Origin of the sequence: Caulobacter sp. Root487D2Y, assembly GCF_001427165.1 — a bacterium.
Lineage (GTDB): Bacteria > Pseudomonadota > Alphaproteobacteria > Caulobacterales > Caulobacteraceae > Caulobacter.
Window position 1 is genome coordinate 51,161 of the sequence record NZ_LMFD01000005.1, and the last position, 55,250, is coordinate 106,410.

A 55,250-nucleotide genomic window follows, 5' to 3' on the forward strand; every position below is an offset into this window, starting at 1 on the left:
CCCGTCGGAGGCTTCAAGGCGGCGAGGCCCTAACAGGGCTCAGCGTCGCGGGCTTCCGGATAACGATGGCGCGGAGCGTCTGGCTTCGTCGAAACGGTAACAACTGCAAACACTCCGGACGTCGTCCGGCGCTCCGCGACCCTTTCCGTCCGCTCAGCGAGAGATCGCGTGAGCTTGCAACGCCGTGCCCGCGAACACTTGCCCCCACCTGACCGCTTCGCGGTCTGTCCGCCCCCATAGGGGGCGGAGGACGCGCGCNGAGATCGCGTGAGCTTGCAACGCCGTGCCCGCGAACACTTGCCCCCACCTGACCGCTTCGCGGTCTGTCCGCCCCCATAGGGGGCGGAGGACGCGCGCCGCGCCGGGGGCGGAACCTCTTCCCCCTCTGGGGGAAGACGACCGCGAAGCGGTCCGTAGGGGGCAAGTGGTCGCCGCACGAAGGTCCTCCCCCCGTGGGGGAGGTGTCGGCGAAGCCGACGGAGGGGGGAGTGATCGGCCGATGGCCAGACCTGCGATCGGCGATCCCAATCCTCCCCCCACCGATCGCTGCGCGATCGCCTCCCCCACGGGGGAGGACCTGGGAAAAGGACGTCCCTAATAACTCTTCGGCAGACCCAGCACCCGCTCGGCGATGAAGTTCAGGATCATCTCGCGGCTGATCGGGGCGATGCGGGCGATCATCGCCTCGCGGAAATAGCGCTCGACGTCGTATTCCTTGGCGTAGCCCATGCCGCCGTGGGCCAGGACCGAGCTCTCGCAGGCGGTGAAGCCGGCCTCCGCGCCCAGGTACTTGGCGGCGTTGGCCTCGGCCCCGCAGTCCTGGCCGCGGTCGTAGAGGGCGGCGGCCTTGAAGGCCAGCAGGTTGGCGGCCTCCAGCTCGGCCCAGGACCTGGCCAGCGGATGGGCCACGCCCTGGTTCTGGCCGATGGGCCGGCCGAACACCACGCGCTCCTTGGCGTAGGTCGTCGCCTTGGCCAGGGCCGCTCGCCCCAGGCCGATGGCCTCGACCGCGAACAGCACCCGCTCCGGATTGAGGCCGTGCAGCAGGTAGGAGAAGCCCTTGCCCTCCTCGCCGACCAGGTCCTCGGCCGGCACGAACAGGTCCTCGATGAACAGCATGTTACACTCGACCGCCTTGCGCCCCATCTTGGGGATCGGCTTGGCCTCGATCTTCTCGCGGTCGGTGTAGAACAGGGACAGGCCCTGGGTCGGCTTGGCGCACTGGTCCTTGGGGGTGGTGCGGGCGATGATCAGGATCTTGTTGGCGCGCTGGGCGCCGGTCGTCCAGATCTTGCGGCCGTTCAGCACATAGCCGTCGTTGGTGCGCTCGGCCCGGGTCTCCAGGCTGGAGGTGTCCAGGCCCGAATTGGGCTCGGTCACCGCGAAGCACATCTTGTCCTCGCCCGAGATCAGCCGCGGCAGGTGCTTCTGGCGCTGGTCCTCGGTGCCGAACTTCACGATCGGCATGGGGCCGAAGATGTTCAGGTGGATGGCGCTGGCGCCCGAGAAGCCCGCGCCCGACTGGGCCACGGTCTGCATCATGATCGCCGCCTCGGTCAGGCCCAGGCCCGCACCGCCGACGCTCTCGGGCATGGCCACGCCCAGCCAGCCGCCCTCGGCGATGGCGGCCACGAAGGCCTCGGGGAAGATCCCGGTCTCGTCGGTGCGGCGCCAGTACTCGTCGTCGAAGTCGGCGCACAGCTTGGCGACGCCCTCGCGGATGGCTTCCTGCTCGTCGGTCAACCAGAATCCGCTCATTCGCCCCTGCCCTGCTCTCGTTGTGGTTCTTGTCGTCGCGCCTCAGGTCCTCGAGAAGCGCCGCGCGTCGAGCGACGCGGCGTCCGGGCCTGGGTTATCATCCTTCAGATACGACGCGGCCAGATCGGCCACAAGCGGGGCCAGCAGCCAGCCGTTGCGGCGGGCCCCCACGGCCAGCATCACGCCCGGCGTCGCGCTCCAGCCCACCAGCGGCAGGCCGTCGGGCGTGGCGGCCCGCACGCCCACCTCGGTGGTCAGCACGGCCCGCGCCAGTTCCGGGCGCAGGCGGATCGCCGCCGCGCGCAGGGCGTCGGTCGCCGAGGAGTCCACGATCAGGTCGTCGCGGCCCGCCTCCATGGTCGCGCCGATCGCCGGGCTTTCGCCGGGACAGATATAGACCCCCTCGCCCCGGATCACCGGTCCGGTCGCCGGGCCGCGATCGGCGCGCAGGATCTGACCCTTGATCGGGCTGAGCGCCTTCAGTTCCGGGGCCAGGCCGCAAGCGTCGCTCGCGCCCGTGGCCAGCACGACGGCGGAGAAGGCCGGCAGGTCGTCGGGGGTGAAGGCGCGCGGCTCGAAACGCCCGCCCAGGGTTTGGAACGCGGCGCGCAGGGCGGCCAGGGCCGGACGGGCCTCGATCCGCCAATCCTCGGCGTCGACCAGGGCCCCGTCCAGGCGCTGGAAGGGGGCGCCGAGGGCTTCGAACCGCGCCGCGATGGTCGCCAGCCAGCCGGCCTCGCCCTCGATCCTCAGGCCGTCCCGCAGGATTTCCAGGCCCAGTCCCTGGGCGAAGGCCGGCCAGAGGTCGCGGGCCCGCCGCAACAGGGCCAGGTGCGGCGTCGAGACGGGGTCGAACACGGCCTCGGCCACCGGCGCCAGCATGCCGGCCGCGACGCTCGAGGCGTTGTCGCCGGCGGGACTGGGATCGAAAAGCGTGACGTCGAACCGGGCGCGCGCCAGGGTCAGCGCCACGGCCGATCCGATCGCGCCGGCGCCGGCCACCGCCACCCGCGCGCGCAGCTTGGTCTCCATGGGCGGCAAACACCCTTGCTCGCGCCAAACGTCAACCCCGGCGGGCCATTTTGCGGGCTCTACGGATGTGTCAGAGGCGTGACTAAGGCAACCGCATGGGTCTATCCTGTGTTAACCAAGCTGGACCACACGCTCTCGCAGGGAGGGAGCGCGGGCGGTCGCTGGGAGGAACACGACGCGGATGACCGACAAATCCCCTTCCGACATGGCTCACCCCGTCGATCTCTATGTCGGGGCGCGCCTTCGGATCCGCCGCAAGGTCCTGGGCCTGAGCCAGACCCAGTTGGCCGAAGCCCTGGGCATCACCTTCCAGCAGATCCAGAAATACGAACGCGGCGCCAACCGGATCAGCGCCTCGAAGCTGTACGAGGCCGCGCGCCTGCTGCAGTCGCCGGTGTCCTATTTCTTCGACGGCCTGGACGAGACCGCCCACGGCGAGGTCGACGACGGGTTCGCCCAGCGCATGACCCAGTTCGTGGCCACGCCGGAGGGGCTGGAGCTGGCCGGGCTGTTCCCGCGGCTGAACGACCGCCGGCTGCGTCGCCGGGTCGTCGATCTGGTCAAGGCGATGGTCGACGACGAGCCGGGGGCGGCCGCGCCCTAGGCCCGGCCTCGACGGATCGCCGGCCTCTCCCAGGCGTTTCCTCCAAGGCGCCGCAGGGGGCCGCCCGGCATTCGTCGCCGCCGATAGGCCTTCATGCTTCTGATCGTATCGCTGTTCCTGATCTTCGCCGTCATTGGCCCGCCGGCCGGCGAGGTCGTTCGCCGCCACCAGCGCGCCATCCAGCACCGCAAGCGGATCGACGCCTTTCTCCGCGCCGGCCCGGTGGCCGAATATCGCCTCGACGAGCGGCCCTGGAGCGATCGAGACGTCGGGGCGTGACCGACGCCCAAACCGCTCGCGCTTTTGGCTGCCACGCTCCAGCGGCGCTGTGCCGCACTTCCGCGAAACACCATTCGGGCGCAGCCTTTGGTCAGGTAGCCGACGCATCGTGTCGCGTCACAGCGGGGAGCCTGGGTGTGAAAGCGTCTTCGGGGGCGGCTAACGGCCGCATTCGATATTGGTGGCAGGCCCGGCCGATGGTCGGCCTGCTGGCGGGCTGGGTCGCCATCGCCCTGGTCGGCTGGCGCGTCTGGAGCGCGCTGAACGGACACCACGCCTAGACGCCCTGCCTAAAACGAAATCGCCCCGGGCAAACCCAGGGCTTTTCGACGTCTTGCGATGGTACCGCCTCTCAGGCTTGAACTGAGGACCTCTGGTTCCACAAACCAGCGCTCTAACCAACTGAGCTAAGGCGGCCTATCGCGAGGGAGTGTCTTTAGTCGGACGCGCGGGCCGGATCAAGCGCCGAAACAGCCCTTTCCACACGAAAACGCCCCGGAGCGATGAAGCTCCGGGGCGCCCGTTTCTTGGCCTGTCGCCTCGGTCCCTAGCGGGGGACCGTGAAGACGATCGGGATCGTGATCTCGCCACCGTCCACCGGAGCGCCGTCAAGCGTCTTCGGCTTCATGCGGAACAGTCGCGACAGCTTCAAGGCCGCTTCGCCGAAGCCGTAGTCCGCCGGGTTTTCCGACTGGACCGAGCAACCTTCGAGCGAACCCTTGGCGGTCACGGTGCACTTCAGGGTCGCGCGACCGCCCACTTCCATCCGCTGAGCGCGGTCGGGGTAGTAACGAGCCATGTCCTCGCCGCTGGGCTTGCGGGCCCAGTCCGGACGCGTGATCACCGAAGCCCGAGCCGGCGGGTTCGCAGCCGGCGGCACGGCGGAGATCACCGGCGGAGCCGTTTGCTCGACCCGCTCCTTGACGGGCGGGATCGGCAGCGGCGGCGGCGGAGTCACGTCCGGCGGCGGCGCGATCGGCGGCCTCGGCTGCACCACCGCGGGAGGCGGGGGCGGAGCGTTGGTCGGCGGCGGCGGCGGCGGCGGAGGCGGCGGCGGCGGGGGGGGCGGCGGAGGCAGCTCCACGTCCACGGCGTCGTCGTGATACTCCTTCATCACGGCTTCGAACTTCTGCTTCGCCAGATACGCGAACAAAGCAGCGTGGAAGCCGACGACGACGACGGTCGCGATACCGAAGGCGCCGAGGCCCTTCTTGCGTCGCGGACCTTCCGAAGTGAGCGGGTCGTAGTGGCGATGCTCAGGCGCTTGTTGTTCAGCCATGCATCACCCCTAGCTGTTCTGATCCTTGCCGATGAGCGCCACGCTATAGAAGCCGTTATCCTGGAGGGTGTTCATAACCTCCATGAAAGCTCCGTAGCGCGTCTTTTCGTCGGCGCGGATATAGATGCGCTCCTTGGTGGGATCGCGACGGCCAATGTTCTTAACGAGGTCCGCACCCATCTCGTCAACCGTAGTGCGGTCATCGCCAATGAAGACCTGTCCCGAAGCCTTGATCGAGATGTAGACGGGCTTTGGCGGGGTCGTCGACGGTTTGGCGACCGCCGGCGGCAGGTTCACTTCGACCGACACGGAGGCGAGCGGAGCCGCCACCATGAAGATGATCAGGAGGACCAGCATGACGTCCACGAAGGGCGTAACGTTGATCTCGCTGTTTTGGTCGATATTAAACCTGTCGCCCCCACCGCCTGAGAGTTTGGCGGCCATCGGTCTTACGCCCCTTTGTCGAGCTGGCGCGAAATGGCGTTCATCAGTTCAGCAACGAAACCTTCAGAGCGCGTGCCGTAGCCGGAAATGCGGGTCTGGAAGTAGTTGTAGAAGATAACGGCCGGGATAGCGGCGAACAGACCGATACCAGTGGCGAGCAGCGCTTCGGCGATGCCGGGGGCGACGACGGCCAGGTTGGTCGTGTTGGTGTTCGCGATGCCGATGAACGAGGTCATGATCCCGTAGACGGTGCCGAACAGACCGATGAACGGACCGGCCGAACCGACCGAGGCCAGGAACACCATGCCGCCCGACAGGCGCTTGGCCAGCGAGGCCTGCACCGCGCTGATGGCGTAGGTGGCGCGCGACAGGGTCGAGTCACGGTGCTCGCCGCCGACGGCCAGGCCAGCTTGGCGCGACAGTTCGACTTCTTGAGCGGCCGCGGCGGCCATGTCGGCCATCGGGTTGCCTTCGAATTCTTCCGACGAACCGATGCGGGCGATGTCGGCGATCGAGCGAGCGCCGCGGAAGGCTTCCAGGAACTTGTCCGATTGCTTGTTCAGGGCGCCGAACTCGAACAGCTTGGTGATCAGCAGGACCCACGAGAAGATCGAGGCGAGGATCAGACCGATCATCACGACCTTAACCACGGCCTGGGCCGACAGGAACATGCCGATCGGGGTCAGGGAGTGGGATTTCATCTTTTCGGTCGCGGCGACGCCAGCGTCCAGAGGCTCTTCGGCAGGCGCGGCGGCGGGGGCCGGAGCGGCGGCGGCCGGAGCGGCGGCCTCGGTGGTGGCCGGCGCAGGCGCCGCAGCGTCCTGAGCGAAGGCCGGGGCGCTCACCATCAGCGCCATGGCGCCGACGAGAGCGATGAGGGGGGTTTTCCGTTTAATGTCGAGCATCTGTCGCCAGTTCCTGATTGGTCTAGCACGTTTGGACCGAGGGTCGTCGCGCGAGAGCGTCTCCACCCTAACTTGAATAGCCTGCACGATGGCCGATCGCTCGGACGCCTTGCAGACCCGCTTCGCTGCGCTCGACCCGTTACGCCCCCCAAGCCGGGCTCATGCCCATCAAGAAGGATCGTTTCGAAGCGCGTGTGACCGCCGCCCCCGAGGAGGCTTCGATCTTACCGCAATGTTAGAATTGCGGCAGGGGTCCTTTGGCAACCCCTTTTCGTACCGTCAAGGGGTGCGAAGAGGCATAAATTCACCGTCCCTTTGACGCACCCACCACCTTTGCCGCACCGCACAAATGGGAAATCAGGATTTGAGGGCGGTTTTTCCCTGCCAAAGGGAATATCGATGTTGCGGCGCAGCATGGCCACAAAACATCGGTTTCGCAGGCGAGATCTGAACGCGTATCGCGCCGTAGTTCAATCTGGCCGGGAAACACGGCCGCCGGAGGTCTGACCTCCACCGTCCTCAACTCAAGCTCCACAACGGAGCCGGCGTCCGGTTTTCGCCGCCGATCGGCTTTCAGGCGCCCAAAAACGGACGCTGGCCCCGCCTCGCCGGCGAAAGCAGGGTCCATCGCCGCTCAGATGGAGGGCGCGGCGCTCGCAAGGGCGGTTCGGTCATCCCAGCGCGCTCAAGTCTCTCCCGGCGCCCTCGCTCGGCGGGAACCGGCGCCGGGAACCGGGCCCGTCCGCGACAGAGCGAAGACCGGCGGTCGATTCCGCCTTCGCCTGGTCGACCGCCTCTAAAATTTTACGTCTGCCCTGAGGCGGACGGCGGTGATCAAGTTCGCGGCGCCGTCAGGACGACGGCCTCGCACCGCGCGAAGGCCTCGACCACACGGTCCCACCGCAAGACGATAGAAACAAGGGCGGGTCTGAAAGGAAGTGGTGCCTGGGGGCGGATTCGAACCACCGACACGCGGATTTTCAATCCGCTGCTCTACCAACTGAGCTACCCAGGCCCTGGGCCTAAGAAGCGGTCGAAACCGCTCTGGCGCCCGCCCGACGGCGGGGAGCCGCGTCTATAGGGGAGGCTAAAAACGAAGTCCAGCCCCTCTTGAGGCGATCTCGAACTAATCCCGGTCGAAGTCTGTGGACGGTGGGTTTTCCTCGTCCTCGTCGGCCCCGGGCACCACGTACCGGTCCGACAGCCAGCGGTTCAGGTCGACGTCGGCGCAGCGCTTGGAGCAGAACGGCTTGAAGGCCGGATCCGTCGGTTTCTTGCAGATGGGGCAGCCGCTCATGACGACGAGACCTCCAGACGATCATTGGGCCAGTCGGCGACGACGGCCAGGGTGAAGCGACGGCCGATTCTGTCCGCCAGGGCGTTTTCCAGAGCGGCGAAGGCCTCGGCCACGGCGGCACCGCAGCGCCCCGCCAGTTTGCCGCCGGGATCCGCCCTGCCCTCGCGCTCGAAAGCCCGGACCAGCCGCAAGGCGCCGGCGCGGGCCGACAGTCCGCCCGTCTCGTCGAGCAACCGGTCGAGAATCGGCCTGGTCCGGCGCGGCACGATCATCTCGAGTGCCCCGAACTTGCTGATCGGGCCCAGACCCACCCCCGGGTTGTCGACGGCGAAGGCGTTGCGGGCCGCCGTGGTCAGGGCCGGACCGTCGTGGCCGCGGCCGACCAGGTCGAAGACCACCAGCCCCGCCAGGCCCTTGAGACGCAGGATGCGGGCGGCCGTCGTGAAGGCGGCCAGGTTGGCGGCGCGGGCCGCCTTCTTGGAATCCCCCTCGCGGCCTCCAAGATCGACGTCGACGGCCACCAGGGCCCGGGTCGCCTCGATGCTGACGTCGCCGCCGCCCGGCAGGGCGAAGACGGTGGCCAGGGCTTCCGCCTCGGCGGCCTCGACGGCCTCCAGCGCGGCCAGGCCTTGGGTCGGCGAGCCGGACTTCACCCAGAGGCGCAGCAGTTCGTCGATGGTCGGGGCGTGGGCCAGCACGCGAGGCTCGCCCTCGGCTGGTCCGACGTAGCGGGCCACGGCCGACTTGTCGCGGCGCGAGGGGCTGCGGATCTCGACCTCGACGACCTGGCCCTCGACCAGCTTGGGCATGTCGGGCTTCAGGGCCAGCAGCAGGTCGGCGCCGCCCGGTAGGGCGACGAAGGCCGAGTTGAAGGCCCGCTCGATCTTCCTGACCCGCGCCACGCCGCGCACGCCCTCGGCGTCCAGCGGATCGTCCCCGTCCCATTGGGCGACCAGGCGCTCGGGGCGACCGTCCAGGGTGACGACCCCGACGGTCTCGCCGATGCCCTTGTAGAGGTAGGCGCGCCGCTCGCTCATTTTCGATAGCCCAGGCCGGTCAGCAGGTTCAGCGTCTCGTACAGCGGCAGGCCGACGACCGAGGTGTAGGAGCCGTGCAGGTCGATGATGAAGCCGCCGGCCACGCCTTGCACGCCGTAGCCGCCCGCCTTGCCGTTCCATTCGCCGCCGGCCAGGTAGTCGGCCTGCTCTTGGTCGGACAGGTGCTTGAACTGCACGCGGGTCTCGACCAGCCGCGAGGCCTCGCGCCCGTCGGGAGCGATGGCGGCCACGCCGGTCAGGACCTTGTGATTGCGGCCCGACAGCAGCTTGAGGCAGTCGGCCGCCTGCTCGGGCGTCTCGGCCTTGGGCAGGATGCGGCGGCCGACCGCCACGACGGTGTCGGCCGCCAGGACGATGGCGCCGGGCGAACGCGACGCGACCGCCCTCGCCTTCTCGACCGCCAGGCGCAAGGCATGGCGCCGCGGGGTTTCGTCCCGCAGCGGCGTTTCATCGATGTCGGCGGGATCGACCCGATCCGGGGCGACGCCGACCTGCGCCAGCAGGTCCAGGCGCCGGGGGCTCGCACTGGCCAGGACCAGCGGCGTCCGCTGGACGACCATCGCCAGCCCTACTTGAAGCGGTAGGTGATGCGGCCCTTGGTCAGGTCGTAGGGCGTCATTTCCACGAGCACCTTGTCGCCGGCCAGCACGCGAATGCGGTTCTTGCGCATCTTGCCGGCGGTGTGGGCGATGATCTCGTGATCGTTCTCCAGCTTCACGCGGAAGGTCGCGTTGGGCAGCAATTCGCTGACCGTACCGGGAAACTCGAGCAGTTCTTCCTTAGCCATCAGGCCTCTCAAAACGGGTGACGCCATGCCGGTGAAGCCCCGCGACGATTGAGTCGGGGAGCGGATCGCGGCTGCGAGGCGGGGTGTATAGCGCATTCACCCCCCGAACGTCGATGGCGCGCCGAAACGTTGTCGAATCGCCGTGGCCAGAGCGTCACGCACCTCGCGATAGGCCGTAAGCATGGCCTCGCGAGAACCGTCCGCGAGGGTGGGGTCGTGGGTTGGCCAGTATTCGATGTCGGTGGCCCGGTCCCGCGCCAGCTCGACGGCTCTGTGCTGGGCCTCCGGGGTCAGGGAGATGACGACGTCGAAACTGTCGTCCTCGAGCTGGGCGAAGCTCTTGGGTTTGTGGCCGCTGACGTCCAGGCCCATCTCGTCCATGACCACGGCCACGAACGGATCGACCCCTTCCTCGACCGGGTCGGGCTTCAGGCCGCACGAATCGACGAACGCCCGCGTGCCGTAGAAGTGCTTGAACAGCGCCTCGGCCATCGGCGAGCGCACGCGGTTGTAGTTGCAGGCGAACAGCACCGCGTCCGGAAGATCCGCCGCCACGTTCCCTAGCCCCGCCAGTGCAGCGCGCAGATCAGGGTGAACAGCCGGCGGGCCGTGTCGAGGTCGGTCTTGACCTTGCCCTCCAGCCGCTCGCGCAGCAGGGACGAGCCCTCGTTGTGCAGGCCGCGCCGCCCCATGTCCAAGGCCTCGATCTGCTGGGGCGAGGAATTGCGGATCGCCGAATAGTAGCTGTCGCAGATCATGAAGTAGTCCTTGATCACCCCCTTGAAGGGCGACAGGGACAGCAGGTGCCGGCGCTCATAGCCCGGCCCGGCGATGTCGAAGGCCAGGCGGTTCTCGACCAGCGACAGCTTCAGGTCATAGGGCCCGCCCGCCGCCTCGGCCGGCTCGAAATAGTTGCCGTCCAGCAGGTCGAAGATCGCCACCTGCCGCTCCTGCTCCTGATCCCGCGAGGCCGCCGCGAGGCTGTCCTCGTCGATGACGATGGATTTCAGGAACTGGCTGGCCTTGGCGTCGGACATCGTCGGCAGACTTGCCCCTTACGGCTTGGTTGGCAACCTGCCCAAGGGAAGGCGGATGGACGCCGACAGGGCGTGGGCCGGCAGGCCCTCGGCTTGGGCCAGGGCCACGGTGTGCGGCCCCAGGATCCCGAACGCGGCCGCGTCGCACTTCACGATCGAGGTGCGCTTGAGGAAGTCGTAGATCGACAGGCCCGACTGGAAGCGCGCCGCGCGGCTGGTGGGCAACACGTGGTTGGAGCCGGCCACGTAGTCGCCGATCGCTTCGGGCGTCAGGCGACCCAGGAAGATCGCCCCGGCGTGGCGCACGCGGTCGGCCAGGCGCTCGGGCTCGTCGATCGCGAACTCGACGTGCTCGGGGGCCAGCAGGTCGACCAGGCGCGGGCTGTCGTCCAGCGGGCACAGGATGATCGCGCCGTGGTCGCGCCACGAGGCGGCGGCGTCGACGCCGGTGGCCAGGGTCTTCAGCAACGCGTCGACGGCGTCGGACACCGCCTGGGCGAACGCCTCGTCGTCGGTGATCAGGATCGACTGGGCGGCCGGGTCATGCTCGGCCTGGCTCAGCAGATCGGCGGCGATCCAGTCGGGATTGTTGTTCTTGTCGGCGACCACGACGATCTCGGACGGGCCGGCCAGGGCGTCGATGCCGACCACGCCATAGAGGCGGCGCTTGGCGGCGGTGACATAGGCGTTGCCCGGGCCGACGATCTTGTCGACCGGCTGGATCGGACCGGCGCCATAGGCCAGGGCGGCGACGGCCTGGGCCCCGCCGATCCGCCAGATCTCGGTGACCCCGGCCTCCTTGGCCGCGGCCAGCACCGCCGGCTCCAGCTTGCCGGGCGGGGTGACCATGGCGATGCGGTCGACGCCGGCCACCTGGGCGGGCACGGCGTTCATCAGCACGGTCGAGGGATAGGCCGCGCGGCCGCCGGGCACATAGACGCCCACGGCCTCCAGCGGCGTCCAGCGCCAGCCCAGCTGCACGCCGGCCTCGTCGATCCACGACTGGTCGACCGGACGCTGGCGGGTGTGGAAGGCGCGGATGCGGGCGGCGGCGAAGGCGATGGCCTCGCGGACCTCGGCCGAGCACTCGGCCGCGCCGGCGGCGATCTGGTCGGCGGTGACGCGGATGGTGTCCTCGGTCAGCTCCACGCCGTCGAAGCGGCTGGTGAAGCTGAGCACGGCCTTCAGCCCGTCGGCCTGGACGGCGTCCAGCACGTTGCGCGCGGCCGCGTCGACGTTCTCGGGCGCGCCCCGGCGCTCGTCGAGGAAGGCCTTGAAGGCGGTGGGAAAAGCGGGATCGGCGGAATTGAAGCGACGCATGGGGCCTAGATGCGGGTTTTTTGACAAGACACAAGAGGTTTGGTGCGGCGAACGCTAGCCCCCTACGGGTCGCTTCGCGACCGTCTTCCCCCGGAGGGGGAAGAGGAAGGCGCGCGTCCTCCGCCCCCTGTGGGGGCGGACAGGCGGCCAAGCCGCCAGGTGGGGGCAAGTGTTCGCGGGCACGACTTCACAGGCACGGCTCTTCGACCTCGGGCTTTCGCGACGAGTGGCTGGGGAGGCGCGGAGCGGTCCGGGCCCAGCCCGGATGACCGTGGGTGTTGTGTGTGCGTTTCGGCTAGACCTGACCGCTCCGCCGAACCGTTTTTACCGAGGGACGGCGATTGAGGGCTTGTTTCATCCCGATCGACGTTCCCCCTCGGACGGGCAGGATCAAAGTCGCCCGGAAGGGGCCGTCAGCGACTCCGACAGATCCTGGAACAGGCCGGTTTGACTCCCGGCCCCGTCGACCCCGGCTGTCCCGCGTTCGCCCGCCCCGGGCCTTGGATCCTTCTGAGACCCGCCGCCCAAGCCGACCCGCCCGCCAGGCCAGCCAGGCCCCGCTCGGTTCGATCCCCATCGCCTGCTTGGGCCGGTACCAAGAGCCCTCCCCCGCGATGGGGACGGGTTTATTGTGCAGGAGGTTTGAGCGCTGGCGCGTTCGTGACGCTGATTATTTTGCAGGGCGTTGGAAGGGTTCAGGTTTCTCGCGGGGCCGGCGGGGATGGACGCCGCTCGATCCCCGCCGGGGACATGCTCTCACGGCAAGACCTCGACCAATCGATCCGCCGAACGCGGGGTGAGTGCGTGTCCCCAACGCCATCCACGACGCGTCCAGGCCGTTCCCGTTCCAAGAGCGGCAAGCTCAGCGGACGAAGTTGGGGACACGCACTCACGGCGCCCCCTCTGCAACCCGGCCACCGCAGGGGTGTGAGAGCATGTCCCCGGCGGCCTCTCCCTCTCCCCTCCGGAAGAGTTTACGAAACGCCATGACCAACGACCCCATCTCCGTCACCCCGGCCGACCTGGCCGCCTCGCCCGACCTGGCCCAGGCCCTGCTGGCGCTGAACAACGCCCACGCCGTGGAGCTGTCGTGGCTGGAGCCGTCCCGGCTGGCGCATCTGGCGGCGCAGGCGTTCCTGGCCGAGCGGATCGGCCAGGCCGACGCCCTGCTCCTGGCCTTCGACCAGGACGCCGACTACGACAGTCCCAACTTCCTGTGGTTTCGCGAACGCTTCCCGCGCTTCGTCTATGTCGACCGCATCGTGGTCGCCGCCCAGGCGCGCGGTCGCGGCCATGCTCGCCGCCTTTATCGGACGCTGTTCGAGCGGGCCCGCGCGGCGAGGCACGAGCGGATCGTCTGCGAAGTCAATTCCAACCCGCCCAATCCGGCCTCGGACGCCTTCCACGCCGACCTCGGCTTCACCGTGGTCGGAACCGGCGAAATCCACGGCGGGGATAAGACGGTGACCTATCTGGCGCGGGCCCTGGACTAGTCGCCTCAGCCCTTCGCCGCGGCTTCCAGCGGCGCGATGTCCAGCTTGACCATCTTCAGCATCTGCTCGGTCACGCGCTTGACCTTGGCCGGGTCGGGATCGTCCATCAGTTCGCGCAGGCGGGTCGGCGCGATCTGCCAGGACAGGCCCCAGCGGTCCTTGAGCCAGCCGCACTCCTCGGTCCTGCCGCCGTCCTTCAGCGCGTCCCACAGGCGGTCGAGCTCGGCCTGGGTGTCGCATTCGACCATGATCGAGAAGCTGTGGTTGAACGGGTCCAGCGGACCGGCCTCGATGGCCATGTAGTTCTGGCCGCCCAGCACGAAGGCGGCGATCTTGACGCTGCCGGCCGGGCCGGACGGGTTGTCGGCCATCACCGCCGAGACGCTTTCGATCCGGGAGTCGGGAACCAGGCCGGTATAGAAGCCGATCGCCGCCTCCATGTCCTTTTCGAACCAGAGATGTTGGGTGACCTTCATCGCTTCGTCCTTTCGTGTGACCCAGCCCACCCCAAGGACGGACGAGGCGCGCGCCATCCGACGTCCCGGCGCTCTTTTCCTCACCCGCATCGCGGGGGAGGTGGCGCGATGCGAATACGCATCGTGACGGAGGGGGCGTCGGCCCCCGCCCGGAACGCCCCCTCCGTCACGTCGCCGCCAGCGACGCGCCACCTCCCCCGTTTCACGGGTGAGGAGAAGAGAGCCCGCAGCGGCGAGGCCGCGCCTTGAAACCTTGATGGCGAGCCTGCTCTGGCGTCTGACCGAGTCAAGGACGACGCGCCGCGTCGCCGCGACGCGGCCGCCGGAGGCGGTCCTTGACTCGGTCAGACGCCAGAGCTCCGATCCACCAAGGCTTTAAGGCGTGGCCCCATCCGGAGCGGATGGGGGCTTGCGCCAAGCGGACGTTTCAGATGTCCAAGATGGGTGGAACGCGGACATGCTTGTCTTAGGTGATGCCCACGGATTAGGTGATCTCCAAGCTCTACCTTAACTTGAAGGTCGTCATGTTCGCTACGTTCCGCTCGGCTCTTCGTATCTTCGCTGCGATGGGAACGATCTTCGTCACATACGTTATCGACATTGGACGCGCCACGGCCAGACCGGCCGAAGAAGCTTATTGTAGCGCTCCAAAGTTTCAATCACTCGCCGCTGCTCCGGGCACTGGCCGTTTCGGCTGGATCGTCGATTGCCTGCCTACGCAAGGCCCGGTCGAAACGCGGTTGGTGCTGTCCGCGCCTGATAGTGGCGAGCGAATGGTGACGATCGGTCTCCATTTGGACGCGCGAATGCTCGGCTTTGATCCCTCCGGCCAAGTCTATTGGGCCCGCACGCAGGCTAAGGACACGCTTCAAGCGGCAAGCCGTCGGCTAACGATCTGGAGCTATAGGGACGGCGGTCAAATCCGCGAAGCGGCAGCATTGGATCTGCCTTTTGAGGCGGAGATCGGCGAAAGGATCGACGTCCCCGATGGTTGGCTGATCCGTCTTCATTCGGCGTCTGGGAGGATGCCAGAACGGGGTCTTTTCCTGTTCTACCGTCGAGGCGAAATCAAAGTCGCTGATACAGCGTTTATTGGGAAGCTGCTGTGGCGAGCGGGCCCAAACGCATTCCTCTATCGTGATCGAGAGGACACCTTGAGAGCGATCGATCTCGACGGTCACGACGCCCCTGAGGCGGCTACGACCTATGCGCCGGCCCTACAAATGTTGGAGCCTTGGGACCACTATGCTGGCGACTTTAACGGACAAGTTGCGCTCCGCATCCAAGACAACTCCGACACCCACGTCTACACCGCCTCACTGATCACCGCTCCCGCCACACCAGGAGCGACGGCCAATGCTCAATCGTTGGCGACGTGGCGTGATGACTGGCTTAGGACCGTCACCATGTCGGCTGATGGCAGAAAGGCGGCCTTCGCCTTTTCGGACCGAATAGAGGTGCTCACATCCGCAGACGGGTGGAGAAACGCCCGTGTCTTGCCATACGACGACGCGTTCCAATCGGATATCGCCTTCGACGCCAGCGGTACGACGCTGATTGCTATCACTCAGGCCGTTCGCCGCTGGTCGATCGCTCCATAGCCAACAGGTCAGGCCCGGCAAGCGGACGTTGGTTGCGTCCGCTCTGGGGCGAAAGCAGACCTCAGCCTCTCACCCGACAGCCGACGCTTTCGCCCCGCCGCCGGCCCGCATCGCCGCCACATAGACCCCCGCCGCGATCCCCGCGCCGACGAACCAGGCGTAGTCGTACAGCCCCGTCCACGGCGCCCCGATCCTCGCCGCCGCCGGCAGGCCGGCCGCCTTCAGGAAGCCGGGCAGGTTCGGCGCGACGCCAATCGCGAAGGCCGCCACGGCGGCCAGGTTCCAGCCCTTGAAGTAGGTGTAGCGCCCCGCGCGATCGTACAGCGCCTCGACGTCCAGCCGGGCGCGGCGCAGCAGCCAGTAGTCGGCGATCAGGATCCCGGCCACCGGCCCCAGCAGGGCGCCGTAGCCGGTCAGCCAGACGAAGATGTAGCCCTGGGTGCTCTCCAGCAGCTTCCAAGGCATGATCATCACGCCGATGGCGGCGGTGATGTAGCCGCCCGTCCGATAGCTGATCCGCTTGGGCCACAGGGCCGAGAAGTCGTAGGCCGGCCCGACCAGGTTGGCGGCGATGTTGCAGGACACGGTGTCGAGGCTGATGATCAGCAGGCCCACTAGCACGCCGATCCCGCCGATGTTTCCCGCCAGCGCCACCGGGTCCCAGACCGGCTTGCCGTAGATCAGCACCGTGGCCGAGGTGACGATCACGCTCATCGTCGCCAGCAGGGCCATCGGCCCGGGCAGGCCCACGACCTGGCCAACGATCTGGTCCTTCTGGCTGCGGGCGAAGCGGGTGAAGTCGGGGATGTTCAGGGCCAGGGTCGCCCAGTAGCCGGTCATGGCGGTGACGGCCGGGCCGAAGTCCTTCCAGAACCGGCCGGCCTTGGCGCCGCCGGCGTCGTAGGCGCTGGGCTCGTGCAGGATGGGGCCCAGGCCGCCGGCCTTGCTCAGCGCCCACCAGACCAGCAGGCCGCAGACCACGATCTTGACCGGCGCGGTCCAGGTCTCGAGCTTGCGCACGGTCTCCAGGCCCTTGGTGACGAACAGCAGCTGGATGGCCCAGAAGGCCGCGAACGACAGCAGCTGGCCGACGCCTATGCCCAGTCCGGGGACCATCGGCCCGACCAGGCTCTTGCCGACCATCACCCCCAGCAGGGTCAGCAGCGCCCCGCCGCCGATCCAGGTCTGGATGCCGTACCAGCCGCAGGCGACGATCGCCCGGGCCAGGGCCGGGGCCCGCGCGCCGCGCCAGCCGAACGAGGCCCGGGCCAGCACCGCGTACGGCACGCCCCATTTCGCGCCGGCGTGGCCGATCAGCAGCATCGGGATCAGCACGATCACATTGCCCAGCAGCACGGCCCAAACCGCCTGCCCCGCCGACATCCCCTGCTCGATCAGGCCGGCGGCCAGCATGTAGGCCGGCACGGCGATGACCATGCCCAGCCACAGCGCCGCGTAGTGCCGCGCCCGCCAGGTGCGCTGGGCGGCCGTGGTCGGGGCCAGGTCGGGATTCCAGAGGGTGTTGCCGGCTTGCCCCGTCTTTTTATCCAGCTGCTGATCCATGTCGCCCCCGCGATCGTGTCGTGGGCGGAGCATGGGTCAGCGAACAGTGTGCGTCACGGGGAAAGTTCCCACCCGTCATCCCGGACAAGCGCGCAGCGCGCCGATCCGGGACCGGCGCGTGAGCTCGGCGCTCCAGGTCGGTCCCGGGTCTTCGCTTCGCTACGCCCGGGATGACAGTTTTGGAGAGGAGAAGCGATCAGCCCATCCCGGCATAGGCCAGGGTCGCGAGGCCCGCCCCGAACACCAGGACCATGGCCACGATGCCGACCCGGTCCCACTGGATGCAGGGGCCCGCGTGCCGAAGCTCGACGGCCTCGGGCTTGTTGATGTCGCACTTGTTGAAGAGCACGGAACGCGCACGCACACGGGTCGCGAACACGGCGTCAGCCATGGCGATCTCTCCCTAACGAGGCCCGCTCCTCTGACGGGAGCGCAAGGTCACGGTTAACACGAAAACTCGCGCAACGAGCGATTTTCCTCGTTCTCGAACGAAAATCGAGCTATTTCGCGCGTTTTCGTCGGCAAAGACGACGTTCAAGCACGAAAACGCGCGATTTTTCCAGAAATCGCTATTTCACCAAGCGGCTATTTCACGATCCCGTCGACCGTCTGCCGAGTGACGGCGTGATAGAGCGGCCGGGTCTTGGCGTAAATCCGCTTGGCGATCGGCTGGCCCCAGTCGCCCTGGGCCATCAGGTCCTTGAACAGCGGCGCGACGAACTTGCGGCGGCCCTGGTCGGTCAGGAAGGCCTCCAGCGACGGCACGGCGGGCTCGTAGCGGTTGGCCACGGCCAGCTCCAGCCAGACGAAGCGGATCTCGCTGTTGCCCTGGGCCGACAGGCCGAAGGCTTTATCGAGTGTCGCGAGACGCTCCGCTGACAGCGCTCGCGGCAGGCTGGAGACGAAGCGCGTGCGCTCGGGGGTGCTCCAGGCGGTCCACTTGGCGGCCGGGGCCGGGCCGCCCTTGGCGTAGGCGGCGGCCAGGGCGTCCACCGCCGGGAAGGCGGCCGAATGGACGTGCACGGCGTTGTCCGGCAGGCCGACCTCATAGACCCACTTGTCGATGCCGATCTCGGCCTCCAGCTTCGGGTCGCCCTTGATCAGGTTGGCGCGCAGGTCGGCGACGAAGCCGGCCGTGGTCTGCGACTGGAAGGCGTGACGGGCGAAGTAGTCCTTCAGATAGGCGTCCCAGCGTTCGCGGCCGACGGCCTTTTCGATGGTGCGCAGGAAGGTCGCGCCCTTCTGGTAGGCGATGTCGGTCATGCCGTCGTCGGGATCGCGGCCGGTCAGGTCCAGGTGCAGGCGGGTGTCGGCGCCGGTCAGGCCGCCGGCGTCCTTGATCGCGGCCTGCAGGTCGCTCCAGCCCAGGTCGGCCAGCATGTCGGCGCGCGGCTTGCCGTACAGCTTCTCCATGATCCGGTTTTCGAAATAGTCGGTGAAGCCCTCGTTCAGCCAGAAGTCCGACCAGGTGGCGTTGTTGACCAGATTGCCCGACCACGAGTGGGCCAACTCGTGGGCCACCAGGCTGACCAGCGAGCGGTCGCCGGCGATGATGGTGGGCGTGGCGAAGGTCAGGCGCGGGTTCTCCATGCCGCCGAACGGGAACGACGGCGGCAGCACCAGCAGGTCGTAGCGGCCCCAGGCATAGGGGCCGTAGAGGCTCTCGGCCGCCTCGACCATCTTCTCGACGTCGACCAGCTCGTAGGCGGTCTTCTTCATCACCGAGGGCTCGGTGTAGACGCCGGTCCGCTGACCCAGCGGGGTGAAGGCGATGTCGCCGATGGCGATGGCGATCAGGTACGAGGCGACCGGCTTGTCCATCTTGAAGCGGTAGGCGCGACCGCCACCGGCGACGGGCTCGCCGTCCGGGGTCAGCATCTCGGCGCTCATCACCGCCTTCAGGCCCTCGGGCGCGACGATGCGGGCGGTCCAGGTCTGGCGGACGCCGGGGCTGTCCTGGGTGGGGATCCAGGTGCGGTTGAGGATCGCCTCGCCCTGGCTGAACAGGTAAGGCTTGGCCTTGCCCGCCGTCTGGGCCGGGGTCAGCCACTGCAGGGCCGCGCCGCCGGGGGCGCTGTCGTAGCTGACGACGATGCGCTTGGCGCCGTTCAACTGCACCGTCAGCGGCGCGCCGAGGTTCGGATCGGCCTTGCCCAGGGTCCACGGCAGGGCCGCCCCCTTGTCGTCGGCGACCCCGTGGATCACCAGGCCCTTGCTGTCGAGCACCACTTCCTTGGCGTCCGGCGCGGCGGCGATGTCGAGGGCGGCCGTGCCGGTCATCTTCTGGCCGGCGAAGTCGGCGGTCAGGTCCAGGTCCACGTGGGTGACCCGCGCCACCAGCGGCTGGGCGTAGGAGTGGACGTCGCGGGCTTCCGGCGTTGTCAGGATCGCGGGGATCGGCGGCTGGGTCTGGGCCAGGACAGGCGCGGCGACGCCGCAGAGCAGGAGCGCCAGCAGGGCGGCGCGGGTGGTGGTCTTGATCGAGGTCATGGGGAGCCGAGTCCATCTACGGCGAAGTGGTCCTCACCGTCTTAGCTCAGCTCCGTGCCCGGTCTAGGGCCAATCATCGGGTTGGGGAACCGCTCAGATGTAGTCCATCAAGCTGGTCCCGCCCGTGTTGACGCCGCCGTCGGGATTGAACAGCGAGGCCAGCTTGTCCGAGAGGTTCTGCATCTCGACCATCTTGTCGTAGAGGGCCGGGGTCCAGCCGGCGGCCTGGCGTTCCTCGTCGCTCATGGCCGCGTACTGGGTGATCAGGCTCTTGCCAAAGGCCGAGCTGTCCGAGCCCTTGGCGCCGGCGTAGGTGCTGGAGACGCTGTCGCGGTTGCGGGTGCGCACCTCTTCGGCGGCCTGGGCGATCTCATGCTCGGAGAACTGGTCGCCCTTGTTCAGGGCGACGGCGGCCAGCGAACGGCCGTCGAACTTGGAGAAGTCGATCGTCCCGCTGTTCTCGTCGGTGGCCATCCCCTCCCCGGTCGCCGAGGCGTACTGCTTGTCCAGCACGGTGCGGACGTCCGAGGCGACCTTGCCGATGTCGCGGGTGCGGGGATTGGCGACCACCCCGCCGACGTCCTTCAGATAGGCCGCGACCGGATCGCCGTCGATGCCGGTGGGCTGCACGCCGGGCTTGGCGGTGGCCTGCTTGAGGCCCTCGGTCAGGGCCGCCTTGTCCTTGGCCCACTGCCCGGCCGCCTTCTCCTCGGGCCCGGCGGCGTCGAGATTGGTCAGGGCGGCCTTGTAGAGCCCAGCATAGTCGCCGGTCACCCGCATGGCCGAGGCCGCGGCCGACATGGACGTGTCGCGGTTGGCCTTGATCCGCAGGCTGGCGACCACCTGCTCCTCGATCGAGAACTTGCCGCCCTTGTTGCTGGCGATGGCGAAAAGGGTGCGGCGGTCCAGGCCCGAAACGTCGATCGTCGCCTTGCCGTCTTTCAGGGCGCTGGGCGCCTTGGCGTCGGCCAAGAGCTTGTTCAGCGCCGAGCGGGCGTCGGCGACCATCGCGTCGGTGGTGCGGTTGTCGGTCTGAGCGGCCAGGGCGGCCTTGGCCTCCGGCGACAGGGTGACCGTGTCGCCGGGATTGCTGGTCTTGGCCGCCGCTCCGGCCGAGCCGGCGCTGTCGGTCGCGTTCCCCGCGGCGGCGGCCGTCGAGGCCGCGCTGGCGGCGAGATAGGGATTTGTCGCGTAGCCGTTGGTAACGCTGCTGACCATGACGCCCTCGACAAGTCGTCGCGAGATTACGAATCGCGACGAGCCTGAAACACGGGGTCAATTGGCGGGATCATGGTTAAGGCGCAATTAACCATGTTCGCCGAAAGCGCGCCCTAGCCCGGCGCGCTGACCTGGGTCACGGGCTGGATGTCGGTGAACTTGGCGACGTCGCCCAGCACCTCGGGGGCGCGAGGACCGCCCAGGCTGGCGGCCAGCGCCTCGGGGCCCTCGAAGGTCAGGTTGACCATGACCACGAACGGCGCCGCGCCGCCTTCGGTTCCCGGCAGGCCCTTGAGCACCTGCACGTCCGTCAGGCCGGTCGACGTGAAGGCGTCCTTCACCAGCGGAATATGGACGGCGTCGTAATAGGCCTGGTCGAACCTGGCGCCGGGCGTCGCGGGATAGAGCACGCTGAAAATGACCATGGTCGCCTCCCTCAAGTGGCGGCCTCGCCGGTCGCGCGCCGTCCAGGGGTCAGTTAAGCACGCAGGCGCCGCGCCGCCACGATTGCCGCGACGGCGCCCGTCAGGCCTTCGCGGGCCGACGACGGCGCGGAACGCGGACGACGGCCTCGCCGTCCATGATCAGGTCGTCGCCGACGAAGCCTTCGCAGCGCAGGGTGACCCGCGCGCTCACCTCGTCGATGGCCGAAACGGTGACCCGGGCGACCACGACGTCGCCGATGCGCACCGGCTTGTGGAATCCCAGGGTCTGGCTCAGATAGATCGCGCCCGCGCCCGGCAGGATGGTGCCGACCACCGCCGATCCGAACGACGCCGACAGCAGGCCGTGCGCGATCCGCCCGCGATAGGCGGTCTTGGACGCGAAGGCCTCGTCCATGTGCACCGGATTGAAGTCGTCCGAGGCCTCGGCGAAACGCTGGATGCGTTCCTCGGTGATGGGGACGCGCTTTTCGGCGGTCATCCCGACCGAGAGTTCTTCCAGGATGTAGCCGCCGGAGGCGTGAGGTTCGATCATACCGGGCCGATACCATGATGCGGCGTCGTGGCCAGCAAAATACGCGTGAACCCGTCCGATCCGGGCTTCGCGGCGGCGCGTCGCCCTGGTCTGGAGCGCGGAAATCTCGGCTTCGCTCGGAGGGGCGGCCGGTCAAGGCCTCGGCTGTTTGGACACCCAGGTTTCGCCGTCGTAGGACACCCACCATCCGACGCCGGCCGCGGCCCCGGGCCTGGGCACGAAGTACTGCACATGGACATGGTTGCCCACGTGGGGTCCGTAGACCGGCGAGATGTCGACCGCGTGTCCCACCATGGTGCCCCGGGTGACGTACGTGCCGGCCTTGATGCTCGCCGGCCCCGCTCCGGCGCGCCCCAGAGGCGCGACATAGGATATCTCCACCGCTCGCCCCTGCGGGTTCGTGATCTGGATGAAGCATCGATAGATGTTGGCTGGATCGTAGCGGGCGACCGTGACGATCCCGTCCATGGGCGCGAGGATGGGGTCGCCCGGCGCCGCCAGGTAATCCCGTCCCAGGTGAACCCGGCGCGAGCCGTCGTCATTGCGCCGCGGCGAGAGAAAATGTCCCTGGCCGTGCGAGTCGCTACGCTCCTCGCCGCTCACCGTCGGGGTTCCCATGTAGATCAGAGGCGACCAGACCGTGCCGGTCAGGTCCGCCGGCGTCCGCCCCACGCGCAACTCCCGCACGTCCGCGAAGAAGGGCGACAGGGAATCGTCTCCGTGTTCGACGTCTTGCAGCTCCGTCGCGTGAGCCCAGTCCAGGCGGGCCGCCCAGTCGGGATCCTCGCGCAAGGGCAGCGCCGAGGGCGCGCCCGAGCCGTCGGTCAGCACCGGGCCATCCGTCCCGACCTGCACGCCGGCCGACACCGAACAGTTGCGGCCCTCCTCGGTCCCCGTCAGGCGGCACATGAAATGCTCGAAGCCGTGTCCCCCACGATCGACCTGGTCCACGACGGTGTCGACCCAGCGCTTCAGTTCGGGGGCGACGTTTTCGTACCAGGGTCTGCGCACCCGCTTCACGACCGTCCAGGTGAAGCGCCCGTTGGCGTCGACGGTGGTGTTGTACCAGCGGCCACGCCGCGGGTCGTAGTATCGGGCCCGGCCTCGAATGCCTTCCTCGCCTTTGGGGTCGAAATCGCCGACCAGCCGCGCGCCGCTGGGCCAGTCGTATTCCCCTTGGCCCGTGAAGCGGTAGCGCAGGCGGTCGTAGTCGGGAAAGACCGGCCCCGAGATCGTCTCTCCGTCGGAGAGCTCTACGGTTTGACGCCCCTTGTAGAGCCCCACCCTTTGGCCTTCCGCGCCAAGGGTGATGACCAGATCGCTCCAGGCGCCGCTCAGCTCCTCGCCGCTGACCTTGCCGCGGAAGAACTGGCGCGCCGGGGGCGGGGCCAGGACGCTGGCGAGGTAGTCGAGGTCATAGAAGGTGAAGTCGCCGTCGGCGAGGCGGCCGGATCGGTACTGGACCGTCGAGATCTCCGTGCCAAAGTCGCCATAGCGGTGAACCTCGCCGTCCAGCAGGCCGTCCTTCATCGCGCCGGCCAGCACGAGCTTTCCGATCGCGTTGTAGAGCGTGAACTGTCCATTCGGCACGCCGCGGACGAAGGAGGTTTCCAGCCGCGCCTCGCCTTCGGGCGCCTGCCGCAGAACCTCGCAGTCGGCGGGCAGCAGGAACAAGGTCCCTTGGCCTTCCGGGTAGCCGTCCGTCAGCCGGCCTCGAAACGCCGAATAGCGCATCTGGGAGCCCGCGGGGCCCCAGGAGAACGGACGCCAGCTGGCCGGGCAGACCAGATCGTCGCCCGGCGCGCCCGTCTGGTTCGCCGCGGGCCCAATAATGCGCAGCGCCCTCGGCGTGTCATCGGCCTCGAACCGCACCAGGCTGGGACCGCCCAGATCCACCGCGCGGCGGTGCTCTCGCAAAAAGGCGCCCAGATGAGCCTGCGGCCAAAGCGCGGCTCCCGGCGCGACGCCCCGGCAATCGAGCGGGTAGAGGTTCATGCACACCAGGTTGGCGGCCGTCCGCCAGTGCGTCTGGAACTCGCCCCGCACATATCCAGGATCCACGACCTTGGGAGCCTCGGGCATGCGCTTTCGCATGCCCGCCAGCTTGATCGCATAGTCGTCGGCGTCGACGCTTAGAAAGGTCGTGTCGCCGGGATCGGTCAAAAGACGGCCGGCGAGCGCATGCGGGACCGGACCGAAATAGCCCGTGAGATGGTCGCGCAGGGCCGCCTGGGCCGCGGCCGAAGGCGCGCGATAGCAGCCGCGGGTCCATCTGGGCTCGGATAGACCGTTGGCTTCGGAAAACACCCGCGCGGGCGTCGGACTGTCGTCGTCGCTCTCGTCGTCCCGGTCCCGCGTCCGCTCGGCGTAGCATTCGTCGGCGAACGGTTCGCCGCGATAGAGCAGGAATGACGGCGTGAAATCGTCCTGGCCGGCGACGCTGTACAACCCGAAGGCGCCGTCGATGACGACCTTGTCTCCGGCCAACCGGAAGAAGGTCAGGACCGCGTGGCCCTCCAGCGCCTGGCCTTCGGTCGACACCTGAATGAAGTAGCGCTGCGGACTGGCCAGATAGGAATGGTCATTCACCAGCGTGGTCGCCGGCCATCCCAAATAGACCCCGGCAAGGGTCTTGGGATCGTAGCCGAGACGTTCCACGCGCCCGCCCGCGTCCTGGAAGGCGCTGTCGAGATAGAAGGCGCCGGGCGTCGAACCCTGCGAAGCGGCCAGTTGCGGTTCACCGTAGTTGAAGGTGATGTCCGGTCGCCATTCCGACGCCGCGACGGCTGAGGTCGCCACCGCCGCCCAAGCGGCGACGGCCATCGCAATATTCCTGAGCATCAGCCCCCCCGACACACGCCGCTCAAATCGTTCAGGCTGGCGACGCGTCCGCCCACCCAGTCAAGCTTGGGGCCGATGCTCTCGCGAAATTCCGCGAATGTCTACTCGCGGCCAAACTGGACTTGACCCACGTCGCGGATCCAATCGTGATCCGGGGGACCATCGCGCGTCGCCGTAGACGAATGTTGGCGAAGATTTCGCGCCTCAGCATCAGGCCAGGGCGAGAAGGGACGTCGACGCAGAGCGAAGGAAGCACGGGGGCGGGCGAGCTTCACATCCGCCAACCTTTGCCTGACTTGAGGCCTTGGATCGCCGCTCGGCGTCCTCCGTCTAGTCCGCGTGCCCGGGCCGGCGCGAGGTCGACCAGGCTTGCGACAGGTCGGCCAGGATCACGTCCAGGCAGTCGACGCTGACCTTCAGGTCGCCGCCGCCCGCGAAGGTCAGCAGCACGGCGCCGCCCGGGGCCTCGCCCGGCTCGAAGGCCACCGACAGCAGCTCCACCACCGCGCCCTTGGCGTCGCGGCGCAGCTTGCGGGCCTGGACGCCGGTGACGTCGCCCAACTGCAGGGCCGAGCGGATGCGCTCACCCTTCTTCTTGCCCGCGGCTTCCCAGCGGAAGCGGTTGCAGGCCAGGGTCAGGGTGCGCGCCGAGGCGTCCCAGCGAATGTCGCCGATCTTGGCCACGGCGTCCTGCAGGGCGGCCGAGATCACCGCCAGGTCCTCGGCGTCCTGGGCCAGCAGCTTCAGCGGCGCGAGCTCAGCCATGGTCGAGGTCGCTTTCGGCTTCGCCCTTGATCCGGCGCACCTGGGCTCCGCAAGCGCCCAGCTTTTCCTCCAGCCGCTCGAAGCCGCGGTCCAGGTGGTAGATGCGGCTGACCGTGGTCTCGCCGCGCGCCACCAGACCGGCGATCACCAGGCTGACCGAGGCGCGCAGGTCGGTGGCCATGACCTCGGCGCCTTCCAGCTGGGCGACGCCGCGCACCACGGCCTCGCCGCCCGACACCGAGATGTCGGCGCCCAGGCGCATCAGCTCGGGGGCGTGCATGAAGCGGTTCTCGAAGATGGTCTCGCGGATGTGGCTCTCGCCCTTGGCCGTGGTCATCAGGGCCATGAACTGGGCCTGCAGGTCGGTGGCGAAGCCCGGATAGGGCTGCGTCTCGACATTGACGGCCTCCAGGCGGTGGCCGTTGCGCTTGATGATCACCCCGTCCTCGGTGCGGATCACGCCGGCGCCGGCTTCCTCCAGCTTGACCAGCAGGCTGTCGATCAGTTCGGGTCGGGCGCGGGTCAGCTGGACCTCGCCGCCGGCCATGGCGGCGGCCACGGCGTAGGTGCCCATCTCGATCCGATCGGGGATCACCGAGTGGGTCGCGCCGTGCAGCTTGGCCACGCCGGTGATGGTGATGGTCGGGGTCCCCGCCCCTTCCACCTTGGCGCCCATGACGTTCAGGCAGATTTGCAGGTCCAGCAGCTCGGGCTCGCAGGCGGCGTTCTTGATCACCGTGACGCCGTCGGCCAGCACGGCCGCCAGCATGGCGTGCTCGGTGGCGCCCACCGAGACGAACGGGAACGCGATCTCGGCGCCCTTCAGGCCGCGCGGAGCCTGGGCGTAGACGTAGCCCTCGTGCAGATCGATCTTGGCGCCCAGGGCCTCCAGGGCTTGCAGGTGCAGGTCCACGGGGCGCGCGCCGATGGTGCAGCCGCCCGGCAGGCTGACCTTGGCCTGGCCGGTGCGGGCGATCAGCGGGCCCAGCACGTTGAACGAGGCGCGCATCTGGCGCACCAGGTCATAGGGCGCGAAGCCGCTGGTGATCTCGGCCGCGTGCAGGATGGTTTCCGAACCGTCCGGCCCTTCGCACTCGTCGACGTTCGCGCCGAGGCGGGTCAGCAGCTTGCCCAGGAACTTGGTGTCGGCCAGGCGCGGCATGTTGGTCAGACGCAGCGGCTGGTCGGTCAGCAGGCTGGCCGCCATCAGCTTGATGGCCGAGTTCTTGGCGCCGCTCACCGGGATGATCCCGTTCAGCTGCGCGCCGCCGGTGATGGCGATACGATCCAATGAAAGTCCCTCGTCGCGCGGCCTTCGGGGGGATGTCGCCGCGCGGTCACATGTGAAAGGGCGGTTCTACTGGTTGCAAGAGCCCGCGCAAGGGCCTGCACCGATTCCTCAAGGTTCCTCCCTAGTCGGAGGGCGTCTCGTCGTCCGAACGGGACGGTTCCGGTTTGGCCGCCCCCTTGTCCGATCCAGCGGGCGCGGCCTTCCGGCGGCGAAGATTGGTGCGCAGCGCCTGGGCCAGCCGCGCTTCGCGCTCGGCTTTTTCGTTATGGAGCTTGGGGTTCTGGCTCATCCTTCCACAGGTGAAAGCGCTGCGACGATCGGTCAAGACGATTTTGTCTTTGCCAACCGCGTTTGGTTCGCTATACGCCCCCTCCTCTTCGCCGCGGTAGCTCAGTGGTAGAGCGCATCCTTGGTAAGGCTGAGGTCCAGGGTTCGAGTCCCTGTCGTGGCACCATCGGGGCCCAAACCTTTCGGTTTGGGCCCCGACCATTTCCCGGACATCGATATCGGTTTTGCTCCGGCGCGCGCGGAGCCGGCGAACCCGCGTTTCAGGCCCGCGGCTTCGACAGATAGCCGAAACTGATCCCGACCGAGTCCAGCCGTGAATGGGCGAAGGTCGGCTCCTGCTCGACGAGGAAATCGCGCACCCCGGCCACGTGGGGGGCGGACAACGGCCGCGGCCAGTCGATCTTGCCGGCCCCCACCTTGCCGACGCTGTCGCCACGCCCCGGGCCTGAAGCCCGCCACGCTCACCCTGCCCATCGTCAGGTCTTGAGTTTCATTTTGCGGGACTTAATCTCGAAATGTGAAATTCGTTGCCCTGGCGCGGCGCGGCCGATATTTCTGGGATCAACGCAGCGCGACGCGGATCGCAGAGGGAGGCGCCTTGATGTTGCCTAGACGCGCCGTTCTGGCCGCGCTCGCCGTCGCGCCGGCTTCGGGTTGGGCGACCAGCTGGGCGGCGGAGCCGGTGAAACCGATGCAGACCTGGGCCTTCGACTTCGGCGACGACAAGGCGGCTCCGGGACATGTCCGCGTGGCGCGCGACGCTGTCTACGACCCGGCCGTCGGCCACGGTTTCGAGCCCTCCCCAGCCTCCTCTGTTGCCGGCGGCCCGTTCCTGTTCTCGATCGCCGTGCCCGAGGGCGACTATCGGGTGACGCTGGAGCTGGGCGGCAAGGCGGCGTCCGACACCACGGTCAAGGCCGAGTCCCGCCGGCTGATGGCCGAGCGGATCGTCGCCAAGGCCGGCAAGACCGCGACCGTCGAATGCGTCGTCAATGTCCGCACCGCCGCCCTGGTCGCCCCGCCGCCCAACGCCCCCGGCGGCGTGCGGGTGCTGCTCAATCCGCGCGAGGAAGGCTCGTACGACTGGGACGACAAGCTGACCCTGGAGTTCTGCGGACCGGCCCCCGCCGTCCGCCGCCTGCGGGTCGAGCCCGTGACCGTGCCAGTGGTGTATCTGGCCGGCGATTCCACCGTGACCGACCAGCGCTTCGAACCCGGCGCCAGCTGGGGCCAGATGCTGCCCCGGTTCTTCAAGCCCGACGTGTCGGTGGCCAACCACGCGGAGTCCGGCGAGACCCTGAAGTCGTTCCTGTTCGAGCACCGGCTGGACAAGCTGCTCAGCCGCATCAAGCCGGGCGACTGGCTGCTGATCCAGTTCGGCCACAACGACCAGAAGGCCAACTGGCCCCAGACCTACGCCGAGGCCGCCACCACCTATCGCGACTATCTGAAGGCCTATATCGGCGAGGCGCGGCGACGCGGGGCCAAACCGGTGCTGGTGACCTCGATGCACCGGCGCAGGTTCGACGCGGCCGGCAGGATCGTGAACACCCACGGCGACTATCCCGAGGCCGTGCGCGCCGTGGGCCGCGAAACCGGCGCGCCGGTGATCGACCTGCTGACGATGAGCGCGGCCTTCTACGAGGCCCTGGGTCCCGCCGACGCCTGGAAGGCGTTCGGCGATGGCGGCAAGGACGCCACGCATCACAACAACTACGGCGCCTATGTGCTGGCCGAGTGCGTGGTGACCGGCATCCGCGCGGAGGTCCCGGACCTGGCGGCGCATCTGCTGGACGGCCTGCCGCCGTTTGATCCGGCCAGGCCTCCCTCGCCCGATACGTTCGTCCTGGCCCCCAGCGTCGCCCACAGCACCGAGGCTCCCCGTGGCAACTGATCCCGCTCTCGACCGCCGCGCCCTACTGGGCCTGGGCGCCCTGGCCCTGGCCGCGCCGGGCCTGGCCCGCGCCCAGACGTCCGCGCCCTCGACCATCGAGGTCATGGATCTCTGGCCCGGCAAGCCGCCCGGCGGCGAGAAGGTCACGGTCGCCGAGCAGGTGATCCTGCGCAAGCCCGGCGGCGATCCCAACGACACCGCCTTCCTGAACGTCACCAAGCCCTGGCTGATGATGCGCCGGCCGGCCAAGCCGAACGGCGCGGCGATCCTGATGATCCCCGGCGGCGGCTATATCCGCGTGGCGGTCAGCAAGGCCGGCGGCTCGATCGACGCCTGGATCGCCGATCAGGGCGCGACCGCCTTCGTCATGGACTACCGCCTGCCGGCCGACGGCTGGGCGGCGGGTCCGGACGTGTCGCTGCAGGACGCCCAGCGCGCCATCCGCCTGATCCGCGCCAATGCGGGCAAGTGGGGCCTGGATCCCGAGCGGATCGCCGTGACCGGCTTCTCGGCCGGCGGCCACGTCGCCGCGCGGCTGGCGACGCGGTTCGCGACACAGACCTACGCCCCGATCGACGCGGCCGACCAGTTGTCGGCCCGGCCGATGGCGGCGGGCCTGTTCTATCCCGTGGTCACCATGACCGCGCCCCACGCCCACGGCAGCTCGCTGAAGTCCCTGCTGGGGACCAGTCCCACCGAGGCCCAGCGCCAGGCGGTGTCGGCCGAGCACGACATCCCCGCCGACGCCCCGCCGACCTTCATCGCCGCCGCGGCCGACGACAAGGTCGTGCCGATGGAGAACAGCCTGATGATGTTCCAGGCCCTGAGAGCCCAGAAGATCGCCAGCGAACTGCACGTCTTCGAGTCCGGCGGTCACGGCTTCGGGCTGAACGGCCCCGGCGGCGGCGCCATGCCTTGGCCGGCCCTGCTGAGCGCCTTCTTCAAGCGGCACGGCCTCTACGCATGACCCGCGCGTCGTTCGACGTCCGAGAGTTCGGGGCGCGGGGCGACGGCGCGACGCTCAATACCGATGCGATCAACGGGGCGATCGCGTTCGCCCACGCGGCCGGCGGCGGCCAGGTCGTGCTGTCGGCGGGACGCTGGCTGTCGTTCTCGATCCGGCTGCTGAGCGGCGTCACCCTGCGATTGGAAGACGACTGCGTGCTGGAGGCCGCCGACCCCGCGCGTCCCAGAAGCGCCCCTTGGGGCGCCTACGACCCGGCCGAGCCCAACCCGTTCGACCTGTACCAGGACTTCGGCCACAGCCATTGGCGCAACAGCCTGATCTGGGGCGAGGACGTCGAGGACGTGGCGATCGTCGGCCCCGGCATGATCGACGGCGTCGGCATGACCCGCGAAGGCCCCGGCTCGCGCTGGACCCGCCAGGCCGGCGAGTTCCCGGTCAGCATGGCCAATCTGTCGGCCGAGGAAATGGCGATCCTGGTTCCTGACCTGGAGGCCATGGCCGGCCAGGGCAACAAGGCCGTCGCCCTGAAGAACGCTCGCCGCGTGCGCCTGGACGGCTTCACGATCTGGCGCGGCGGCCACTTCGCGGTGCTGGCCACCGGCTGCGACGACCTGACGATCAGCAACCTGCGGATCGACACCAACCGCGACGGCCTGGACATCGATTGCTGCCGCGACGTGACCATCGCCGACTGCCGGGTCAACACGCCCAACGACGACGCCATCGTCTTGAAAAGCTCGCTGGCCCTGGGCGAGGCCCGCGCCACCGAACGCGTCGAGATCACGCGCTGCCATGTCAGCGGCTTCGACCTGGGCACGATGCTGGACGGGACCCGGGGCCGCACCCAGCGGCTGGCTCCGGACCAGGACCGCGTCACCGGCCGGATCAAGCTGGGCACCGAGTCCAACGGCGGTTTTCGCCACATCACCATCAGCGACTGCGTCTTCACCCGATCGCGGGGCCTGGCCCTGGAGACCGTCGACGGCGGCGTGATCGAGGACGTCTCGATCACCAATGTCGTCATGCGCGAGGTCACCACCGCGCCGCTGTTCCTGCGCCTGGGCGACCGGGGGCGCGGCCCCGAGGGCGCGACGCGCGGGGCCATCCGGCGGGTCAGCGTCCGCGGCCTGACCGCCTGGGACATCCTACCGGACTACGCCGCCACGATCGCCGGCCTGGAGGGCGACCCGATCGAGGACGTCGAGCTGACCGACGTCTGCCTGGTCTATGCGGGCGGCGGCGACGCGGCCTGGGCCGACCGGCGTCCCGACGACATGGCCCAGGCCTATCCGGAGCCCAGCATGTTCGGCCCCACCCCGGCCTACGGCCTGTGGGCCCGGCACGTCGAAGGCCTGAAGCTGGACAATGTGCGCATCGAGACCCTGAAGCCCGATCCTCGTCCGCCCATCCTGCTGCAGGCCGTGCGCGGCGGTTGCTTCAAGCGCCTGGACCTGGCCTGGGCGCAGGGGGCGGGGCCGATCGTCGGCGAGACCGTGTCCGGCCTGGCCGCCGATCCGCCCCGACGCGTCGGCCCGGCGACAACGGATGGAGACGAACGATGAAGCGCCGCGCGGTCCTCGGCGGACTGGCCTGGCTGGCCGCCGCCCCCGCCCTCGCCGCCCCGGACGCTCCCCCCCGGCGCGGCCGCCGCCTCCACGCCGACGACTTCCGCCGCGGTCTGGACCAGTGGACGCTCGAAGCCGAAAAGCCGGCCAAGGTCGGCGTCCGGGGCGGCGTGCTCGACATCGACACGCCCGCCGGCCTGACCCTGTGGTTCCGCCCCGAACTGATCGGTCCGGTATTGATCCAGTACCAGGCCCAGGCGGTCTCGGCGGGCGGCCCCCATGATCGGGTCAGCGACCTGAACGCCTTCTGGATGGCCCGCGACGCCGGCGGAGGCAGCCCACTGGCCACGCCGCGCACGGGGGCCTTCGCCGACTACGACACCCTGAAGACCTACTATGTGGGCCAGGGCGGCAACGCCAACACCTCGACCCGTTTCCGTCGCTATGTAGGCCGTCCCGGCGAGCGGCCGCTGCTGCCCCGGCACGACCACGCGGCCGCCGACGAGAGGCTGGTCCCCAATCGCTGGCAGACGGTGCGGCTGGTGGCCGACGGCGGGCTGATCCAGTACTGGAACGACGAGCGCAAGCTGTTCGAACTGAACGACGCCGAGCCCTACACCCGCGGCTGGTTCGGCCTGCGGACAACGCTGAGCCACCTGCGGGTGCGACGGTTCCGCATCTACGCCCTGGCGCGGTAGGTCAGCGCCTTCTCACCTCAGGAAAAAGGGCCGCGCCATGCCGGCGTGGCCCTGAAAGTCATCCCTAGATCGTGCAGTCGAAGAGCGTGGCGACGGACGCCCCGGGCTCGACACCGGGACGTCCGCCGCCTGGCGCCGGTCCTAGAACTTCGCCGTCACGCCGACGAAGAAGCGGCGTCCGAAGTAGCCCAGTTCCGTCAGGCGGATGTCGCCGGCGGTCGAGCGTTCCTCTTCCTTGGTCAGGTTCTTGCCTTCGACGAAGAAGGACAGGCCCTGGATGTTCCAGAGGTCCGGCTTCCACGTGATCTTTCCGTCCAGATAGCCGGTCGCGTCGCGATAGACGGGTTGGCCCGAGTTGTCGGCGGCCGAGATCAGGTACTTGGAGCGGTAGTTGTAGGCCACGCGCGCGTTGAATGGCCCCTTGTCGTACCACAGGGTCACGTTGGCGCTGTCGGGCGACAGGCCCGGGAACGGCAGAGGCGAGCCGTCGAGGATCGAGTACAGACCCACCTCGGTGGCCTTCTGGTAGGTGTAGTTGCCATCGACGCCGAAGCCCGACAGCCAGCCCGGCAAGAAGGTGAAGGCGGTCTTGGCGGTGACTTCCACGCCCTTGATCTTGGCGCCGTCGCCGTTGATGTAGGTGTTGAAGTTGTACATCACGCCGTCGCCGTAGACGTCGCGCTTGCCCAGCAGGGTGCGGGACGAGACGTAGAACGACTTGATGTCCTTGTAGAACAGACCGACCGAAACCTGGGTGTCCTGGTTCGGGTAGTATTCGAAGCTCAGGTCATACTGGTTGGCGCGATAGGGCTTCAGCTCGGGATTGCCGGCCGTGCAGCTGGGTTCGTCGAACTCGCCGTTGGCGTCGGGCGCGGCGTCGGTGGTGCAGGTCACGGTCGGGAGCAGGAAGTCGAGGCGCGGACGGGCCATCAGCTGGGCGAAGCCGAAGCGCGTGGACAGCTTGTTCGGAACAAACCACAGGCCGGCGTTGAAGCTGGGCAGCCAGACCGTGTAGTCCTTCTTGTAGCTGCGCAGGCTGTTGGACAGCGTGTAGGTCGTCGCCGTGCCGCCGTTGGTGGCCGCATAAGCTTGCTGGCGGGTCGAGACGCCTTCCGCGCTCACCTTCGTCTGGACGCGCCGCCAGCCGAAGTTGCCGTCCAGGTCGAACGACCCGATCGGGATGGCGTAATCGAACTTGATATACTGGGCGTTCGTCTCTTCCTGGATCCGGTAGGGGATCTGATCGTGCGCCTTGCCGTCGTTGCCGACGGTGTGGATCATGTTGTCCAGGTTGAAGTGCGACGTGTTCAGATTCTGCGAGATCACATCGTAGTTCGGGTACATCCAGCTGGTCGGCATCGAGCCGCCGCCGAAGTAGAAGTTGGCCGGCAGGGGCGACATGCCCGAGGCGAAGACCTGGTTAGAGAAGGCTCGCGACCAGACTTCCGACGAACCCCAGTAGCCGGTGGTGTAGGTCGTGCCCAGCACCGGGCTTGTCTGATCGGGAGCGCCCGCGGCGTTGTTGATCGTCGCCGTCGAGTTCACCGCGTTGCTGTAGATCACGGTGTCGTCCGTGGTCGAGTACGGGTTGGCGCCGCCATCCAGGATGAAGCCGCCATAGCCGTAGCCTTCGGTCTTGTAGTCGGTGGCGCGACCGCCGAACTCCAGCCTGTGGATCACCGGCAGGTGCGTGTCGTAGTCGAAGTCGAGCTTGTACTGCTGCTCCTTCTGGTTCACGAGCGACGGGCGGTACTGGATCTGCCACTGGCGGATCGCCGAGGCGTCCGACGGGCTGTAGCCGCTGGCGAACTTGAACGACGGCTCGCCGTTGCCGTCGAGGCTCACGACCATGCCGGGCGTGTCGAAGCTGACGCTGACGTTGTTGGTCTGCGAGGTCGTGTCAGTGTTGGCGTTGGAGCCCATGAACTCGACCTGCAGGCGGTCGCCCCGGTACTTGCCGCCAAAGCTGACGTATTCGCTGCTGCTGTCGTAGGCGAAGTCGCGGGCGCTGATGCCGAAGCCCAGGTTGCCGCCGGCGCTGGCGGTCGCCAGGCAGTTGCCCAGGGTGTAGCCGGTGACGTTGTGGTTGGCGTCGACCTTGACCGAGCTGGCGGTGGTGTTGGTCGCCGAGCATGACGTGCCGACCAGGTTGCGCAGACGGCTGACCGAGGTGAAGTCAGTGCCGTAGTTGATGTCGTTGAGCGTCTGCTTGCGCTCGTCGTAGTTATAGCTGACCCAGGCGTCGAGGCGGTCGTTGAACCGGTACTGGGCGGTGAACTCCGACGAGATCCGCTTGTCGTTGCGATACCAGACGCCATAGCGAGCCGTGCGCGGCGCATAGTCGTACCATTGCGACTGGCAGGCGGTGCGCAGGTTGGACGACGAGATCTGGGTCGAGTCGGGGGTCACCAGTGCGCTACAGGCCGACTGGCTGGTGACATTGCGAGCCAGGTCGTTGATCTGGCTGTTGTAGGCGGTGTTGTAGTACGGGACGGTCTTGTCGGCCGAGCTGTCGAAGTCGGCGAAGCGACCCCACGAGGTGTTGCGGACGAAGTCGCCGCGCGTGTCCACTTCGTCGTAGGTGACGTTGGCCATCAGGCCCAGGCGGTCGTCCAGGAATTTGCCCGCGGCGATGACGTTCAGGCGCGGCGCCCAGTCCTTCATCGTGTCCAGCTTCTGGGCCGAGGCGGTCATCGAGATGGTGGGCTTGGCGAAGTCCAGCGGCTTGCGGGTGGTCACCGAGACCGTGCCGCCGACGCCGCCTTCGGTCATGTCGGCGGTGAAGCCCTTGAACACGTCGATCGACTGGACCAGTTCGGCGGCCAGTTCGCGGAAGTCGTTGGATCGGCCGCCGCCGCCGTAGACTTGCAGGTTGCCCGCGGTCGACAGCACGCTCATGCCGTTGATCTCGACGCGGTTCAGGTCGGGTTCGACGCCGCGGATCGAGACAGCGTTGCCTTCGCCGAAATCGCGGGCCAGCTGGACGCCGGTCACCCGACCCAGCGCTTCGCCGATGTTCTTGTCGGGGAACTGGCCGATGTCTTCGGCGACGATCGAATCGGAGATCGTGCCGTTCCGCTTCTTGCGGTTCATGGCCGACTGCAGACTGGCGCGGGTGCCGACGACGACCACTTCCTCGATGGTGGTCTTGTCCTCGACCGCCGAGCCGGAAGCGGTGCTCTGGGCGTGGGCGCCGCCGGCGCAGGCTAGGCCGGCGGCCAGGGCCAACAAGGACACTGTAGCAACGGCCGCGCGACGACCGCGAGTGGATGCAAGCATGGGTTCCCTCCCTCTACATGACCTGGAGCCTCCCGAAGGCCCCGGGCGCCTTGCCGGCCCTGCGGCGGCCCTTGAACGGGCGGCTCGCAGCGCACGACGGCGCATTTCTCATACAATAGGAATAGTTCCACATACTGAGATGTCAACGCAATTTGTGGGAAGACAGAACTTTGTTTCCGTGGTGTAAGGTTGTTGCAACGCTCGCGAGGCGGCCCTGACGCCGACCCCGAGGCCGCGAAGAACGGCCATCGCGAGCTCAAAACGGGGAAACACAAGGGATTCGACGCATGAGTAAGCGTGGTGAGAACCGGGTCGCGACGGCCGCCCTGTTGTGCGCGACGGCGCTGTCGTCCGTGGGCGGATCAGCCCTCTGCGCGCCAAAACCCCGTCAAATGGAAGCCCTCGACCGCGGCCTGGTCGCCGTGCCCGCCGTCGACGGCGGGGTGCTGGTCAGCTGGCGGCTGCTGGGCGACGATCCGGCCAAGACCGCCTTCAATCTCTATCGTGACGGGACAAAGCTGAACGCCGCGCCCCTGGCCGGCCCCACGGACTTCGTCGACAAGACCGGCGATCCGACCGCGGCCTACACGGTCCGCGCCGTGATCGGCGGCAAGGAGGCCCCCGCCGGCAAGCCCGCCAAGGTCTGGGCCGACGGCTATCTGAGCCTGCCGCTCCAGCCGCCCGCCGACGGCGTCACGCCCAGCGGCGAGGCCTATTCCTACACCGCCAACGACGCCAGCGTCGGCGACCTGGACGGCGACGGCCGCTACGAGATCGTCCTCAAGTGGGACCCGACCAATTCCAAGGACAACGCCTTCGGCGGCTATACAGGCGACGTCTACATCGACGCCTATACGCTGGACGGCCGACGCCTGTGGCGCATCGACCTGGGCCGCAACATCCGGGCCGGCGCGCACTACACCCAGTTCCAGGTCTATGACCTGGACGGCGACGGCAGGGCCGAGCTGGCCATGCGCACGGGCGACGGCACGGTCGACGGGACCGGCAAGGTGCTGGGCGACGCCAACGCCGACTGGCGCGAGACGGGCGGCGAGCGGCCCCAGGCCGACCGGACCGGCGCCACGGTCCTGCCCGACGGAACGAAGGTGGCCAGGGTGCAGGGCCGCATCCTCAAGGGTCCCGAATACTTGACCGTGTTCGAGGGCCTGACCGGCAAGGCCCTGGCCAGCGCGCCCTACAGCCCGCCGCGGGACCCGCGCACCGACGCGCCGACGATCGAGCAGATGACCCAGATCTGGGGCGACGGCTACGCCAATAGGTCCGACCGCTTCCTGGCCGGCACGGCCTATCTGGACGGCGAGCTGCCCAGCCTGATCTTCGCCCGCGGCTACTATGGCCGCACCACTTTGGCGGCCTGGGATTTCCGAGGCGGCAAGCTGACCCAGCGCTGGCTGTTCGACAGCAGCGTCCCCGGCAACGAGACATTCGGCGGCCAGGGCAACCACCAGCTCAGTGTCGCCGACGTCGACGGCGATGGTCGCGACGAGATCGTCTACGGCTCGATGGTCGTGGACGACACCGGCAAGGGTCTGTGGAGCGCCCAGCTGTTCCACGGCGACGCCATGCACGTGTCCGATCTGGATCCCACGCATCCGGGCCTCGAGAAGTTCGGCGTTCACGAGAGCCCCGGCAAGAACGGCGGGATCGGCGCGGCCATGCTCGACGCCCGCACCGGCAAGGTGCTGTGGAGCACGCCGACCGACAGGGACACCGGCCGGGGTCTGGCCGCCGACATCGACCCCCGCTTCCCCGGCGCCGAGGCCTGGGGGACCAACAGCGACCTGCTCTACACCGCCCAAGGCAAGCCGATCGAAGGGGTCAAGCATCCGCGCCAGACCAACTTCGCGATCTGGTGGGACGGCGACGACCTGCGCGAGCTGCTGGACAAGAACCAGATCAGCAAGTGGGACTGGAAGACCGGCGAGACCAAGCCCCTGCTGACGGCCGAGGGCATGACCTCCAACAACGGCACCAAGTCGACCCCGGTCCTGTCGGCCGACATCCTGGGCGACTGGCGCGAGGAGGTGATCTGGCGGGCCGAGGACAACCGCTCGCTGCGGATCTACGCCACGCCCTACGTCACGCAGAGACGATTAGTGAGCCTGATGCACGATCCGCAGTATCGGGTGTCGATCGCCTGGCAGAACACCGCCTACAACCAGCCGCCGCACACCAGCTTCTACCTGGGCGAAGGCATGAAGGCTCCGCCCCGCCCCGACATCCGGACCAAGTGAGGCCGTCGATGAAAGCTCCCCTCCTCTCCGCCCTGGCCCCCTCCTTGATGGCGCTGGCCCTGATGGTGCTAGCGCCGTCCGTCCGCGCCCAGGACGCGGTGACCCAGCCGAAGCCCGGCGCGGTCGAGCCGCCGCGCGAATGGATCGACAAGGACACCGGCCACCGCGTGATCCGCCTGTCGGACAAGCCGGGCAGCGGCAGCCTCTATTTCAACTTCAACGGCTACACGCCCGACGGAACGACCCTGGTCATCAGCACGCCGGACGGCGTCTCGGGCGTGGACCTGAAGACCCACGCCCTGCGGCCGCTGGTCGACGGCAAGGTCCGGCTGCTGTTCGTCGGCCGCAAGACCGGCCAGGTCTACTACCAGCGCATGGCCGAGGACGGCTCGGGCGTGGTCGAGGCGGTCGATCCGAAAACCAGGACGGTCCGCCCGATCGCCAAGCTGCCCCGCGGCGTGGGCATACAGACGATCAACGCCGACGAGACCCTGCTGGCCGGCGTGGCCAACCGCACCGACGTGGCGATCCCGCCCAACCTGGCCGACGCCCTGCCCCGCAATCCCGACGACGTGAAGGGCGCGGACGGTCGCGAGCTCTCCTATGCCGAGGGCCGCGAGGTGCAGTTGAACGCCCGCCTGGACAGCCGCATCCCGATGGAGATCTTCACGATCAACACGGCCACCGGCGAGCGAAAGGTGGTGCACCAGGCGACCGACTGGCTGAACCACCTGCAGTTCTCGCCCACCGACCCGCACCTGCTGATGTTCTGCCACGAGGGTCCCTGGCACAAGGTCGACCGCCTGTGGCTGACGCGCACCGACAAGCCCGCCAATGGGCCCGGCGCCGCGCCGGTCAAGATCCACGCCCGGACCCTGAACATGGAGATCGCCGGGCATGAGTGGTTCAGCGCCGACGGCAAGACCGTCTGGTACGACCTGCAGACCCCGCGCGGCGAGGACTTCTGGGTGGCCGGCTACGAGATCGCCACCGGCAAGCGCACCTGGCTGCACCTGGAGCGCAACGCCTGGTCGGTGCACTTCAACACCTCGCCGGACGGCAAGCTGTTCGCCGGCGACGGCGGCGACAGCGAGATGGTCGCCCACGCGCCGGACGGCAAGTGGCTGTACCTGATGCGCCCGCGCACCATCCCGGACGTCGCCGGCATCCATGCCCCCGGCTCCGAGGCGCTGATCCAGCCGGGCGTGCTGGACACCGAGCGGCTGGTGAACATGCAGGGCCACGATTACCGGCTGGAGCCGAACGTCAATTTCACGCCGGACGGCAAGTGGATCGTGTTCCGCTCCAACATGCACGGGGCCAACCACGTGTATGCGGTGGAGGTGGCGAAGGCGAAGCAATAGGCCCTCCCCCTGTGGGGGGAGGAACTGGCGACTACCGCCCCTTCAGCCGCCCCGCGATGAAGGCGTCCACGGCGTCGGTATAGGCGCCCGGCAGGCCCAGGGCGCGGTTGATGTCGGCGTGGGTCAGGGCCTGGGGCAGGACGGGCATGTCGCGTCCGGCCGCCCGGGCCTTGGCCTGGAACCGCCGCGCGTCGTCGCATGGATCATCCGGCCGCTCGGTCGAGCAGACCAGCATCATCGGCACGGCCCTGGGAGTCCACTGGTCCATCGGCGAGGCCTTGGCCCAGTACCCGGGATCGGCGCCGAACGCCCGGTCGTAGAAGCCGAGGTGACGGCCGGCCATGGTCGACGAGACCTGCATGGCCGCCGAGTCCAGCACCACCGTCCCCGCCCACGGCCGACCGACCATGTCGGGACGGGACGACACCAGCGCCACCAGGTGCGCGCCGGCCGAGTGCCCCATCAGGATGACCTTCCGCGGATCGCCGCCCCAGTTCCTGGCCTGGCCTTGCGCCCACCGCACCGCCTTGGCGACGTCTTCGGCCTGCTCGTAGGCCATGGCGTCGGGCAACATCCGATAGTTCACGCTGATCACGATCCAGCCCTGGGTCAGCCAGTGCTTGAGCTTGTTTTCGACCGAGCCGGTATTGGCCTTGTCGCCGATCATCCAGGCCCCGCCGTGCACCATGATCAGGATCGGCGCGTCGCGGGCGCCCGGCGGGATGTAGACGTCCAGCCGCTGGGGCCCGTCGGTTCCGTAGGCCTCGGTCTGCCTGCGCGCGCCGGGCAGGACGGCCTGCAGGTCGATCGGACGCTCTTCCTCGGCCTTCTTCTCCCGCAGGCGCTGGCGCAGCGGCCCTCGCGCGCCCGGTCCCAGCTGGGCGGCCTCGACCGCGCTGGCCCCGCTCAGAGCCGCGACCGCCAGGACGATCAGCAGAGCGCTTCGGCGTGACGTCATTTCAGGCTCTCGAGCTGGTCGCGGACGGCGGCGACCTCGTCGCGCGACAGGCGGCCGTCCTGATCGCGGTCGGCGCGATCGAACAATGGGGCCGGTCCATCGACGAACTCGGCGCGAGTCACCCGCCCGTCGCCGTCGCGGTCGGCGTGGGTGATCACGGTCTTCAGGGCCTGGGCCTTGGGACGGTTGGATCTGGCCAGGCGGGGGAACTCCGACAGCGTCACCACGCCGTCGTCGTTGCGGTCGAGGCGTTGGAACTGGGCCGCGCGCGAGGCCCTGAACTCGTCGCGGGTGACGTAGCCGTCGTGATTGGCGTCGGCCTTGTCGAGCGCCGCGCCGGGCGTGCGCGAGGCGGCGTCGGCGCTGGAAGCGGCCATGGCGGCCAGGCAGACGATGGAAAGGGTCAGGATCTTCATTTTCGGACTCCGGAAAGCAGCCCGCCGCGCCGTTTGGGGGAGCTTGGCGCGGCGGGCCTGGACGCGTTTCGATCAGGGGCGGGTCACCGTCCCGCTGACGGAACGCGTCGAGCCGTCGTAGCCGGTGCGCGTATGGTCGTAGCTGACCGTGCCGTCGCCGTTGTTGACGACATTGGTGTTGCGGCTGGCCGAGGCGGCGTTGTTGAAGGTGCGGCTGGCCCCGCCGTGATAGGCGCCGTCGCCCCAGCTAGCCTCGCGGTTGCTGGCGACGCCGCGTCCGGCGTTGGTCTGGGTCCCGCGCGACACCGAGATCGCGCCGGGCTGGCGGCTGACATCGCGGTTGTGCACATAGCCGTGGCCGCGCGCGCCTTGGACGCTGACGAAACGGCCGTGCTGGCCGGCCTGGGCGGGCGCGGCGATCATCGCGGCCAGCACCGCCAGGGACGAGAGGCCGGCGGCCAGGATGGAAGTCTTACGCATGATGGCTCCATGGGAATGGGGTCGGTGTCCCTCGACGTCGCCATCCGACCATCGCCGGGCAATCCCCGGTTTGCGCGCGTCCGACAAACTGTGTCGAAGTGTAAACGAGCCCGGTCACGTCTTTCGCGGAGCCTGGGCTTGAGGCATTTCCTTGCCATGGCCGACAACACGCTGATCGCGGTCGTGGAAGACGACGCCGAAATCCGGGACCTGACCCTGGGGCTGCTGCGCCGCGAGGGCTATGAGGTCGTGGGCTGCGCCGACGCCGAGGCCTTCGACCGTCTGGCCGCCCGCCGCCGGGTGGACCTGGTGCTGCTGGACATCATGATGCCGGGCGAGGACGGGTTGTCTGTCTGCCGCCGCCTGCGGGCGGCCGGCGACGTCGCCATCCTGATGGTCACCGCCAAGGGCGACGACATCGACCGGGTGATCGGCCTGGAGATCGGCGCCGACGACTACCTGCCCAAGCCCTACAATCCGCGCGAGCTGCTGGCCCGGGTGCGGGCGATCCTGCGCCGCACGCGCGAGGTCCACCGGGTGGCCAGCGCGCCGCCGGGCGAAGTGCTGGGCTTCGCCGGCTGGCGGCTGGACACGGCCAGCCGCGACCTGACCGATCCGGACGGAAAGCCCGTCGTCCTGACCGGCGGCGAGCACGACCTGCTGATGGCCTTCCTGCGCCATCCCCAGCGGGTGCTCAGCCGCGACCAGCTGCTGGACTGGACGCGACGCCGAAGCGCCGAGCCGTTCGACCGCGCCGTCGACGTGCTGCTCAGCCGCCTGCGCCGCAAGCTGGGCGAGGCGTCCGACGGGGCAGCCCTGATCAAGACCGTGCGCGGCGGCGGCTATCTGTTCAGCGCCCCGGCGGAACGGCTCTAGCGATGATGCTGTCCGACAACCTCTCCACGCGCATGACGGCCATCCTGCTGGCCGGGCTGGCGGTGATGCTGGTGATCGGCGCGGCCCTGCTGGTCTGGCCGCAGGGCCAGGGCGAAGGCGGCGTGCGCTTCTATCAGCTGCCCCGTCCGTCCGAAGCCCTGGCCATCGTCGAGGCGGTCGAAGCCGTTCCGCCGGCGACCCGGCCCAAGGTGGTGAAGGCGCTGGACACCGGCGTCATCCGCACCACGCTGGAGACCGACTTCCCGCCCCCGCAGCTGCGCGCTCGGGCCGCCGACGACGGCGACGCCGGCTACGAGGCCTATCGCCAGGCGCTGGGCGGTCGCGACATGCGGATCGACATCCGGCGCGGCGGCCGATTGCGCGAGGGCGCCCTGCCCGGCCGCCACGCCCTGCGGCTGTCGGTGCGCCTGGCCGACGGCGAGGTGCTGGTCCTGCGCCGTCGCGCCCCGGAGACCGCCCGCCGGTTCTTCGGCCGCGTGTCCCTGGCGGGCGCGGCCCTGCTGGTCGTCACCCTGCTGATGCTGGTCCTGGCGGTGCGCCAGACCACCCGGCCGGTCAGCCAACTGGCTCACGAGGTCGCGCGGTTCGGCGCTGACCTCGACGCCAAGACCCTGCCCCTGCGGGGTCCGCGCGAGCTGCGCGAACTGTCCGTGGCCTTCAACACCATGCAGGGACGGATCCGGGGACTCATGGATGAGCGCACGCGGATGCTGGCGGCCATCGCCCATGACCTGCGCACCTATCTGACCCGCCTGACCCTGCGGGCCGAGTTCATCGCCGACGAGGTCCAGCGCGCCAAGGCCGGGAGCGACCTGGCCGAGATGTCCCAGTTGCTGGACGACACCCTGCTGTTCGCCCGCCAGGACGCGGGACGCGGCGACGGGGCGCGGTCGGTCGATGTTCGCCGCGAACTGGAGACGCTGGTCGCCTTGCGCCGGGAGATGGGCCAGCCGGTCGCCTTGGCGCCGGAGGCGGCCGGCGCGGCCTGGGCCTCGCCGCTGGCCCTGCGGCGCATGGTCGACAACCTGCTCGACAACGCCGCGCGCTATGGCGGCGCGGCGAAGGTCGACGCCCGCCCCCTGGGCCGCCGCGTCGAGATCATGGTGCTGGACGACGGACCGGGCCTGCCGGCCGAGGTGCTTGAGACCATCACCGCCCCGTTCGAACGCGGCGAGGCCTCGCGCAACCGCCGCACCGGCGGGGCGGGCCTGGGCCTGTCGATCGTCCAGGCCCTGGCCAAGGGCCAGGGCGGCCGCCTGACCCTGGCCAACCGCCCCGAAGGCGGGCTGGCGGCGACGATCGAGCTGCCTTCGGGGCCGCTGTCCTAGGGCTTATCGACATTCAGCGTTGGTCCGGATGCGAAAACCTCGTCCTTCGACAAGCTCAGGACGAGGTTTTCTACCGCTCAGGCCTACACAATGGTCCTCATCCTGAGCTTGTCGAAGGACGAGGACCACGCACGGCGTTGAGTGTCGATCAGCCTAGGGCTTGCGATACAGCTCCGCCTCGATGATCCCCAGGCCGCCGCCCGCCGCCACCTTCTCGGCGCCGGTGTCCAGCCCCGCCCGCGCGCCGGTGATCTCGACGATCTTGCCGAAGGCGTCGCGGTCGACGGTGGGACCGGTCAGGGCGATGCGCAGCCTGGTCCCCTTCACCGGCTTTAGCGGCAGGGTGACGTAGCCCAGGCTCTTGGCCGGCACGCCCTCGTAGACCGTGACGCCGTCCAGAGTGACGCGCAGCGGATACGACCGCAGGCGCCAGCCGATCAGTTTCAGCACCACCGCGTCGACCACCTGGGGCTTGTCGAGCCGGTACTCGATCCAGGCGTTGGCCAGCCGGCCGTCGCTGGCCCAGTGGGTCATCTCGTCGTCGTCCATGGCCAGGCCGACGGTCGCCGGATTCGAGCCGGCCGCCGTGGCGACGGGCTTCACCGTCACGCGGCGGATCTTGAACGACGGCGTCGAGGGGGTCGGGCCGCGCGCCAGGCTGACCGGCGGCGGGGCGTCGACGGCCGGCGGCGGCGCGACGTCCAGCGTCACGGTCGCGGGCTCCAACCCCTCGGCCCTCGCGGTCACCGTGACCTTGCCTGCCTCCAGCGTCGATCGCAGGGCCACCCGGTTGATGCCGGCCTCCACCGGCAGGTCCCGTGACAGGATGTAGTTGTCGTCGCCCCGCGAGGCGCCGGCATAGGAGGTCACGCCGTCGACCGCCGCCGGAGCCTTGGTGACGACGTTGCCTGTCGGCGAGGCCAGCGCCTGGGTCGGTCTGGCCCCGCCCTTGGAGTCGCCCTGGGCGATGCCGCCGCGCCATTCGGCCGGACCGGAGACGTCGAACTTCACCAGGTCCAACGCCGTCGGGACGCGCCGGCCCTGGGCGTCCACCGCCTCGACGTCGACCAGGGCGATGTCGGCCGCGTCGGCCCGCCAGCCGGTCGGACCGACATGCGGCGTCAGGCGCAGGGCCGCGGCCGGGCCGGTGGTCACGACCTCGTCCGACGACACCGTCCTGCCGCCGGCGTCGCGGCCGACCGCGCGCAGGGTTCCCGGCGCCCAGGCCACGGCCTTGAAGGTGAACAGGAAGCCGTCCGACTTCACGCCCCGGCCCAGCGACTTGCCGTTCAGCACCAGCTCGACGCTGTCGGCGCTGGAGACCACCAGCACGTCCTTGGTCACGCCCGGCGCGTAGTTCCAGTGGCCGACGATGTGGCTGCGCGGATGCTCGACGTCGACCCAGCCGTCCCACATCACCTGGTGGGCCCAGAAGCCCTCCTTGGGCAGGCGCATGGCGTCGACCTCGCCGCTGCGACGGTAGTTGTTGTCGCCGCGGAAGTGGGTGTTGCTGTCGGAGAAGATGATGTTGACCCCGCCCGAACTGACGCGGTCGCCGCCGCCGGGCCGTTCGCGCCAGTAGTCGAACCAGCGGCGCACGTCCTCGGCCGCCTGGCTGTCCTGGTTGCGGTTGTAGTCGGGGCTGTCGATGTGGAACGGCGGGGTGAAGTCGTCCTGGAACTTCCGCGCCGCCTCGTCGCGGGAATATTCCATGGCCCAGACCGGCTTGGTCGCGCTCTTGTTGATGTACAGCATCTCGCCGCCGTACTCGGCGACCTTGCTGTTGAGCATCTCGCGCGAGCCGATGGCGCGGCCGCCGTGCGGGTCGAACTGGTCGCGGACGGCCTTGAGTTCGGCCATGTGCTCGTCGCTGATGTTCTCGTTGCCGCCCTCGTAGAACAGGATCGAAGGGTTGTTGCGGAAGCGGACGATAGCGTCGCGCATCACCTCGATCCGCTGCTCCCAGCGGCGGCCGGTCACGTCGCTCTCGGCGTCGCCGGCCGGCATGGCCTGGGGCAGGCCCACCCGGTCGGCCGACTCGACGTCCTGGGCGGCGGGCGTGATGTGCATCCAGCGCACCAGGTTGCCGCCGCTCTGGACCATCAGGCCGTTGGAGAAGTCGCTGATCCACGGCGGGATGTCAGTCCCGAGCGCCGGCCATTCGTTGCTGGTGCGCTGGGCGTAGCCGTGCACCTGCATGACCCGGTCGTTGAGGAAGATCATCCCGTTGCGGAATTCGGTCTTGCGGAAGCCCGTGCGGGTGACGACCGCGTCGACGCCGGCGCCGTTCTCCACCAGCTCGGTCGTGACCGCGTAGAGGTAGCCGTAGCCCCAGCTCCAGAAACGCAGGCCCTTCAGCGGCGCCTGGGCCGAGACGGTGCGGGTCTCGCCGGGGGCCAGGGTGATCGCCGGGCCGTCGAACGCCCCGGCCGGCTTGCCGTCGACGTCGCGCAGGCTCACCCGGTACCGGAAGGTGCGCGGGCGGTCGGACTCGTTGCGGACCTGGGACTCGGCGTGCACCGTCGCCGCGCCGCGCCTGGTGTCGAACCGGTCGGCCCAGACATAGACGCCGGTCGTGCCCAGGCTGGAATAGAGCGGCAGGGTCTGGTGCAGGCCGTCGGTCAGGTGCAGCCGCACCGCCCGGTGGATCCCGCCGTAGTTCACATTGAAATTGTCGTTGTTCCACTGGAAGCCGCTGCCGCTGGCGCGCTCCTTGTACTTCCAGTCGCTGTCGACTCGGACGGCCACGACGTTGACGAACGGCGCGGGCTTGAGGGCCTTTGTAGCGTCGACGCCGAAGGCCGTGACCCCGTTCTCGTGGCCGCCGACCCGCACGCCGTTCACATAGACATCGCCGGCCTGGCGCACGCCCTCGAATTCGATGAAGGCCTTGCCGCCGACCGCCGGCCCGGCGTTGGTCGGCAGGACCAGGCGCTTGCGATACCAGACGATCGCGCCCTTCAGGTCGTGGATGTCGACCTTGAAGGCCTCGTCCTCGTTCCAGGCGCGCGGCAGGGTGACGGACTTCCAGGCGGCGTCGTCGAAGTCGGGCTTTTCGGCTCCGACGATGTCGCCGACCGCCATGCGCCAGCCGTCGTTGAAGGGCCGGTCGATCCGCGGCGCGGCGGTCGCGATCCCGGCCAGGCCCAGGCAGAGGACGGCGCACAGCCAGCTCAGGATCGATCCCGAAACGCGTCGCATCGTGCCGCCCTCCAAATTGGCCAGGCCACTTCGGGCCTTTCGCCACCTGTGGCTTGACATCCGGCGCCCTGTCAAGCATTCTCATTATATCGGATGATGTTCCATATTATGGAATCTTGGCCGTCGGGATTTGAACCTCGGTTCCTTCCCTCCCCACACACGCACTCGCCCGTTTCCCCCCATCCGGGCCAGCGGAGCACCTTTCCAGGTGCTCCGCTTTTCTTTTGCCTGAAGGATGGGGAGCGCCTTCCAGAGGCTCCGCCTTTCTTTTTGCGCGTCGACGCAAGACGGACGAGACTGCCTTTCGTGCCTCTCCATGGTATGTTGAGCCTATGAAGCCCGAACCAGCCATCTTCGACGACATCGACGAAGCAAGCGACGCTGCGGCCATCGCAGAGGGCTTGGCCGATATCGAGGCTGGACGCGTCATCAGCCACGAGGCCATGAAGCGATGGCTTCTTTCGTGGGGGACGCCGGCCGAACTTCCGTCGCCCAAGATTGGCGACTAGTCGCGGACGATGGCGCGGCCGCCGGTGCTCTGATCGGAAAGATCACGGCGAGATCTCGCCGGAATACACGCCTATATCGGCCAGTTCGCGCCTCTGGCGGCGCAACGCTTCACGATGCGTCTGATCACGGCCGTTGAGAGCCTGGCCGAGCATCCCCACCGCGGTCGGCATGTTGGCCAGGACATCCGGGAGATGGTCGCGATCCGTCCCTATCTCGTCGTCTACAAGATCACGACAGGAGGCGTGATGATCCTTCACATCAAGCACGGCGCGCAGCAGCCGGATTAAGCGCTTCTGGTGCGTCTACCGGCCCAGGCAGCGTGGTCCGCCGAGGATCGGCTGGTCGCCGGTCGAGGCCGGGCGGACATAGGCCGAGACCGGCAGCTTCAGGAACGCCAGGCGAGCGGCCACCAGGGCCGCCGCCAGACGCGCGCCGCCCTCGTTGATGTGGGTCGTGTCGCTGATCCCGTTGGGATAGCGGGCGACGCCGTCCCGCGGCGTGTAGATCAGGTAGAAGCCGCGCGACCCCGCCTCGCCCCGCGCCTGCTGGGCGCCCATCATGTCGGCGTCCAGGTCGATCAGCGGCGTGTTCGTGGCCTTGGCCACGTCCCGCACCGCCACCGCATAGGCGCCGTGGGTCTCCTGGACCTGGTCGTCCAGGAACACGTGCTTGGCGATCGGGGTCATCAGCACCGGCTGACCGCCGGCCGCCCGCACGTCGGCGACGAAGCGGGTCAGGTTGTCGGTATAGGCGCCCTGGGGATCGGTGAAGCGGACGATCTTCACCCGGTCGGCGTCGTTGTGGCCGAACGCGATCATCACGGTGTCGCCCGGCTTGATCTTCTCCAGCAGCCCGGCCCACAGCCCCTCTTCGATGAAGGTCTTGGTCGAGCGGCCGCCACGCGCCAGGTTCACCACCTCGACGCGGGGATCCAGCGAGCACTTCAGCACCATGCCCCAGCCCATCTGCGGATAGGCCGAGGCGCCGTAGTTGGCGGCGGTGGAATCGCTGGCGATCAGGATGCGGGCGACAGGCGCGGCCATCGGCGGCGGCGGCGGCACGGCGGTGAGGTCCGGCGACGGCGCGCCCGGCGCCGCCTGAGCCAGGGCCATGGCCGCGACCAGAGAGGCCAGGCTCATCGCTCGACCTTGGCCAGGATGGAGCGGTCGATCTCCGCCAGGGTGTTGACGCCGGTCAGGGCCATGGCCACGCGCATCTCCTTCTCGATCAGGTCCAGCAGCTGGCTCACGCCCGGCCCGCCGCGCGCCGCCAGGGCGTAGACCCAGGCCCGGCCCAGCAGCACGCCCTTGGCGCCCAGGGCCAGCATCCGCACCACGTCCAGGCCCGAGCGCACGCCGCCGTCGGCCAGCACGGTCAGCCGGTCGCCCACGGCGTCGGCGATGTCGGGCAGCGCGCGGGCCGAGGACAGCACGCCGTCCAGCTGCCGCCCGCCGTGGTTGGACACCACGATGCCGTCGGCGCCGATGTCGGCGGCGGCCTTGGCGTCCTCGGGATCCAGCACGCCCTTGATGATCAGCGGGCCCTTCCAGAGGTCGCGGATCCACTCCAGATCCTTCCACTGGATCGAGGGATCGAAATTGGCCCCCAGCCAGCCCATGAAGTCCTCAAGGCCCGAATTCGCGCCCAACACCGGGGCGACATTGCCCAGGGTGTGGGGCCGGCCCATCACGCCGACGTCCCAGGCCCAACTGGGCTTGAACACCGCCTGCATCAGACGCCGCGCCGCCGCGTTGGGACCGCTCATGCCCGAGTGGGCGTCGCGATAGCGGGCGCCGGGCACGGGCATGTCGACGGTGAACACCAGGGCCGTGGCGCCGGCGTCGGCCGCCTTGGCCAGCAGGTCGCGCATGAAGGCCCGGTCGCGGAGCACGTAGAGCTGGAACCAGATCGGCGTCGGACTGGCCTTGGCCACCTCGGCCAGGTCGCAGACCGAGACGGTCGACAGGCAGAACGGCACGCCCTTGGCGGCGGCGGCCTTGGCCGCCTGGCACTCGCCGCGCCGCGCGTACATGCCCGTCAACCCCACCGGGGCCAGGGCGACCGGCAGGGCCTGGTAGTGGCCGAACAGGGTGGTCGAGGTGTCGACCTGGGAGACGTCCTTCAGCACCCGCTGGCGCAGGGAAAGGTCGGCCAGGTCCGAGACGTTGCGGGCCAGGGTCCGCTCGGCATAGGCGCCGCCGTCGATATAGTCGAACAGGAAGCGCGGCAGCTTGCGCCGCGCCGCCTCGCGAAAGTCCGTGGTCGACGAGACGATCACCGGATCACTGCAGGTTCACGAACGCGCCGCCGTCGACCAGCAGGGCCGCGCCGGTCACGTACTTGGCCAGATCCGAGGCCAGGAAGACGATCGGTCCGGCCAGGTCGTCGGGCTCGCCCAGGCGGCCCAGCGGGATGCGGCCGGCCATGTATTCGCGCTTGGCGACGTCGGCCAGGTCTTCCTTGTTGATCGCCGTCTCGATGGTGCCCGGCAGCACCGAGTTGCAGCGTATGCCGTACTTCCCGAGCGCGATGGCGGTCGATTGCATGAGGCTGTGCACGCCGGCCTTGGTCGGGGTGTAGTGGGTCTGCATGCCGCCGCCGACCAGGGCGCTGATCGAACTGACGGCGATGATCGCCCCGCCGTCGCCCTGCTTGACCATCTGGTTGGCCGCCGCCTGCACCATGTAATAGGCGCCGTGGAGATTGACCCGCATGGTCCGCTCCATCACCTCGGGCGGCATGTCCAGGAACGCGTGGAACGGGCAGATGCCGGCGTTGTTGACGAAGACGTCGACCCGGCCGAACGCCTTGACGGCCGCGTCCACGAAGGCCTTGGCGGTGGCGACCTCGGCCACGTCGCCCTTCACGGCGATGGCGCGGCGGCCCAGGGCCTCGATCTCGCGCACGGCGTCGGCGGCGCCGGCGTCGTCGGCGTGATAGTTGATCGCCACGTCCGCGCCGTGCCGGGCGCAGCCGATGGCGGCCGCCTTGCCGATCCCCTGCGAGGCGCCGGTCACCAGCACCACCTTGTCCTTCAGAAGCATCGTTCCTCCACTCTGCACCAGGGACCGCTTTCATCAGTTGGAGCGTGACGGGCGCCGAAACCGGCATCCACTTTCGGCTGTCACGCTCTACCGTTTGGCGGCCGCTCTCTTCTCGTTCCAACCCAGTTCGACACCGATGGCGTTGGCGCACTGGCGCACGGTCTCGGTCAGGTCGGCCATGCGCGCGTCGTCCATGTACTGGGCCGCGCCCGAGACGCTGATGGCCGCGACGATCGCGCCGCTGGGTCCGCGGATCGGGGCCGCGACGCAGCGGATGCGGTCCTCGTTCTCTTCAAGGTCGTAGGCCACGCCGCGCTTGGCGTAGTCGCGCATCCAGGCGATCCACTGCTCCTCGTCGGGACCGTGCTCCGAGCGCGGGCCTTCCTTGCGATAGAGCTCGCGCCAGCGCGCCTCGGTCTCGTCCAGCACCAGGGCCTTGCCCAGGCCCGTCGAGCGGATCGGCTGGCGGTCGCCGACGCGCGAGCTGATGTTGATCCGGCGACGGCCGGTCAGCTTGTCCAGGTAGTGGGCTCGGTCGTCTTCCATGACGCCCAGGTGGACGGTGTCCTCCAACTCTTCCCACAGGCGCTCGAGGTGCGGGCGGGCCAGGCGCGGCAGGTCCATCTGCTGGCCGGCCAGATAGCCCAGCTCAAGCAGCTTGGACCCCAGGCTGTAGCCTTCGCGCGGGGTCTGGGCCAGCAGGCGGCGCTCGACCAGGGCCGTGGCCAGGCGGTGAGTCGTGCTGCGGGTCAGGCCCAGGCGCTGGGCCAGGGCGGGCAGGCCGATGGTGCCGGAATCGGCGACCACGTCGAGCAGATCCAGGCCCCGGAACAGCGTCTGGCTGCCGCTGGGCGCCTTCACGCTGGCACTCTCATCCTTGGCCACTACCGAGGCTCCCCTTGACGCGTCACGTTTCATTTTGTAGCACTCTCTCTCATAATATGGTACCTAGCGCAAGCGGCGAAGGCGACGTTCCGGTCACTGAAAGCCAGGGCGCGCCACCGTGTCATAGGACGTCTCGGGGAGGTAGGCGCGACCGCTCAAGGTTTCGCCAAGCATGTCGAAGGCCTTTGCCTCACGATACGCCCTTCTCTTCCTTTAAGTAGATCGCTTCCTTCTTGGGAAGTGTCGGGCTGGAGCTGGTTTTTCCCATGCCGTTTCCCCTCATCCGGCAAGTTCGGGCCTATGTCGTGCGTGGCGGCGGGGCCGATTATCACGATCAGGGCGAGGGGCACTGGATCGACGACCACATCGCCACCCCGATGTCCCGCTACCCTGAATACCGCCAGAGCCGCCAGAGCTTCGGCATCAACGTGCTGGGCACGCTGGTCGTCGAAATCGAGGCCGCCGACGGCACGGTCGGCTTCGCGGTGACCACCGGCGGCGAGCCCGCCGCCTATATCGTCGAAAAGCACCTGGCCCGCTTCCTGGAGGGCCGCGATCCCACCGAGATCGAGAAGATCTGGGATCAGATGTACTTCTCCACCCAGTACTACGGCCGCAAGGGCCTGGTGGTGAACGCCCTGTCGGGCGTCGACCTGGCGCTGTGGGACCTGCTGGGCAAGCTGCGCGGCGAGCCGGTCTATCACCTGCTGGGCGGCAAGGTCCGCGACGAGCTGACGTTCTACGCCACAGGCGCGCGGCCCGACCTGGCCCAGAAGATGGGCTTCATCGGCGGCAAGATGCCCCTGCACCACGGCCCGGCCGAGGGCGAGGAAGGCCTGCGCAAGAACCTGGAAGAACTGGCCACGATGCGCGAGCGCACGGGCGAGGATTTCTGGCTGATGTTCGACTGCTGGATGGCGCTGGACCTGAACTACGCCACGAAACTGGCCCACAAGGCCCACGAATATGGCCTCAAATGGATCGAGGAGGCGCTGAGCCCCGACGACTACTGGGGCTATCGCGACCTGAAGAAGAACGCCCCCAAGGGCATGCTGGTCACCACCGGCGAGCACGAGGCCACCCGCTGGGGCTTCCGCATGCTGCTGGAGATGGAGTGCTGCGACATCATCCAGCCCGACGTCGGCTGGTGCGGCGGCATGACCGAGCTGGTGAAGATCTCCAACCTGGCCGACAGCCGCGGCGTGATGTGCATCCCGCACGGCTCGAGCGTCTACAGCTACCACTTCGTCACCACGCGCCATAACAGCCCGTTCGCCGAATTCCTGATGATGGCCCCCAAGGCCGACGAGGTGGTGCCGATGTTCCACCCGCAGCTGATCGGCGAGCCCGTGCCGGTGAACGGCAAGCTGAAACTCTCCGACGCCCCCGGCTTCGGCGTCGAACTCAATCGCGAGGTCGGTCTGCACCGGCCTTACGCCCGCTGATCTTCTCGAAAGCCTAGACCCATGAAACTGCTCCGTTACGGTCCCCGCGGCGCCGAAAAGCCCGGCCTCCTCGACGCCGAGGGCCAAATCCGCGACCTGTCGGGCCACGTCGCCGACATCACCGGCGCCGAACTGTCGCCCGCCGGCCTGAAAAAGCTCGCCGCCATCGATCCGGCCACCCTGCCGCTGGTCGACGGCTCTCCCCGCTACGGCGTGCCCGTCAAGGGCGTCAGCAAGTTCATCGCCGTGGGCCTGAACTTCGCCGACCACGCCGCCGAGTCGAACCTGCCGATCCCCGCCGAGCCGGTGCTGTTCACCAAGGCCGTCAGCTGCCTGACCGGCCCGAACGACCCGGTGATGATCCCGCGCGGTTCGGAAAAGACCGACTGGGAAGTCGAGCTGGGCGTCGTGATCGGTTCGCGCGCCTCCTACGTCTCGGAAGCCGAGGCCCTGGACCACGTCGCCGGCTACGTGCTGATCAACGACGTCTCCGAGCGCGCCTTCCAGATCGAGCGCGGCGGCACCTGGGACAAGGGCAAGGGCTGCGACACCTTCGGTCCGGTCGGCCCGTGGATGGTCACGTCCGACGAAGTGGGCGACCCGCAGAACCTGGGCATGTGGCTGGACGTCAACGGCCAGCGCAAGCAGGACGGCTCGTCCAAGACCATGATCTTCCCGATCAGCAAGCTGGTCTCGTACATCAGCGAGTTCATGACGCTGGAGCCGGGCGACCTGATCACCACCGGCACGCCGCCCGGCGTCGGCATGGGCCAGAAGCCCGCGCCCGTCTATCTGAAGGCCGGCGATGAAATCCGCCTGGGCATCGAGAAGCTGGGCGAGCAGCGCCAGATCGTCGTCGCCTGGTCCAAGGATGGCGTCGCGTGAGCACCGTCTACGCCAATCCCTACCTTGGGCGCTTTTCCGGCCGCACCGCCGTCATCACCGGCGGGGCTTCGGGCCTGGGCAAGGCCGTGGCCGCGCGCATCGTCGCCGAGGGCGGCCAGGTCTCGCTGTGGGATCTCGACGCCGACGGTCTGAAAGCGACCGCCGCCGAGGTGGGCGCCAAGCATACGGTCGCCCTGGACGTCTCCGACCAGGCGGCCGTCGCCGCCGCCGCCGAGGCCGCCAACCAGGCCTTGGGCCGCATCGACATCCTGGTCGCCTCGGCCGGCATCACCGGCGCCACCGCCCCGGTCCACGAGTACCCGCTCGACAGCTGGCGGCGGGTGATCGACATCAATCTCAACGGCCTGTTCTACTGCTGCCGCGAGGTGGCGCCGTTCATGATCGCCAATGGTTACGGCCGGATCGTCAACGTCGCCTCGGTGGCCGGCAAGGAAGGCAATCCCAACGCCAGCGCCTACTCGGCCTCGAAGGCCGGCGTGATCGGCCTGACCAAGTCGCTGGGCAAGGAATTGGCGACCAAGGGCGTCATCGCCAACAGCCTGACCCCCGCCACGTTCGAAAGCCCGATCCTGGAGCAGCTGCCCCAGAGCCAGGTCGACTACATGCGCGGCAAGATCCCGATGGGCCGCCTGGGCGAGATCCACGAGAGCGCGGCCATGGTCTGCTTCATGGCCAGCGAGGAGTGCAGCTTCACCACCGCCTCGACCTTCGACACCTCCGGCGGCCGCACGACCTTCTGAGGCCGAACCTTAGGGAGAAACGGGGAGCGATGACCTATCTCGGCCCGATCATCGACCCGCACATGCACCTGTGGGACCTGGAGCGGCACTACTACAGCTGGCTCCAGGACACCCCGCTGCCGAACAACCCGGCCGGCGACATGTCGTCGATCGCCTACCGCTCCTATGGGCTCGATGACTACCTGGCCGACACCGCCGGCTGGAACGTCGTCCAGACCGTCCACGTCGAGTGCGGCCTGCCGCCCAAGGACCAGCTGTCGGAGACGGATTGGCTGCAGGGCCTGGCCGACACGCGTGGCGTGATCGGCGGGATCGTGGCGGGAGCCAACCTGAACGATCCGGCCGTCGAGGCGCTGCTCGAAGCCCACGCGGCGCGGGCGACCGTCCGCGGCGTGCGCCAGATCGTCAATTGGCACAGAGATCCGGCCAAGACCTATGGCCCGGCCGACCTGCTGCTGGATCCGCAGTGGCGCAAGGGCTACGCCCTGCTGGCCAAGTACGGCCTGTCGTTCGACCTGCAGCTCTATCCCTCGCAGATGGCCGCGGCCGCGGCGCTGGCCGCCGCGAACCCGGAGGTTTCGGTGATCGTCAACCACGCCGGCATGCCGACCGACCGCGACGAGCCGGGCTTGCAGGCCTGGCGCGACGGCCTGGCGCTGCTGGCCCAACGGCCAAATGTCAGCTGCAAGATCTCGGGCCTGGCGATGATCGACCGGGCGTGGACGATCGACAGCCTGCGGCCCTTCGTGCTGCGGGTCATCGAAACCTTCGGCCCCAGCCGCTGCATGTTCGCCAGCAACTTCCCGGTCGAGAAGGTGCACGGATCGTTCGGCGGCTTCTACGAGGCCTACGACACGATCACGGCGGACTTCGGCGAGGCCGAGCGGTCCCTGCTGTTCGAAGGAACAGCCGCCCGCGTCTACCGCCTGCCGCCGCCGAACGCCTGAACCACAAAGACAAGAAACGGGAGGACACGATGAGCAACCACCAGGACCGGCCCCTCGCCTTCCGCATGCAGTTGAAACCCGGCGTCGCCGCCGAATACGAGCGCCGTCACGACGACCTGTGGCCCGACCTGGCCGCCGCCTTGCGCAAGGCAGGGATCCACGACTATTCGATCTTCCTCGACGAGGAGACGATGAGCCTGTTCGCCGTGCTGCGCCTGCGCCCCGACAACACCAAGGACGCCCTGCCGCTGGAGCCGGTGATGAAGCGCTGGTGGGACTACATGGCCGACCTGATGGAGGTCCACCCGGACAACAAGCCGGTCGAATGGCCGCTGAAGCCCGTCTTCTACTTCGAGGGCTAGGGATGTCGCGCCAGCCCTTCCGCGCCATCGCGAAAATCTCGTCCTTCGACAAGCTCAGGATGAGGTTTTCGACCGCAACCCCTGCAAATGGGTCTCATCCCGAGCCTGTCGAAGGACGCGGGCCACGCACGGCGCTCGCCGATCGATGCGCCCTTGGCTTAGCCGCCACGCTGCTGGCGACCACCGCCCCCATTCAGTCGTCTGGGGCCGAGCCCGTGCGCTACACGATGACGGCGTTCACCAACGCCAGCCAGTCGAACATGAGCGTCTACGACTCGGCGGACGGGACGCGCTTCACGCTGAGG

Annotated in this window: 53 protein-coding genes, 3 tRNA genes and 2 pseudogenes (1 of these 58 cut by a window edge); 23 read left to right on the plus strand and 35 right to left on the minus strand. The window is 68.6% G+C overall.

Annotated features, from left to right (window positions below):
- Positions 1-594: 594 nt before the first annotated feature.
- On the minus strand, positions 595-1,758 hold the full coding sequence (locus ASD38_RS07005) for an acyl-CoA dehydrogenase family protein (RefSeq protein WP_056438349.1): 1,164 nt from the start codon (positions 1,756-1,758) through the stop codon (positions 595-597).
- A 42-nt stretch (positions 1,759-1,800) separates the two neighbouring features.
- Complete coding sequence (locus ASD38_RS07010; protein ID WP_056458823.1) at positions 1,801-2,790, minus strand: NAD(P)/FAD-dependent oxidoreductase; 990 nt, start codon at positions 2,788-2,790, stop codon at positions 1,801-1,803.
- 181 nt (positions 2,791-2,971) lie between these two features.
- On the opposite strand from ASD38_RS07010, the gene ASD38_RS07015 reads away from it, so the two are divergent.
- The 3 genes from ASD38_RS07015 (at position 2,972) to ASD38_RS23770 (ending at position 3,954) form a co-directional block, all read left to right on the plus strand.
- A complete protein-coding gene (locus ASD38_RS07015) occupies positions 2,972-3,394 on the plus strand; it encodes a helix-turn-helix domain-containing protein (protein ID WP_056438354.1) in 423 nt (140 codons plus the stop codon).
- 93 nt (positions 3,395-3,487) lie between these two features.
- Positions 3,488-3,673, plus strand: a complete 186-nt coding sequence (locus ASD38_RS07020; RefSeq protein WP_056438357.1) for a hypothetical protein — start codon at positions 3,488-3,490, stop codon at positions 3,671-3,673.
- A 137-nt stretch (positions 3,674-3,810) separates the two neighbouring features.
- Positions 3,811-3,954, plus strand: a complete 144-nt coding sequence (locus ASD38_RS23770) for a hypothetical protein (RefSeq protein WP_156390607.1) — start codon at positions 3,811-3,813, stop codon at positions 3,952-3,954.
- Positions 3,955-4,013: 59 nt separating this feature from the next.
- Here ASD38_RS23770 and ASD38_RS07025 read toward each other — a convergent pair.
- The 12 genes from ASD38_RS07025 to hisD form a co-directional block, all read right to left on the minus strand.
- Positions 4,014-4,090: transfer RNA gene (locus ASD38_RS07025), tRNA-His, on the minus strand.
- A gap of 130 nt (positions 4,091-4,220) precedes the next feature.
- Positions 4,221-4,952 carry an energy transducer TonB gene (locus tag ASD38_RS24865; RefSeq protein ID WP_056438360.1) on the minus strand — a complete coding sequence of 244 codons (732 nt, stop codon included), beginning with the start codon at positions 4,950-4,952 and terminating at the stop codon, positions 4,221-4,223.
- Positions 4,953-4,961: 9 nt separating this feature from the next.
- Positions 4,962-5,396 (minus strand): biopolymer transporter ExbD, encoded by a 435-nt coding sequence (locus tag ASD38_RS07035; RefSeq protein WP_029907087.1) that lies wholly within the window; start codon positions 5,394-5,396, stop codon positions 4,962-4,964.
- Between the two features lie 5 nt (positions 5,397-5,401).
- Positions 5,402-6,301, minus strand: a complete 900-nt coding sequence (locus ASD38_RS07040; protein WP_056438362.1) for a MotA/TolQ/ExbB proton channel family protein — start codon at positions 6,299-6,301, stop codon at positions 5,402-5,404.
- Positions 6,302-7,240: 939 nt separating this feature from the next.
- A tRNA-Phe gene (locus ASD38_RS07045) sits at positions 7,241-7,316 on the minus strand.
- Positions 7,317-7,427: 111 nt separating this feature from the next.
- Positions 7,428-7,598, minus strand: a complete 171-nt coding sequence (locus ASD38_RS07050) for a DNA gyrase inhibitor YacG (RefSeq protein WP_056438363.1) — start codon at positions 7,596-7,598, stop codon at positions 7,428-7,430.
- Entirely contained in the window at positions 7,595-8,635 is a 1,041-nt protein-coding gene (locus ASD38_RS07055; RefSeq protein ID WP_056458824.1) for a ribonuclease E/G, read from the minus strand. The genes ASD38_RS07050 and ASD38_RS07055 overlap by 4 nt, the downstream gene beginning before the upstream one ends.
- Positions 8,632-9,216, minus strand: a complete 585-nt coding sequence (locus tag ASD38_RS07060) for a Maf family protein (RefSeq protein WP_056438369.1) — start codon at positions 9,214-9,216, stop codon at positions 8,632-8,634. The genes ASD38_RS07055 and ASD38_RS07060 overlap by 4 nt, the downstream gene beginning before the upstream one ends.
- Positions 9,217-9,224: 8 nt before the next feature.
- Complete coding sequence (gene infA, locus ASD38_RS07065) at positions 9,225-9,443, minus strand: translation initiation factor IF-1 (protein ID WP_004617696.1); 219 nt, start codon at positions 9,441-9,443, stop codon at positions 9,225-9,227.
- A 96-nt stretch (positions 9,444-9,539) separates the two neighbouring features.
- Positions 9,540-9,998 (minus strand): arsenate reductase/protein-tyrosine-phosphatase family protein, encoded by a 459-nt coding sequence (locus ASD38_RS07070; protein WP_082560695.1) that lies wholly within the window; start codon positions 9,996-9,998, stop codon positions 9,540-9,542.
- 5 nt (positions 9,999-10,003) lie between these two features.
- Positions 10,004-10,480, minus strand: a complete 477-nt coding sequence (locus ASD38_RS07075; RefSeq protein ID WP_056438371.1) for a UPF0262 family protein — start codon at positions 10,478-10,480, stop codon at positions 10,004-10,006.
- 18 nt (positions 10,481-10,498) lie between these two features.
- Positions 10,499-11,800 carry a histidinol dehydrogenase gene (gene hisD / locus ASD38_RS07080; protein ID WP_056458825.1) on the minus strand — a complete coding sequence of 434 codons (1,302 nt, stop codon included), beginning with the start codon at positions 11,798-11,800 and terminating at the stop codon, positions 10,499-10,501.
- Positions 11,801-12,786: 986 nt separating this feature from the next.
- Between hisD and ASD38_RS07085 the strand changes: the two genes are divergently transcribed.
- Positions 12,787-13,293, plus strand: a complete 507-nt coding sequence (locus ASD38_RS07085) for a GNAT family N-acetyltransferase (RefSeq protein WP_056458826.1) — start codon at positions 12,787-12,789, stop codon at positions 13,291-13,293.
- 5 nt (positions 13,294-13,298) lie between these two features.
- On the opposite strand, the gene ASD38_RS07090 is transcribed toward ASD38_RS07085, so the two are convergent.
- Positions 13,299-13,769 (minus strand): VOC family protein, encoded by a 471-nt coding sequence (locus ASD38_RS07090; protein WP_056458827.1) that lies wholly within the window; start codon positions 13,767-13,769, stop codon positions 13,299-13,301.
- Between the two features lie 488 nt (positions 13,770-14,257).
- Here ASD38_RS07090 and ASD38_RS07095 point away from each other — a divergent pair, with 488 nt between their 5' ends.
- Entirely contained in the window at positions 14,258-15,370 is a 1,113-nt protein-coding gene (locus ASD38_RS07095) for a hypothetical protein (RefSeq protein WP_156390608.1), read from the plus strand.
- A 69-nt stretch (positions 15,371-15,439) separates the two neighbouring features.
- On the opposite strand, the gene ASD38_RS07100 is transcribed toward ASD38_RS07095, so the two are convergent.
- From ASD38_RS07100 to ASD38_RS23775, 10 genes are all read right to left on the minus strand, one after another.
- On the minus strand, positions 15,440-16,933 hold the full coding sequence (locus ASD38_RS07100; protein WP_056458828.1) for an NCS1 family nucleobase:cation symporter-1: 1,494 nt from the start codon (positions 16,931-16,933) through the stop codon (positions 15,440-15,442).
- A gap of 196 nt (positions 16,934-17,129) precedes the next feature.
- On the minus strand, positions 17,130-17,324 hold the full coding sequence (locus ASD38_RS07105; RefSeq protein ID WP_056458830.1) for a hypothetical protein: 195 nt from the start codon (positions 17,322-17,324) through the stop codon (positions 17,130-17,132).
- Between the two features lie 194 nt (positions 17,325-17,518).
- The gene (locus ASD38_RS07110; RefSeq protein ID WP_056458833.1) at positions 17,519-19,423 is read right to left on the minus strand and encodes a M1 family metallopeptidase; all 1,905 of its coding nucleotides are present in this window, start codon (positions 19,421-19,423) and stop codon (positions 17,519-17,521) included.
- 93 nt (positions 19,424-19,516) lie between these two features.
- Entirely contained in the window at positions 19,517-20,641 is a 1,125-nt protein-coding gene (locus tag ASD38_RS07115; protein WP_056458838.1) for a hypothetical protein, read from the minus strand.
- 113 nt (positions 20,642-20,754) lie between these two features.
- A complete protein-coding gene (locus ASD38_RS07120) occupies positions 20,755-21,066 on the minus strand; it encodes an EthD family reductase (RefSeq protein WP_056458839.1) in 312 nt (103 codons plus the stop codon).
- Between the two features lie 100 nt (positions 21,067-21,166).
- Positions 21,167-21,619: a MaoC family dehydratase gene (locus tag ASD38_RS07125; protein ID WP_056458840.1), complete on the minus strand. Its 453-nt coding sequence runs from the start codon at positions 21,617-21,619 to the stop codon at positions 21,167-21,169.
- Between the two features lie 132 nt (positions 21,620-21,751).
- Positions 21,752-24,442, minus strand: a complete 2,691-nt coding sequence (locus ASD38_RS07130) for a peptidoglycan DD-metalloendopeptidase family protein (RefSeq protein ID WP_056458841.1) — start codon at positions 24,440-24,442, stop codon at positions 21,752-21,754.
- 348 nt (positions 24,443-24,790) lie between these two features.
- Positions 24,791-25,225 carry a DUF2948 family protein gene (locus ASD38_RS07135; RefSeq protein ID WP_056438403.1) on the minus strand — a complete coding sequence of 145 codons (435 nt, stop codon included), beginning with the start codon at positions 25,223-25,225 and terminating at the stop codon, positions 24,791-24,793.
- A complete protein-coding gene (murA, locus tag ASD38_RS07140; protein WP_056458842.1) occupies positions 25,218-26,516 on the minus strand; it encodes a UDP-N-acetylglucosamine 1-carboxyvinyltransferase in 1,299 nt (432 codons plus the stop codon). Before murA ends, ASD38_RS07135 begins: the two co-directional genes overlap by 8 nt.
- A 121-nt stretch (positions 26,517-26,637) precedes the next feature.
- A complete protein-coding gene (locus tag ASD38_RS23775) occupies positions 26,638-26,805 on the minus strand; it encodes a hypothetical protein (protein ID WP_156390609.1) in 168 nt (55 codons plus the stop codon).
- A gap of 90 nt (positions 26,806-26,895) precedes the next feature.
- Here ASD38_RS23775 and ASD38_RS07145 point away from each other — a divergent pair.
- Positions 26,896-26,970: transfer RNA gene (locus ASD38_RS07145), tRNA-Thr, on the plus strand.
- Between the two features lie 94 nt (positions 26,971-27,064).
- Here ASD38_RS07145 and ASD38_RS24870 read toward each other — a convergent pair.
- Positions 27,065-27,187, minus strand: a complete 123-nt coding sequence (locus ASD38_RS24870) for a hypothetical protein (protein WP_268760928.1) — start codon at positions 27,185-27,187, stop codon at positions 27,065-27,067.
- Positions 27,188-27,405: 218 nt separating this feature from the next.
- On the opposite strand from ASD38_RS24870, the gene ASD38_RS07150 reads away from it, so the two are divergent.
- From ASD38_RS07150 to ASD38_RS07165, 4 genes are read left to right on the plus strand one after another with little or no spacing between them, the layout of a single operon-like run.
- Complete coding sequence (locus ASD38_RS07150) at positions 27,406-28,698, plus strand: rhamnogalacturonan acetylesterase (RefSeq protein ID WP_056458843.1); 1,293 nt, start codon at positions 27,406-27,408, stop codon at positions 28,696-28,698.
- Positions 28,688-29,665, plus strand: a complete 978-nt coding sequence (locus ASD38_RS07155; protein ID WP_056458845.1) for an alpha/beta hydrolase — start codon at positions 28,688-28,690, stop codon at positions 29,663-29,665. The genes ASD38_RS07150 and ASD38_RS07155 overlap by 11 nt, the downstream gene beginning before the upstream one ends.
- The gene (locus tag ASD38_RS07160) at positions 29,662-31,227 is read left to right on the plus strand and encodes a rhamnogalacturonidase (protein ID WP_156390610.1); all 1,566 of its coding nucleotides are present in this window, start codon (positions 29,662-29,664) and stop codon (positions 31,225-31,227) included. Before ASD38_RS07155 ends, ASD38_RS07160 begins: the two co-directional genes overlap by 4 nt.
- The gene (locus ASD38_RS07165; RefSeq protein WP_056438416.1) at positions 31,224-31,928 is read left to right on the plus strand and encodes a DUF6250 domain-containing protein; all 705 of its coding nucleotides are present in this window, start codon (positions 31,224-31,226) and stop codon (positions 31,926-31,928) included. Before ASD38_RS07160 ends, ASD38_RS07165 begins: the two co-directional genes overlap by 4 nt.
- 141 nt (positions 31,929-32,069) lie before the next feature.
- On the opposite strand, the gene ASD38_RS07170 is transcribed toward ASD38_RS07165, so the two are convergent.
- Positions 32,070-35,207, minus strand: coding sequence for a TonB-dependent receptor (locus ASD38_RS07170; protein WP_056458848.1), 3,138 nt, complete (start codon positions 35,205-35,207; stop codon positions 32,070-32,072).
- 287 nt (positions 35,208-35,494) lie between these two features.
- On the opposite strand from ASD38_RS07170, the gene ASD38_RS07175 reads away from it, so the two are divergent.
- Together ASD38_RS07175 and ASD38_RS07180 are read left to right on the plus strand one after the other, a co-directional pair.
- Positions 35,495-37,462: a rhamnogalacturonan lyase gene (locus ASD38_RS07175; RefSeq protein WP_327020097.1), complete on the plus strand. Its 1,968-nt coding sequence runs from the start codon at positions 35,495-35,497 to the stop codon at positions 37,460-37,462.
- Positions 37,463-37,470: 8 nt separating this feature from the next.
- The gene (locus ASD38_RS07180) at positions 37,471-38,826 is read left to right on the plus strand and encodes an oligogalacturonate lyase family protein (protein ID WP_056458851.1); all 1,356 of its coding nucleotides are present in this window, start codon (positions 37,471-37,473) and stop codon (positions 38,824-38,826) included.
- A gap of 31 nt (positions 38,827-38,857) precedes the next feature.
- Here ASD38_RS07180 and ASD38_RS07185 read toward each other — a convergent pair whose 3' ends face one another.
- From ASD38_RS07185 to ASD38_RS07195, 3 genes are all read right to left on the minus strand, one after another.
- Entirely contained in the window at positions 38,858-39,784 is a 927-nt protein-coding gene (locus ASD38_RS07185; RefSeq protein ID WP_056458854.1) for an alpha/beta hydrolase, read from the minus strand.
- Positions 39,781-40,200: an EF-hand domain-containing protein gene (locus tag ASD38_RS07190; protein ID WP_056458857.1), complete on the minus strand. Its 420-nt coding sequence runs from the start codon at positions 40,198-40,200 to the stop codon at positions 39,781-39,783. The genes ASD38_RS07185 and ASD38_RS07190 overlap by 4 nt, the downstream gene beginning before the upstream one ends.
- A 72-nt stretch (positions 40,201-40,272) precedes the next feature.
- Positions 40,273-40,680 (minus strand): hypothetical protein, encoded by a 408-nt coding sequence (locus ASD38_RS07195; protein WP_056458860.1) that lies wholly within the window; start codon positions 40,678-40,680, stop codon positions 40,273-40,275.
- Positions 40,681-40,836: 156 nt separating this feature from the next.
- Here ASD38_RS07195 and ASD38_RS07200 point away from each other — a divergent pair, with 156 nt between their 5' ends.
- Together ASD38_RS07200 and ASD38_RS07205 are read left to right on the plus strand one after the other, a co-directional pair.
- Positions 40,837-41,556, plus strand: a complete 720-nt coding sequence (locus ASD38_RS07200) for a response regulator (protein ID WP_056458862.1) — start codon at positions 40,837-40,839, stop codon at positions 41,554-41,556.
- Positions 41,557-41,558: 2 nt separating this feature from the next.
- Entirely contained in the window at positions 41,559-42,905 is a 1,347-nt protein-coding gene (locus ASD38_RS07205) for an ATP-binding protein (RefSeq protein ID WP_056458863.1), read from the plus strand.
- A gap of 153 nt (positions 42,906-43,058) precedes the next feature.
- On the opposite strand, the gene ASD38_RS07210 is transcribed toward ASD38_RS07205, so the two are convergent.
- Positions 43,059-46,106 (minus strand): DUF4982 domain-containing protein, encoded by a 3,048-nt coding sequence (locus ASD38_RS07210; protein WP_056458864.1) that lies wholly within the window; start codon positions 46,104-46,106, stop codon positions 43,059-43,061.
- A 332-nt stretch (positions 46,107-46,438) separates the two neighbouring features.
- Here ASD38_RS07210 and ASD38_RS07215 point away from each other — a divergent pair, with 332 nt between their 5' ends.
- Positions 46,439-46,615, plus strand: a complete 177-nt coding sequence (locus tag ASD38_RS07215; protein WP_056458867.1) for a hypothetical protein — start codon at positions 46,439-46,441, stop codon at positions 46,613-46,615.
- A 48-nt stretch (positions 46,616-46,663) separates the two neighbouring features.
- A pseudogene (locus ASD38_RS07220) lies at positions 46,664-46,903 on the plus strand (type II toxin-antitoxin system RelE/ParE family toxin); the annotation flags it as partial.
- A gap of 15 nt (positions 46,904-46,918) precedes the next feature.
- On the opposite strand, the gene ASD38_RS07225 reads toward ASD38_RS07220, so the two are convergent.
- The 4 genes from ASD38_RS07225 to ASD38_RS07240 all read right to left on the minus strand — a co-directional run bounded on the left by ASD38_RS07225 (position 46,919) and on the right by ASD38_RS07240 (position 50,578).
- The gene (locus tag ASD38_RS07225) at positions 46,919-47,755 is read right to left on the minus strand and encodes a rhamnogalacturonan acetylesterase (protein WP_056458876.1); all 837 of its coding nucleotides are present in this window, start codon (positions 47,753-47,755) and stop codon (positions 46,919-46,921) included.
- Positions 47,752-48,894, minus strand: coding sequence for an FMN-dependent L-lactate dehydrogenase LldD (lldD, locus tag ASD38_RS07230; RefSeq protein WP_056458879.1), 1,143 nt, complete (start codon positions 48,892-48,894; stop codon positions 47,752-47,754). Before lldD ends, ASD38_RS07225 begins: the two co-directional genes overlap by 4 nt.
- 4 nt (positions 48,895-48,898) lie before the next feature.
- Positions 48,899-49,660 carry an SDR family NAD(P)-dependent oxidoreductase gene (locus tag ASD38_RS07235; RefSeq protein WP_056438460.1) on the minus strand — a complete coding sequence of 254 codons (762 nt, stop codon included), beginning with the start codon at positions 49,658-49,660 and terminating at the stop codon, positions 48,899-48,901.
- Between the two features lie 87 nt (positions 49,661-49,747).
- The gene (locus ASD38_RS07240) at positions 49,748-50,578 is read right to left on the minus strand and encodes an IclR family transcriptional regulator (RefSeq protein ID WP_056458882.1); all 831 of its coding nucleotides are present in this window, start codon (positions 50,576-50,578) and stop codon (positions 49,748-49,750) included.
- A gap of 233 nt (positions 50,579-50,811) precedes the next feature.
- On the opposite strand from ASD38_RS07240, the gene rhmD reads away from it, so the two are divergent.
- From rhmD to ASD38_RS07270, 7 genes and pseudogenes are all read left to right on the plus strand, one after another.
- The gene (gene rhmD, locus ASD38_RS07245) at positions 50,812-51,990 is read left to right on the plus strand and encodes an L-rhamnonate dehydratase (protein WP_056438467.1); all 1,179 of its coding nucleotides are present in this window, start codon (positions 50,812-50,814) and stop codon (positions 51,988-51,990) included.
- A 21-nt stretch (positions 51,991-52,011) separates the two neighbouring features.
- On the plus strand, positions 52,012-52,875 hold the full coding sequence (locus ASD38_RS07250; protein ID WP_056458887.1) for a fumarylacetoacetate hydrolase family protein: 864 nt from the start codon (positions 52,012-52,014) through the stop codon (positions 52,873-52,875).
- Complete coding sequence (locus ASD38_RS07255; RefSeq protein ID WP_056458890.1) at positions 52,872-53,636, plus strand: SDR family NAD(P)-dependent oxidoreductase; 765 nt, start codon at positions 52,872-52,874, stop codon at positions 53,634-53,636. Before ASD38_RS07250 ends, ASD38_RS07255 begins: the two co-directional genes overlap by 4 nt.
- 29 nt (positions 53,637-53,665) lie before the next feature.
- Entirely contained in the window at positions 53,666-54,583 is a 918-nt protein-coding gene (locus ASD38_RS07260) for an amidohydrolase family protein (RefSeq protein ID WP_056438476.1), read from the plus strand.
- A 29-nt stretch (positions 54,584-54,612) separates the two neighbouring features.
- Positions 54,613-54,945: an L-rhamnose mutarotase gene (gene rhaM, locus ASD38_RS07265; RefSeq protein ID WP_056458895.1), complete on the plus strand. Its 333-nt coding sequence runs from the start codon at positions 54,613-54,615 to the stop codon at positions 54,943-54,945.
- Positions 54,946-54,976: 31 nt separating this feature from the next.
- Positions 54,977-55,067 (plus strand): annotated as a pseudogene (locus ASD38_RS25080) (hypothetical protein); the annotation flags it as partial.
- Between the two features lie 93 nt (positions 55,068-55,160).
- Positions 55,161-55,250, plus strand: partial view of a beta-galactosidase gene (locus ASD38_RS07270; RefSeq protein ID WP_235523784.1) — the start only. It continues 3,606 nt past the right edge of the window; 90 of the gene's 3,696 nt are visible here — the first part of the coding sequence; the start codon lies at positions 55,161-55,163; the stop codon falls past the right edge of the window.

What these genes read in the sequence shown, in the direction of transcription:
- ASD38_RS07260 (WP_056438476.1), top strand. Translation starts at nt 53,666, where the DNA reads ATGACCTATCTCGGCCCGATCATCGACCCGCACATGCACCTGTGGGAC.
- ASD38_RS07185 (WP_056458854.1), bottom strand. Translation starts at nt 39,784, where the DNA reads ATGACGTCACGCCGAAGCGCTCTGCTGATCGTCCTGGCGGTCGCGGCT.
- ASD38_RS07235 (WP_056438460.1), bottom strand. Translation starts at nt 49,660, where the DNA reads ATGCTTCTGAAGGACAAGGTGGTGCTGGTGACCGGCGCCTCGCAGGGG.
- ASD38_RS07050 (WP_056438363.1), bottom strand. Translation starts at nt 7,598, where the DNA reads ATGAGCGGCTGCCCCATCTGCAAGAAACCGACGGATCCGGCCTTCAAG.
- ASD38_RS07210 (WP_056458864.1), bottom strand. Translation starts at nt 46,106, where the DNA reads ATGCGACGCGTTTCGGGATCGATCCTGAGCTGGCTGTGCGCCGTCCTC.
- ASD38_RS07160 (WP_156390610.1), top strand. Translation starts at nt 29,662, where the DNA reads ATGACCCGCGCGTCGTTCGACGTCCGAGAGTTCGGGGCGCGGGGCGAC.
- ASD38_RS07250 (WP_056458887.1), top strand. Translation starts at nt 52,012, where the DNA reads ATGAAACTGCTCCGTTACGGTCCCCGCGGCGCCGAAAAGCCCGGCCTC.
- ASD38_RS07115 (WP_056458838.1), bottom strand. Translation starts at nt 20,641, where the DNA reads ATGGTCAGCAGCGTTACCAACGGCTACGCGACAAATCCCTATCTCGCC.
- ASD38_RS07120 (WP_056458839.1), bottom strand. Translation starts at nt 21,066, where the DNA reads ATGGTCATTTTCAGCGTGCTCTATCCCGCGACGCCCGGCGCCAGGTTC.
- hisD (WP_056458825.1), bottom strand. Translation starts at nt 11,800, where the DNA reads ATGCGTCGCTTCAATTCCGCCGATCCCGCTTTTCCCACCGCCTTCAAG.
- ASD38_RS07215 (WP_056458867.1), top strand. Translation starts at nt 46,439, where the DNA reads ATGAAGCCCGAACCAGCCATCTTCGACGACATCGACGAAGCAAGCGAC.
- ASD38_RS07105 (WP_056458830.1), bottom strand. Translation starts at nt 17,324, where the DNA reads ATGGCTGACGCCGTGTTCGCGACCCGTGTGCGTGCGCGTTCCGTGCTC.
- ASD38_RS07075 (WP_056438371.1), bottom strand. Translation starts at nt 10,480, where the DNA reads ATGTCCGACGCCAAGGCCAGCCAGTTCCTGAAATCCATCGTCATCGAC.
- ASD38_RS07125 (WP_056458840.1), bottom strand. Translation starts at nt 21,619, where the DNA reads ATGATCGAACCTCACGCCTCCGGCGGCTACATCCTGGAAGAACTCTCG.
- ASD38_RS07190 (WP_056458857.1), bottom strand. Translation starts at nt 40,200, where the DNA reads ATGAAGATCCTGACCCTTTCCATCGTCTGCCTGGCCGCCATGGCCGCT.
- ASD38_RS07040 (WP_056438362.1), bottom strand. Translation starts at nt 6,301, where the DNA reads ATGCTCGACATTAAACGGAAAACCCCCCTCATCGCTCTCGTCGGCGCC.
- ASD38_RS07205 (WP_056458863.1), top strand. Translation starts at nt 41,559, where the DNA reads ATGATGCTGTCCGACAACCTCTCCACGCGCATGACGGCCATCCTGCTG.
- ASD38_RS07005 (WP_056438349.1), bottom strand. Translation starts at nt 1,758, where the DNA reads ATGAGCGGATTCTGGTTGACCGACGAGCAGGAAGCCATCCGCGAGGGC.
- ASD38_RS07130 (WP_056458841.1), bottom strand. Translation starts at nt 24,442, where the DNA reads ATGGCCGTCGCCGCTTGGGCGGCGGTGGCGACCTCAGCCGTCGCGGCG.
- ASD38_RS07135 (WP_056438403.1), bottom strand. Translation starts at nt 25,225, where the DNA reads ATGGCTGAGCTCGCGCCGCTGAAGCTGCTGGCCCAGGACGCCGAGGAC.
- ASD38_RS07175 (WP_327020097.1), top strand. Translation starts at nt 35,495, where the DNA reads ATGAGTAAGCGTGGTGAGAACCGGGTCGCGACGGCCGCCCTGTTGTGC.
- ASD38_RS07010 (WP_056458823.1), bottom strand. Translation starts at nt 2,790, where the DNA reads ATGGAGACCAAGCTGCGCGCGCGGGTGGCGGTGGCCGGCGCCGGCGCG.
- ASD38_RS07240 (WP_056458882.1), bottom strand. Translation starts at nt 50,578, where the DNA reads ATGAAACGTGACGCGTCAAGGGGAGCCTCGGTAGTGGCCAAGGATGAG.
- ASD38_RS07110 (WP_056458833.1), bottom strand. Translation starts at nt 19,423, where the DNA reads ATGACCTCGATCAAGACCACCACCCGCGCCGCCCTGCTGGCGCTCCTG.
- ASD38_RS07060 (WP_056438369.1), bottom strand. Translation starts at nt 9,216, where the DNA reads ATGGTCGTCCAGCGGACGCCGCTGGTCCTGGCCAGTGCGAGCCCCCGG.
- ASD38_RS07170 (WP_056458848.1), bottom strand. Translation starts at nt 35,207, where the DNA reads ATGCTTGCATCCACTCGCGGTCGTCGCGCGGCCGTTGCTACAGTGTCC.
- ASD38_RS07195 (WP_056458860.1), bottom strand. Translation starts at nt 40,680, where the DNA reads ATGCGTAAGACTTCCATCCTGGCCGCCGGCCTCTCGTCCCTGGCGGTG.
- ASD38_RS07225 (WP_056458876.1), bottom strand. Translation starts at nt 47,755, where the DNA reads ATGAGCCTGGCCTCTCTGGTCGCGGCCATGGCCCTGGCTCAGGCGGCG.
- infA (WP_004617696.1), bottom strand. Translation starts at nt 9,443, where the DNA reads ATGGCTAAGGAAGAACTGCTCGAGTTTCCCGGTACGGTCAGCGAATTG.
- ASD38_RS07180 (WP_056458851.1), top strand. Translation starts at nt 37,471, where the DNA reads ATGAAAGCTCCCCTCCTCTCCGCCCTGGCCCCCTCCTTGATGGCGCTG.
- ASD38_RS07100 (WP_056458828.1), bottom strand. Translation starts at nt 16,933, where the DNA reads ATGGATCAGCAGCTGGATAAAAAGACGGGGCAAGCCGGCAACACCCTC.
- ASD38_RS07055 (WP_056458824.1), bottom strand. Translation starts at nt 8,635, where the DNA reads ATGAGCGAGCGGCGCGCCTACCTCTACAAGGGCATCGGCGAGACCGTC.
- ASD38_RS07090 (WP_056458827.1), bottom strand. Translation starts at nt 13,769, where the DNA reads ATGAAGGTCACCCAACATCTCTGGTTCGAAAAGGACATGGAGGCGGCG.
- ASD38_RS07035 (WP_029907087.1), bottom strand. Translation starts at nt 5,396, where the DNA reads ATGGCCGCCAAACTCTCAGGCGGTGGGGGCGACAGGTTTAATATCGAC.
- ASD38_RS07085 (WP_056458826.1), top strand. Translation starts at nt 12,787, where the DNA reads ATGACCAACGACCCCATCTCCGTCACCCCGGCCGACCTGGCCGCCTCG.
- ASD38_RS24865 (WP_056438360.1), bottom strand. Translation starts at nt 4,952, where the DNA reads ATGGCTGAACAACAAGCGCCTGAGCATCGCCACTACGACCCGCTCACT.
- rhaM (WP_056458895.1), top strand. Translation starts at nt 54,613, where the DNA reads ATGAGCAACCACCAGGACCGGCCCCTCGCCTTCCGCATGCAGTTGAAA.
- ASD38_RS07165 (WP_056438416.1), top strand. Translation starts at nt 31,224, where the DNA reads ATGAAGCGCCGCGCGGTCCTCGGCGGACTGGCCTGGCTGGCCGCCGCC.
- ASD38_RS07015 (WP_056438354.1), top strand. Translation starts at nt 2,972, where the DNA reads ATGACCGACAAATCCCCTTCCGACATGGCTCACCCCGTCGATCTCTAT.
- ASD38_RS07150 (WP_056458843.1), top strand. Translation starts at nt 27,406, where the DNA reads ATGTTGCCTAGACGCGCCGTTCTGGCCGCGCTCGCCGTCGCGCCGGCT.
- ASD38_RS07200 (WP_056458862.1), top strand. Translation starts at nt 40,837, where the DNA reads ATGGCCGACAACACGCTGATCGCGGTCGTGGAAGACGACGCCGAAATC.
- ASD38_RS23775 (WP_156390609.1), bottom strand. Translation starts at nt 26,805, where the DNA reads ATGAGCCAGAACCCCAAGCTCCATAACGAAAAAGCCGAGCGCGAAGCG.
- ASD38_RS07020 (WP_056438357.1), top strand. Translation starts at nt 3,488, where the DNA reads ATGCTTCTGATCGTATCGCTGTTCCTGATCTTCGCCGTCATTGGCCCG.
- rhmD (WP_056438467.1), top strand. Translation starts at nt 50,812, where the DNA reads ATGCCGTTTCCCCTCATCCGGCAAGTTCGGGCCTATGTCGTGCGTGGC.